The sequence below is a fragment of the Phenylobacterium immobile (ATCC 35973) genome, from assembly GCF_001375595.1.
Classification (GTDB): domain Bacteria; phylum Pseudomonadota; class Alphaproteobacteria; order Caulobacterales; family Caulobacteraceae; genus Phenylobacterium; species Phenylobacterium immobile.
Map to the genome: position 1 here is coordinate 1 of NZ_CVJQ01000001.1, position 56,126 is coordinate 56,126.

Genomic DNA, 56,126 nt, shown 5'->3' on the forward strand with positions numbered 1-56,126 from the left:
TCGGCGCGCCGGTGACCGGCTCCAAGGAAAAGGCGTGGGGCGGCTAAGCCTTAGCCAAACCTAGCTAGCACCTCAGCGGAAGGGCGGCTCGAAAGGGCCGCCCTTTTTGCTGTGGGGACCTTAAACTTACGCTGGATCGGGAGACTTCCGGCCCGCCCTGCTGTGAACTAGACTCATGGTGAAGCCGCAAAGAGCCCCCATGCCCGACCTTCGCGAGTACCTCGACCGGATCGCCTACGACGGGCCTGTTTCGCCGAGCCTCGATGTCCTGCACGCCCTGCACCGGGCGCACATCCTGGCCGTTCCGTACGAGAACCTCGACGTCCAGCTGGGACGGCCGCTGACGGCCAGTCGCGAGGCCGCCTGGGAGAAGATCGTCGGCCGGCGCCGAGGGGGTTGGTGCTACGAGATGAACGGCGTCTTCGGGCTGGCGCTCGAGCTGGCCGGCTACGACGTCACACGGGTCGCCGGCGGCGTCGGCCGAGGCGGCGCGCCCGGCATGGCCGGCAACCATCTCGTCAATCTCGTCCGCCTGCCTGAGGGGTTCTGGATCGCCGACGTCGGCCTGGCGGACGGACCGCAAGACCCCTTCCGACTGGAGGCTCACGCCTTCTCGGCGGCCGGTTTCGATTTCCGCCTCGAAGATCTTGGCGATGGCGCCTGGCGCCTGCACAACCACGACCTCGGCGCCGCGCCCTATTTCGACTTCCGCCCTGTCCTCGCGGACGAGGCGCTGCTGGAGAGCGTTTGCCAGGCGATCCAGACCCATCCGGAAAGCCCCAAAAAGCTCAACGCCCTGGTGATGCGGCACACGCCTTCCGGCCTGCTTCAGCTGCGCGGTCGCGTGCTGCGCGAGGTGACGCCGGAGGGCCGCGTGGCGGAAACCCTCATCGCAACCGCCGCGGAATGGGCCGACGTCGTGCGCACGCGCTTCGATCTGGACCTGCCGGAAGCTGCGTCGCTCTGGCCGCAGATCAGCGCGCGGCACGACACCCTGTTCGCCGCGACCTAAAGGCCGGCCGTCGCCGCTACGATCCGCCGGTGCTGCGCTTCAAGCGCAGCGCCATGGACTGCGCACAGGTGGGCCAGCATGGCGATGACGTCCTCGGCCGGCGCAAGATAGAGGTCGCCGCCGAGGTCGCCGCCATCGATGACGCTTTCGTCCAGGTCCGAAAGCGTCATGCCGCACATGGACCATCGATCGAACTTCCGATCCGACGACGCCTCCTGCAACCGGAGCCTGACGTCTTTATGACGATCGTCCTGCAAGATGCTGGCGAAGACCGCATCGACCGCCGCGTCCGCGCCTTCCAGAACCTGACAAAAGTGGACTCCGTCCGACCAGAGGAACCCCGTGACGCCCAGCGCGGCGTTGCGCCCGTGCGATTCCACGAGAATATCTTCCATGGTGCTGGGAAGGGGGCCTGCGGCCCGCGCTGTGATGCGGCTCACATAGAGGAGCCGCTGGATCGAGCCTTGCTTCACCTGACCTCCTGACCGCAGATCCGTACGCACGCCCGTCCGACCGCATACTCCGGCGAAGCCGACTCCAAGTAACAGGTTCGATGTCGGCTTTTTCTTGGCGCGATCAAGTCAGAACTTATCACGTTAAGCGGGCGCGTCGGGCCTTCGTCACCGCGATGTCGAGCGCCTGGAGAAAGCGCGACCGGTCGGCCGGCGCGAAGGGGCGCGGCCCCCCGGTGATCTCGCCCATGGAACGCAGGTGTTCGCCGATGGCCCGCGAGGCCAAGGCTGCGCCAATGTTGTCGGCCGTGTAGAGACGCCCCGTAGGATGCAGCGCCTGGGCGCCGGCGCTGAGCGAGCGTTCCGCCAGCGGGATGTCGGCGGTGATGACGATGTCGCCCACCCGCGCCCGCTCGGCGATCCAGTCATCGGCGATGTCCGGTCCAGCGTCGACCACCACGAGGGAGATGCGGGGACCGCGGGGCGTACGGATCCAGCTGTTGGACACGACGAAGACCGGCAGCTCGTAGCGGTCGGCGACCTTATAGACCTCGTCCTTCACGGGGCAGGCGTCGGCGTCGATGTAGAGGCTCGTCATCGCTCCCTTCTAGTCGCAAATGGCGCAGGCGACAGGCCCGCCAATGCGCTCTAGGAGAGCCCAATGATCCCTTGGGAGCATCTCGACAGCGCGAGCGTGCCCGACGGCGGCGGCGAGCTGCGCCTCATGCGCCGCGGCGCGGAGTGGTCGATCATGGCCGGCCCCATCGAGCTGATGAACAGTCGGCTGAGCGGCTCGGAGGAGGCGCTGGCGAGACTGGCGGCAGCCTGGCTGGGCGGTCGCGCCACGCCGCGCGTCCTGATCGGCGGCCTGGGCATGGGCTTCACCCTGCGCGCGGCGCTGGCCGCCTTTCCGGCCGACGCCCAGATCACCGTGGCCGAACTCGTTCCGGAGGTCGTGGCCTGGGCGCGCGGCCCGCTGGCGAGCCTGTTCGCCGGCAGCCTGGAGGATCCGCGCGTGGTCATCCGGATCGGCGATGTCGCCAACGTCATTCCCCTGGAAGGACCGATCAGCGAACCCTGGGACGCGATCCTGCTGGACGTGGACAACGGCCCCGAGGGGCTGACGCGACCGGCCAACGACGCGCTTTATGACGCAGCGGGCCTCAGAGCGGCATGGGCTGCGATCACCCCCGGCGGGCTCCTGGCGGTATGGTCATCGGCGCGCTTTCCCAGCTTCACGCCGAAACTGCGACGGGCGGGATTCGTCGTGGAGGAACATGCCGTGCGCGCGAGCAGCCGCGGCCGCGGCGCGCGGCATACCATCTGGCTGGCGGCCCGCTAGGGTCCGTATGGGGTTGCGGCCTCTCCTGGGGCGAGGCAGTTATCTGCCGTAGCCGACCTCTCAGGCCTCGTTGCGCCAGGGCTCGTGCGGCTGACCAAACCCTTCCGGTGCGCCGAACTCAGCGCGAGCCTCGCAGGATTGAGCCGATGACTGAAGACCTGCTGAATGGCCCCAGCGAGGCGCCCGCCAGCGGAGCAGCCCCCAGGTCCATCGTCGTGCTGCTGCATGGCTATGGCTCAAACGGGTCCGACCTGATCGGCTTCGTCCCCTATTGGCGCGACGCCCTCCCAGACACCCTGTTTCTCGCCCCAGACGCGCCGCAAGCTTGTCCGGGCACGGCGTTCGGCCGCCAGTGGTGGCCGCTGACCAGCCTCGCGCCGGAGGCGCGGGCGGCGGGCGTACGGGTCTCAGCGCCGGCGTTGAACGCCTTCATCGATCATCACCTGGCCGCCCACGGCCTGGTCGAAGATCGCCTGGCCCTGGTGGGCTTCAGTCAAGGGACGATGATGGCCCTGCATGTCGCGCCCCGCCGCCAGCGTCCCATCGCCGGCGTCGTCGGCTACGCGGGCATGCTGGCCGACCCGGACGCCTTGGGCGAGGAAGTCCGGAGCAAGCCGCCGATCCTGTTGGCGCACGGCGACGCCGACGATGTTCTGCCGCTGACGGCCATGCGTCAGGCGGAGGCCAGGCTGACGGCGCTTGGATTCCCGCTGCAGACCTATGTGGCCGCTGGCCTGGGGCACAGCGTCGACGCTGAAGGCCTAGCGCTCGGCGCGCGGTTCCTGGCCGAGACCCTCGCCTCGCGGCCCTAGAGCACGCCTTCGGTCAGGGGGATGGTGCGCGCGGTCTTCAAGGCCGGCCAGTTCTCGGCGTCCATCCAGTCGGCCCAGGCGCGGTAGGTCCAGAACTGGGCGTGCTCGTTGATCAGCTCGTCGACGTAGGTGATCCCTTCGGCGCGCTTCACAGCGGCGAAGCCTGCGCCCATCTCGTAGTTGAGGGGGTAGCGACGGGCGATTGAGCCGCGCGTGGCCCGCGTCGACTGATCCCAGTTCTCGCCATCGTCCTGCTCCAGAAAGCCGGCCGGCCCAAAGTTGTGGTTGGCGTTGTGGACGACCTCTTCCTGCTGCTCGTCCGAGACAGACTTATCGACCAGGGTGAACCACCAAATTTCAGTGATCTCGGGCCCCTTCGGCAGGCGCAGGCAGACCTGGTTGCCGGTCAGCCACATGTTCGGGAAGATGTTGGGGTGGCCGCCGGCCTCCATGCCGACTTCGCCCAGAATCTCGCGCGCGCCGGGCTTGCGACGGCGCCACAGGTCGCGCTTGCGCGGATTGGTGTCGGGCTCATTCTCCAGCTTGTCGAGCGCCTCGGATGTGACCTTCGGGCCGCCGATGGCGTGACCGTATTCGCCCATCACCACGCGGAAGATCGAGCGCACATAGTCGGGCGTCTGCGGCGAGTTGGGGTTCCGAATGGCCCGGAAGCCCGACATGTAGGCCGAGGCGTGACTGATGGAGGCGTGGTAGAAATCGAACAGGTTATCGACGGCCAGCTTCCAGTTGCAGGTGATCTGGTTCTTCTGAACGCCCTCGACGATCATCAGATCGCCACGTTCCGCCAGGAGGTCGATGCTGAGCCGACCGACCGGGCCCAGGAACTCTTCCAGGTCCGGGGCTTCCGGGTCCATGGTGGCGAAGACGAAACCCTTGTAGCTGGCCACCTTGCCAGCCTTCACCAGGCCCCACTGCGACTTGTCCAGCTGCTCGTGGTAGAAGTCCTTGTAGCCGGGGACGCCGATCAACTGGCCGTCCAGGCCATAGGTCCAGCCGTGGTAGGTGCACAGGAACGATCGCGCATTGCCGGCTTCCGCGCGACAGACCGCATTGCCACGGTGGCGGCAGCTGTTCAGCAGGACCTGAAGCTCGCCCTTCTTGTCGCGAGTCGCGATCACCGATTCTTCGCCGATGAAGCTCAGGAAGAAATCGCCCGCCTTCGGGATCTGGCTCTCGTGGCACATGAAGTTCCACGCGCGGGCGAAGATCCGCTCCAGCTCCATCTCATAGACCGCCTGGTCGGAGAAGATGATGCGGTCGACGGTGTGGCGCGCCACATCGACATAGTCATGAAACGGCTTGTCAGCGCCTCTAAGCATCGCGATCACTCCCAAGATTGGGACGATGGCGTGCCTGAAAGCGCCCGCCGTCAACGGCCTTGGCCCAAGCCCGCAAGTCTTGGCCCAAGATGGCAGATGAGACGGCGGCCCCAAACGCAAAAGGCCCCCGCCTCCAGTGGAGAGCGGGAGCCCCGTGCGACCTCGGCTCGCCCCAACCGATGCCGGGGAAAGCCTTGGAAGGATCGCCGCCGTGAGGCTGCGATGCCTTCTAAACCCAAACGGCTCGGACCTTGTTCCGCACGCCGCGGAATTTTCAAAGACCCGATAGCCTAGTCGGGCGACGCGCCGGAGCAGCCGGACCAGATCACGCATTCAACCTTGGCGTCGTCCGCCGTGAGGCTGACCAGCTTGCCATCCGGCCCAAAGGTCAGGGTCTGGGCGTTGATCCGGGTCTTGCCGCCGCCGCCCACGAGGTTGAGCAACGGCACGAAGGTCACCGGTCGGATGCGCGTTTTCGTCCAGGCGTAGGTCACCGTGCGCGAGCCGTCGGCGTGGAGCTGGTTTCGCGCCGGCGAGCCGTAACGGGCCAGGATATCGCTGTAGTCGGTGACGCCGACCTGGACCTTCTCGACCACCGGCTTCTGGGCGGCGGCCGCACCCGTCGGGGCGGTCATGAGGACGAGGCCACAAGCGAGAACTCTTAAATTCACGCCCATATCGCTCTCCTGCGAAAGGAAAGGCATCCTAGCACAGGCTCGCGCGCTGAGCGCGGCGTAGGCGACTGGCGCGGCCGTGCGGCGATAGAATGGCGCATTTCTGAGCGTCAGCCCGAAGGCGCAGGCAGGCGGCGACCCCTAGAGGGTCGTCCCCGCGTTGGCAGGCACCTGGATCAGGGTGAAGAAGCTCATCACCAGCTCGCCGTCCTGATTGGTGACGGTGGTGGCGGTTCGGACGACGCCGCGGTCGGCGCGGCTTTTTGAGGGGACGACCTCAAGGATCTCGCGGCGCACCCGCAGCCGGTCGCCAGGGCGAACGGTCTTCAGCCAGCAAAGCTCGTCGATGCGCAGGCCCAGCATCGGCGTTGCGCCGAACGGGCTTTCATCGACGAACTCGCGCATCACCCGGGACGCCACGTGCCAGCCGCTGGCGATCAGCCCGCCGAACCGGCCGCGAGCCGCCGCCTCTGGATCGATGTGCATGGGCTGCGGATCGTAGGCCCGCGCAAATTCGATGATCTCGGCTTCGGTGATCTCAAAGGGCTGACCCAGCCAAACTTCACCGACCTTCAAGTCGTCGAGGTAGCGATCTGGATGGGCCACCGAAGTCGCCTCAGCTGACGCGTGCGTACTCGTAGTCTTCACGGCTCGGCGGGCCGGCGAGGAATCCTTCCGAGATGCGCGGACGGCCCTGGCTCACCTTGAAGTGCTCGTCGAGCGCGGCTTGGCTCTCCCACTGCTCGAGCAGGACGACCTTGTCGGGCTCTTGGGCGCTGCGGAAGACCTCGTACTGAAGGCAACCCGTCTCCTCCGCCATGACCGCTTCGGCGCGCGCCCGGAAGGCCTCGGCGAAGTCGGCGCCCTTGCCGGGCAGGGCGGTGAAGGTGATGACGAGGCGAAGGGACATGGCGAGCCTTGCTAGAGGTTAAGCGCGCAGCTCTCGCCGACCGTGGGACGGGAGACGACGATGCGGGAAAGGCCTGGGAAACCCGACTTCAGGCGCTCGACGAAATAGAGGCAGAGATGCTCCAGCGTCGGACTCTCGAGGCCGGGCTTCTCGTTGAGCAGGCCATGATCCAGCTCTTCGGCGACCGCCTTCAGCGCCCGATCAAGTTCGCCCAGATCGACGACCCAGCCCACCGGCTCGACGGCCTCGCCACGGATGGTCGCCTCGACGCGAAAGGAGTGGCCATGCAGGCGCGTGTAGGGGCCGCCCTTGACGACCGGCAAATGGTGGGCGGCGTCAAAGCCGGCCGACTTGGTGATCTCGAAAACTGCGGCGCTCATGACAGGGAGGCTCTACGCGATGCCCAGATACTTGTGGGTCTGGACGCTTAAACGCCACCGTGGGTGGGCGAGGCAATAGGCGATCGCGGCCTGGGTGTTCTCCAGCCGCATCGGCCCGTCCATGGGCTGGAGCAAAAACCGCTCGAAATCCAAGGCCTCGAACCGCTCCGGGTCGACGCCTGGTTGGGGAAAGACCAGTTTCAGTTCCTGGCCGTGGATCTGCACGACGCCGGCGTCGGCCTTTGGGCTCACACAGATCCAGTCGACGCCTTCCGGAACCGGCAATGTGCCGTTGGTCTCGAGCGCGATGGCGAAGCCGGCCGCGTGCAGGGCCCTGATCAGGTCTTCGTCGACCTGCAACAGGGGCTCGCCGCCCGTGATCACGACTAGCCGATCGTGAGGCCCGCCGATCCACGCCGCCTCGATGGCCGCGGCCAGCGCCTGGGCGTTGGCGAACCGGCCCCCGCCTTCACCATCCATGCCGACGAAATCGGTGTCACAGAAGGTGCAGACCGCCGTGGCGCGGTCCTCCTCGCGGCCAGACCATAGATTGCAGCCGGTGAAACGGCAGAACACCGCCGGCCGGCCGGCTTGGCCGCCCTCACCCTGCAGGGTGAGGAAGATTTCCTTGACCGCGTAACTCATCGCGCAGCGAAGGGGGAAGCCGTGGCCGGGCGATCGGCCTCGACCCATTCGGCGTAGCCGCGCGCGCGCAGTTCGCAGGCCGGGCAGGTTCCGCAGCCGGCCCCCCAGGCGTGCATCGTGCGATCCCCCAGGTAGCAGGTGTGGCTGTCGGCGACGACGATCTCGACCAGGGCCTCGCCGCCGAGGGTCCGCGCCAGGCCCCAGGTTTCAGCCTTGGTCAGGAGCATCAGGGGCGTCTCGATTGAAAAGGGCTGCGCCATGCCGAGGTTCAGCGAGGTCTGCATCGCGTCCAGCGTATCGCGGCGGCAGTCGGGATAGCCCGAGAAGTCGGTCTCGCACATGCCGCCCACCAGAGCCACGAGGCCCCGCCGGTCGGCCAGCGCGGCGGCATAGACGAAGAACGCCAGGTTGCGACCGGGGACGAAGGTCGACGGGAGACCCTTGGCGGTCATCTCAATGGCCCGGTCGTCGGTTAGGGCGGAGTCGGCGACCGCGCCAAAGCCGCGCATGTCCAAGATGTGGTCCGGGCCCAGCCGCGAGGCCCACTCAGGGAAGGTCGCGGCGATCCGCTGCCGGACATTGTTGCGGGCGACGAGTTCGACGGCATGGCGCTGGCCATAATCGAAGGCCACCGTCTCGACCCACTCATACCGCGCCAACGCCCAGGCGAGACAGACCGTCGAGTCCTGCCCGCCGGAAAACAACACCAGAGCGCCTGAGGGTCGCATCGCCATGGGCTCCATATGCCCACCCCGTGGCGGTTCGCAAAGCGTCACTGTGGACCTGGCCCGCGAACAGCCAGGCTTTGATGCTCCGTCGAGCAGCCCCGGAGGCAAGAATATTGCCCACGAGCGGCCTATTGCGCGTCCGGCGGCAATGACCTAACCCGCCTCGTTCCACCCTGGGGGAAATTATGGCCAAGGCTGAGAGCGCGCGCTCACTGGAGGAGATCCGATGGCGGATCGACGCCATCGACGCCGAATTGCTCGCCCTGCTCGATGAACGCGCAGGCCTGGCTGGCGATGTCGCGGCCGCCAAGGCCGCCGGCGGCGGACCGCCGACCTTTGGCCTGCGCCCAGGCCGCGAAGCCCATATCGTCCGCAGCCTGGTCGACCGGCCCCGCAAGGCCGCCTCCGCCCAACTGGTGGTCCGCGTGTGGCGCGAGATCATGGCCGCCAACCTCGCCGCTCAGGGCGACTATGCGCTGACCGTGTGGAGCGGGAACGACCAGGCCCGCACCCTGCAGGCGGCGCGCCAAAGGTTTGGCGCCGCACCGACCCTGACCTCGGTCGCCAAGCCCGAGGACGCCATCGCCGCCGCCCGCAAGCTGGGCGGCGTCGGCGTCTGCGCGCTGACCGCCGACAATCCCTGGTGGGGCCGCCTGTTGGCGGAACCGAAGGTGAAGATCTTCGCCGCCCTGCCTGACTTCGAATCGCCGGGATCGGGCGGGGGCCCGATGAGCGCGCTCGCCATGGCCGACGTCGAGGTCGAGCCGACCGGAAACGACACCACGTTCTGGGTGACCGACGCGCCCGGCAAGGCATCTGCCATCGAGGAGGAATTGGGGAAGGTCGGCGTCGCAGGCTCGATCCTGCTGGAGGCGGGCGGCCTGAAGCTCTTTGCGCTGTCGGCCTATTACCAGGCTGAGGACGAGCGCCTGAAGCGCGCGCCGGGTTCGCTGTCCGGCGTGATCGGGGCCGCGCCGGCGCCCCTGGACGTCTGACCATGTCGCGTTTCTGGAGCCCCATCGTCCAGACGCTGTCCCCCTATGTTCCCGGCGAGCAGCCGCGCATCGCCGACCTGATCAAGCTGAACACCAATGAGAGCCCGTTCGGGCCCTCCCCGACCGCGCTGGAAGCCATGCGGGCCGCCGCCGCCGACACCCTTAGGCTCTATCCTGATCCGCAGTCGCTCGCGCTGCGTGAGGCGCTAGCCGCCCGCCATGGCCTGCGCGCCGACCAGATCTTTGTGGGCAACGGCTCCGACGAAGTGCTGGCCCACGCTTTTGCGGCTCTGCTGAAGCACGATCGGCCCCTGCGCTTCCCCGATATCACCTACAGCTTCTACCCGGTCTACTGCGGCCTGTTCGGTATCGACAGCGAGATCGTGCCGCTGGATGAAGCCATGCGCATCCGGCCCGGTGACTATCCGACCGGCGGCGGGCCGGTGATCATCGCCAACCCCAACGCGCCAACCGGTGTGCCGCTGACCCGGGCGCAGGTCCTGTCGATCGTCGAGGCCAATCCAGATGTCCCTGTCGTCATCGACGAGGCCTATGTGGACTTCGGTGGCGAGAGCGTCGTCGCCGACATCGTCGACTATCCGAACCTGTTGGTCATTCACACCATGTCTAAGTCCCGGGCGCTGGCGGGCCTGCGGGTCGGTTACGCCTTTGGCGACGCGGGCCTGATCGAGGGTCTGACGCGGGTGAAGGACAGCTTCAACTCTTACCCCCTGGGGCGCATCGCCGAAGTCGGGGCGACCGCCTCGGTTCAGGATGAGGCCTGGTTCCAGGCGCGCCGCCAGGACGTGATCGCCGGCCGCGAACGCATGACGGGCGGCCTGGCGCAGCTCGGCTTCGAGGTTCTGCCCTCGGCGGCCAACTTCATCTTCGCCAAGCACCGCAGCCGCAGCGGTGAAGAGATCGCTCAGGCCCTGCGTGACCGCGCCATCCTGGTGCGGCGTTTCAACGCCCCGCGCATCGCCGACCACCTTCGCATCACGGTGGGCGCCCCGGAGCAGGTGGGGCGGCTGCTGGAGGCGCTCCGGGAAATTCTCGGCGACTAGGCGGGCGGGCCAGCGCCGACCTGCTCCAGGAGGCTCTGGGCCTCGCCGACGAAGGCGCGGGCGATCTCGGCGGCGTAGGGATTCTGGGTCTGAATGGCTGTGAAGAGCTCGAATGTGTCGCCGCCGATCAGGGCGCAGAGCTCGAGAAGATGCTGGTAGGACGGGGTCTTCAGCTGCTCGTCGGGGATGCCGAGGTTGACCAGCGAGCGGCCGATCAAGTGGGTGAGCGCCTGGACATAGGCCATCTCGCGGTCGTGCTCCTCGGCCGTGGTGACCGTGACCGTTAGGCCCAGAGACCGCCCAAAGGCCGCCATGCGCTCGTGACGGTCGCCCCGCAGCGGGCAGATGACGAAGCGCAGGCCTTCGATGCCGCCCTTGGCGCTCTGCGGCCCGAACAACGGATGGGTGGCGACGAGATCGACGTGGGCGGGCAGCAGGTCGAGCATCAGCTGGGCGGGGACGACCTTCACCGAGCCCACGTCGACAACGAGGGCGCCTGGCCGAAGATGAGGTGCGAGCGCTGCAAACACCGCGGGCATGGCCGCCACCGGCACGGCGACCACGACGATCTCGCAGGCGCCGGCCTCGGCCAGGGTTGTGAACGCGTAGCCCTGCGCGCGGGCATAGGCCTCGGAGTCCGCCGACACGTCGGTGACTTTCAGGTCGAAGTGCGGCGCCAGGATCCGCGCCGCCAGCCGCCCGAACTGGCCAAACCCGATGATGCCCAAGCTTTTCATGCCGTTCGATAGCGCGTGGGCAGGCGCTTCGTAAATCGGCGGCTGAAAAGTTCAGGGAACCGACAGGCGAATTGTGAGATGTAGTCCCGACGTTTAGCCCGCCGGCCGGAGGCCCCCTTTGGCGACCTATTTCTTCGACACCATCACCGCCAGCGACGCCGCCAACTTCACGGCCCAGGACACCCTGGTGTTCCGCGGGGCCAACATGAGCTCGATCAGCTCGACTGTGGCTTATGCGCCGTCCGGCGCAACGGTGACGATCACCAGCGGCGGGTTCTCAAAGATATTCCCGGTCCAAGCCTACAGCGCCGGAAACTTCATCTTCCTCGACGGCACGGGCCTCTATGTGGGCGGGGCCGGGCCTGACGTCCTGGCCATCGCCACGGCTGATCGCTACGCAATGTACGGCGGCCAGGGAGACGACATCCTGACCGGCGGCGGCGGCGCCGACGTTATGCAGGGCAACCAGGGCAACGACATCCTGGCTGGCGGCGCGGGCGCCGACACCATCTTCGGCGGCCAGGGCGACGACGTGATCACCGGCGGCGCCGGCCAGAACTTCATGCAGGGCAATATCGGCGCCGACATCATCACGGCGCTGGGCGCCTCGACCATGCTAGGCGGCCAGGGCGACGACAGCCTGACGGGCAGCCTTGGCGCGGACTTCCTAAGCGGCGACCTGGGCGACGACACCATCGTGGGAAGCGGCGGCCTGGACTTGATCTACGGCATGGCCGGCAACGACGTGATCACCGTCGGCCTGGGCGCCAGCACGGTCGAAGGCGGCGACGGGAATGACCAGCTGGTCGCGGGCGCAGACTCCCGCGGCGCGATCCTCCAAGGCAACGCCGGCGCCGACACCCTGATCAGCCAGGGGGTCAACAACACCCTGCTGGGCGGCCAGGGCGACGACGTTCTGCTGGTTTCCGGCGCAGGGCCCGCCGCTCTCTTTGGCGACGCGGGCAATGACAGCCTGCGCGGCGGGTCGGCGGCCGACAGCCTGACGGGCGGCCTGGGCAACGACACCCTGAACGGCGGCGGCGGGGCCGACGTCCTGTCCGGCGGCGCCGGCAACAACCTTTTTGTCTTCGACACCCCGACCAATGCGCCGCTGAATGCGCTCGATCAGGTGACTGACTGGACAATCCTGTCGAAGCTGCACTTCGGCGACGCGACGCGACCGGCGGGCAGCGCGACCAACTATACCGAGCTCGCCTCAGCGGGTAGCGCCGCGGCGGCGCTTTCCCAGGCCCAGGTCGCGATGAACTCTACGGAAGCGCGCTATGTGGCCGTCCAGGTGGGCAATTCGGTCCTGGTCTTCGCCGACTCCGACGGCGACCGGGTGGCCGACACCGCCGTCGCCCTGGTCGGCCGCACCCTGGCCGATATCGCCTTCACCTCGATCGCCTGACAGCCCGTCAACCCAGGAAGGCGGCCGTCTGCTCAATGGCCTCGACCAGGCTGACCCGCTGAAGCTCCACGCCGGATGGCAGGGCGGAGAACAGCCGGGTAGGCGCGGCGGCGTCAAGCATCACGAAAACGCCCTTGTCGTCGGCCCGGCGGATCAGCCGGCCAAACGCTTGGGCGATCCGGCCGCGGGCGATGGCGTCGTCATACCCTTTGCCGCCAAAGCGCCCGCGACGCGCCTTGTGCAAGATGTCCGGCCGGGGCCACGGCACGCGATCGAAGACCAGCAGGCGCAGCGCCCGGCCCGGCACATCGACCCCGTCTCGCACGGCGTCGGTGCCCAACAGGCAGGAGTCGACCTCGGCGCGGAAGATGTCGACCAGAGCGCCGGCCTCGAGCGGATCGACGTGCTGGGCGTAGAGGCCCAGACCCTTGTCGGCAAGCGGACCGGCGATGCGTTCGTGCACGGCGCGAAGGCGGCGAATCGCAGTGAAAAGGCCAAGACCCCCGCCGCCGGCAGCCAGGAACAGCTCACGCATGGCGGCGGCGACCTGGCGCGCGTCGTCCCGGCTGACGTCGGTGACCACCAGGCAGCGGGCGTTGGCGGCGTAATCGAAGGGAGAGGCGAGGCGCAGGGTCTTGGGCCGCTCGGGCAGTCGCGCCGCGCCGGTGCGCATCTCCGCCAGGGCGAAGGGATCGGCGAGCGCCGGGTCGGCGAGGGTCGCGCTGGTGACCAGGACGCCGTGGGCCTGGGAGATGACGGCGTTTGTGAGGGGCTCGGTGGGATCGACCCAATGGCGGCGGCAGGCGGCGTCGACGACGCGGCCATAGAGGAAGGTCGCATCGAACCAATCGACGAAATCGGGATCGTCTTCCGAGTCCTCGTCGATGGCGCGCAGCATGGACCGCCAGGCCGGAAGCGTCATGCGCGCACGCCGGTCCAGACCGCGCAGGGCGCCTTCGATGCGGGCCCGTTCGGTCACCGGCAGCTCAGCGGCTTCGTCGTCGAGCACGTCCTCCAGTCGCCGCGCCAGGGAGAGCAGGGGCGCCTCCAGCCGGGCGAGCGCCTGAGCCGCCTCGCGCGCCGTCTCACGGACCAGATCCAGAGCGGGCCGCGCTGAGCACTCCATCCCCAGATCCGGAGCGCCGGAGCCTTCCCGGCCGGCTCGGGCCCGAAGCTGTTCGATCACCGCGACGAGGAAGGCCTCGATCGGTCCATGTGGATTGACCTCGCCGCCCGGCGGGGCGATGCGGCCGGACCAACCTTCACCTGGCAGGGCTGCGGCGGCGCGGACGGCTTCGGCCAGAGTCTCCCGGGCGTCGTCATAGTCCGCCAGAACCTCGCCGAGCCGGGCCTCGAGGCCGCGCCCCCGCCGACCACGCCCTTCCGGGCCGCGGATCCAGCGGCGCAGTTCGGCGGACTCGGCTCCTGAAAGCTGGGCGGAGAAGGCGTTGTCGGCCGCGTCGAACAGATGATGGCCTTCGTCAAAAACGATGCGCTTGAGCGCCGTCGTCTCGCCGTCCGCCTTAGAACCGCGGGCCGCACGGGCGCCGTCGAAAGCGGCCTGAGTGAGGACCAGGGCGTGATTGGCGATGACCAGATCGGCGCGCCGAGAGGCGCGGATCGCCTTCTCGACAAAACAGACGCGATAGTGCGGGCATCCGGCGTGAACGCATTCGCCGCGCCGGTCTACCAGGTTCTGCGGCCCGGCCTGGTTCTGCACCCCGACGGCGAACAGCGTCGGCAACCAGGCGGGATAGTCGCCACCGGTCATGTCGCCGTCGCGGGTGGCCCGCGCCCAGCGCACGGCGAGGCCCAGCCCCACGAGGTCGCCAGCCCCCAGCTGGGCGGAGTTGCCCATGTCCTGGAGGTTCAGCAGACACAGGTAGTTTTCGCGGCCCTTCCGCACGACCGCGCGTTTGGCGCGGGTTTTCACATCGGGATAGAGGGCGTGGGTCTCGCGCTCGATCTGCCGCTGCAGGGCGCGGGTATAGGTGGAGACCCAGACCGCAGGCCCGTTGGCCTCGGCCCAGACAGAGGCCGGCGCAAGATAGCCCAGAGTCTTGCCGATGCCAGTCCCCGCCTCAGCCAGCATCATCCGCGGCTCGCCCTCCCGTTCGCGCGGCTGGAAGACGAAGGCGGCTTCCTGCGCGAACTCGGACTGGGCGGGGCGCGCTTCATCGAGGCCGGCGCGCACGAGCAGATCCTTCAGCCGAGCCGCGGCGGCGGCGGGCTCGACCGGCTTGGAGCCAGGCTCGCCGGGCGGGGCCTCCGCCTCCCATTCGATCAGACGAGTCCAGACATCGAGGCCGCCGCCGCGGAAGACGTTGCTGATCGGCGCGCTGCGCAGGGCCGAGGCGCAGGCCAGGCCCCAGGGCCAGCCGGCGCGGGCCAGGGTCTCGGCGATCGCCAAAGCCTCTTCGCGCGACGGTTCCGGGACTTGGGCGAGCTCCTCCAAGAGCAGTTCCGCCGCCTGGCGCAGGGAGGCGGCCTGGGCGTCGGAGCCCTTGGGCTCGGCCAGGCCCAACGCCAGCGCCAGCCCCGCGGCGGAGGGGGCGCAGAACCGCGCTGGTCGGACGAAAGCAAAGAGCTCCAGCACGTCGAAGATACCCCCCGTCCGCGGCGGCGCGTTCAAGCCCAGTCGACGGGCGGTCATGCCGGCGTGGGCGACCAGGACGGGGCCGTGTTCAAAGAGATCCCGCGCATCCGCCAGGCGGATCATCTGCGCGCCGCGGGCATCGGCGACGGCGGCACGACCTCCCGGCGGGACCACAAGGGCGGGCGCGAGGTCGATGGCCGGCACGGCGACGGTCATGGCCGATCGCCCAGATCGCCGCAGCCCCTTACGCCAACCCCCATCACGCCCGACATGCGCTCCCTCGACTCGCAGCCCGGACCATACACGCAGCGAATGGAAACGGAACAGGAACATGGTATAGGCGCTGGGATGGCTGTCGCCGCCCGCGTTTCCCCGACCCTGGGGCCTGTCCTGCCGCCGCGGTTCGACGCCTGGTTCGCGGCGCGCGGTTGGCGGGCGCGCGCGCACCAGCTCGAGATGGTCGAACAGGGTCGGGCCGGCCACGACGCCCTGCTGATCGCGCCCACGGGCGGCGGCAAGACCCTGGCCGGCTTCCTGCCCAGCTTGATCGACATCACCGAGCGCGCGCCGGCCAACAGCGCGCGCGGCGTGCATACCCTCTACATCTCGCCGCTGAAGGCCCTGGCGGTCGATGTCGAGCGCAACCTGATGGCGCCGATCCTGGAGATGGGTCTCCCGATCTCCGCCGAGAGTCGGACCGGCGACACGGGCATGGCGCGCCGCCAGCGGCAGCGGATCAAGCCGCCGGATATCCTCCTGACCACGCCGGAGCAGCTGGCCCTGCTGTGCGCCTGGGAGGGGGCGGCCCTTTTCTTTCAGGACCTGCGGTGCGTGGTCCTGGACGAGATCCACACCCTGCATGGCTCCAAGCGCGGCGACCTGCTGGCGCTGGACTTGGCGCGCCTACAGACGCTGGCGCCGATGATGCGCCGCGTCGGACTGTCGGCGACGGTTGACGACCCGGCGGTGATCACCCGCTGGATGGGTGGCGGCCGGCCAATCGCCGTGGTCCGCGGTCCAGCCGGGGCTGAACCCTTGGTCGACATCCTTCTGTCGGAAGGCCGCGTGCCTTGGGCCGGCCACACCGCGCAACACGCCATGGCCGAGGTCTACGAGACGATCAAGAAGGCGCGGACGGCGTTGGTCTTCGTCAACACGCGGTTCCAGGCGGAGTTCGCCTTCCAGGAGCTCTGGCGGCTGAACGACGACAACCTGCCGATCGCCCTTCACCATGGATCGCTGGCGCCGGAGCAGCGGCGCAAGGTCGAGGCGGCCATGGCGCGCGGCGAGCTGCGGGCGGTGGTCTGCACCTCGACGCTCGATCTGGGCATCGACTGGGGCGACGTTGATCTTGTCATCCAGCTGGCGTCGCCCAAGGGCGCCTCGCGGATGGTCCAGCGGATCGGCCGGGCCAACCACCGGCTGGACGAGCCGAGCCGCGCCTTGTTCGTGCCCGCCAACCGCTTCGAAATGCTGGAGTGTCAGGCCGCGCGGGAAGCCATCGCCACCGGCTCGCTGGACGGCGACGCCCCGCGCGTCGGCGCCCTGGATGTCCTGGCCCAGCACGTCATGGGCTGCGCCTGCGCCGAGCCCTTCGAGCTGGTCGCGCTCTATGAGGAGGTGCGGTCCGCCGGGCCCTATCTGGACCTCACCTGGGAGGACTTCGAACAGGTCGTCGATTTCGTCTCGACCGGCGGTTATGCGCTGAAGACCTATGACCGGTTCCGCCGGATCGTCCGCGACGAGGACGGCCGCTGGCGGGCGCGCAACGCCCAGATCGCCCAGGCCCACCGCATGAACGTCGGCGCCATCGTCTCGCCGGCGGTGCTGACGGTCCGCATGGCGATGCGCGGCGGCAAGGGAGGCCGCAAGATCGGCGAGGTCGAGGAAGGCATGCTGGAGATGCTCGATCCCGGCGACACCTTCATCTTCGCCGGCCAGACCTGGGCCCTGGAGGCGGTGACCAATCTCGACGTGCTGGTGCGGCCCGCCAACGACCGCGACGCCAAGATGCCGTCCTGGGGCGGCTCGAAATTCGCGCTGTCGACCTTCCTGGCCAAGCGGGTGCGCGAGCTGATGTACGACCAGGAGCATTGGCAGGTGCTGCCGCTCGACGTACGCGAATGGCTGGAGGCGCAGCGCGACCGCTCGGTCATCCCGCGTGAGGACGAGATGCTGCTGGAGACCTTCCCGCGGGGGAAGCGGCGCTTCATGGCGATCTATCCGTTCGAAGGGCGCCTCGCGCACACCACCCTGGCCATGCTGCTGACGCGCCGGCTTGAGCGCCTGGGCCGGGCGCCCCTGGGCTTTGTCTGCAACGACTATGCGCTGGCGATCTGGGCGATGAAGCCGCTCGATGATCTCGATTTCGACGCCCTGTTCGACGAGGACATGCTGGGCGACGACCTGGAGGCGTGGCTGGCCGAGAGTTTCATGATGAAGCGGGCCTTCAAAGGCTGCGCGGTGATCGCCGGCCTGATCGAACGGCGCTTTCCCGGCCAGGCGCAGAAGTCCGGTCGCCAGGTCACCTTCTCCACCGACCTGATCTACGACGTGCTGCGCAAACATGAGCCGGACCACCTGCTGCTGCGCTGTGCGAGGGCCGACGCCGCGACCGGGCTGATCGACGTGGCGCGACTGGGCCAGATGCTGGCGCGGATCCGCGGCCGGATCCGCCATGCGCCGTTGGAGCGGCTGTCGCCCTTCTCGGTTCCGATCCTGCTGGAAATCGGCAAGGAGCGTGCGCCGGGCGCGAGCCATGAGGCGGCCATCCTTCAGGAAGCGGAGGAAGACCTGATCGCCGAAGCTCTCTATCTGGACATGGCATGAGCGCCCCGCCTTTCGCCTGGAAGTTCGCCGCGCAGGCCTGCGGGTCCATTGCCCTGCCGCTGGGCGAGGGCGCGGCCCGGATGCGTCCGTCCGGCGCCCTCTGGCTGGAGGCGGCGCGCGCGCTTTGCGTCGCCGACCTGCATCTGGAAAAGGGCTCGGCCTATGCGGTCCGCGGTCAGATGCTGCCGCCCTACGACACCCGCGAGACCCTGAGCCGCCTGGAGGCGGAGGTCGCGGCGCTCGATCCGGCGATGATCGTCCTGATGGGCGACACTTTCCACGACAGAGCCGCAGAGACCCGCCTGCCGCTGGACGACGCCGGCCGGCTGGCGGCGCTGGCGCGGGGACGCGACCTCATCTGGATCGTCGGCAACCATGACGCCGATGGTCCGCGTTCGCTTCCGGGCGCTGTCGTCGGCGAGATCGTCCTGCAAGGCTTGACGCTTCGCCACGAGCCCCTGCCCGGCGCCCGCCCCGGCGAGATCGCCGGCCACCTGCACCCGGCGGCGAAGGTGCGCGCCGCCGGCGGATCGGTGCGCCGCCGCTGTTTCATCACTGATGGCGAGCGGGCGATCCTGCCGGCCTTCGGCGCCTATGCGGGGGGCCTGAACGTCCGCGACGCGGCCTTCGTCGGCCTGTTCGCCCGCAATCCCCTGGTGGCGGCGCTGGGCAAGACCCGCGTCCACGCCATTGGCTGGCGCTCGCTGGCAACGGACCGCGGCTAGATTCGCAGCGCGCCACGCAGGGTGGCGACCCGGGCGTTGGCGGCCTGGCGCTGGTCGGGGGTCAAGCCCTTCCAGATCTCCCGGAGCGCCTTGCCGGCTTCGGCGTCGCCGGCGGTCGCGGCGACGCTGAACCAGGCGCAGGCCTCCACCGGGTCGCGCGGCGCGCCGGAGCCCGCCGCGTACATCATGGCCAGGTTGTGCTGGGCCGGGGCCAGACCCTTCTCGGCCGCAGCGCGGAACCAGCGGACAGCCCGCGGCAGATCCTTGGGCGCGCCGTCGCCGTTGAAGTAGGCGAGGCCCAGCTCATGCATGGCCGCGGGGTCGCCGGCCGCCGCCATGCCTTCGAGGCGGGCGATCGCGGGATCAATCTGCGGCGCGGGCGGCGGCGTTGCGACCACGGGCGTGACAGGCGCTTCCGGCCCATCGCGCAGGAGGAATACGCCGGCGCCCGCCAGGGCCAGGCAGCAGGCGGCGGAAGCCAGGACCACGGCCACGCGACGGTCCGCCGCCGCCCGGCGCCGCGCCACGCCTGCGCCGGGCGGCGCACGGGCGGGGATTGGGATGAAGTCGGCGTCGTCGTCGGTCAGGGATGACGCTCCCGTCGCCGCCGCGGGGTGTTCGGCGCGCGCCTCCATCGGCGGGGTGGTCTCAAAAAGGTCCTGCGCCGACGGACCATCCGGCAGGGCCGCGTCGGCGGCCAGCAGATCGAAGGGCGTGGGCCCCAAGGGCCGCGATCCGCCGGCGGCGCGGGCCGCGTTGATCCAGTCCGCCAGGCGGCTCTCACTATCGCGCAAGCGCTGGGCGAGGTCGTCGATCGCCTCAGCTGAACGGGCGTCAGTCTCGGCCAGACCGCGAAGTTTCGATTCCGCAAGCCGCAGCCGGCGGTCGAGGGCGCGGGCGAGCGCGATCACTTCCCGGCCAAGCGCCTCGATGGCCTCGGCGTCAGCGGGACGGGCCGCGGAGACCGGCGGCTGGTCAGGCTCCGGCCGGCTGGCCTCCTGGAGGATGGCGCGATTGAGCCATTCGCCGAGAGTCAGGCCGGCGCGGCGGGCCATCAGCTTGGCCGCCTCGCGGGCTCTGACATCCACGCCCTTTACGCTCCAGGGCGCCTGCAAGGCCATCGCCCGCTCCTGACCGAGTCCAAGATGCTGGTTTAGCGCAAGCCGCGCGCTTTCCAAGGCCGCGCCGACCTGCGATAGGCCGGCCAATGTCGCTCGCGCTGACTCTCGCCCTGATCGGGCTGTTCCTGGCGATCGCCCTCTTCGCCGGCTGGCGCGGGGCGCGGCCGCCCAATCCGCACAAGGGCCCCCGCCTGATGCCCTGGCGGTTCATCATGATGCTGTCGACGGCGCTGGCGATATTCGTCGTGGTCCACCTCGTGAACCTTTTGGGCGTGACCACCGGCCGGCCCTAGGCGGCCTGCTCGAGTTCAGTCGTCTCAGCCTTCTTCGGCCGCTTCGCGAGGCCGGCCACGCCGCCGGACGATAGCAGACCCACGTCAGCGAGCAGAATGGGGATCGCCCACTTGCGCGGCGCGGCCACGTAACGCGGCTGCCACAGGGGGTCGTACTTGTCCTTGTACCGCCGGACGCCCTGGAAATTGTAGATCTCCTCGGCGCGCTCGAAGAGCAGCCGGCCGACCCGCGACATGATCGGCGCCAACGGCCGGTCCTCGAGGCCCGCCAGGGGCGCCATGCCGAATTCGAAGGCCTGGTAGCCCTGGTCGCGGCCCCAGGCGATCAACTCAACGAAGAGGTAGTCCATGATGTTCTTCGGTGCGGCGTCAGCGTAGCGCATCAGGTCCATGGAGAAGGAGCCGCGCTCGGCTGTGGTCCAAAGGGTTGCGAAGGCCATAGGCTGGCCCCCGATGCGAACGAGCGCGATCGGGAATTCCGCGAGGTAGCCGGGACTGAAACCGCCCATGGAGAACGACTTCTCACCGCCCGCATGTCGGGCCAGCCAATCATCGGATATGGCGGTCAAGTCCGGCATCACGGCGTGGACGGCCGCGCCCTGGATGACCTCGAAGGTAGCCCCCTCCTCGCCCGCCTTGCGCCAGGCGCGCCGCAGATTGCCGCGACGGCGACCCTCGACCGAGAATGTATCGAGCGGCACGGCGGCGGATTCGCCGACCTTCTGGATGGCGAACCCGAGCTCGACGACGTCGGGCAGATCCTCCGCCCCCAGGCCATAGAGGCCCGGCCGGGCGGCGTGGGCGTCGGCCAGTTCGCGGAAGCGCCAGAGCAGCTCCAGCCGCTCGTCGCGGCGGCCGACCGGCGGACCCAGTGCGATCCAGGAGCGGCTGCGCACGCCGAACATCAGAAAGCTTTCGCCAGAAGCCGAGAACAGGAACCGCTTGTCGCCAAGCAGGGCCAGGTTGGATCCCGGTTCAGCCCCTTGCGCCTTGGCCAGGATCGCGCGGACGCGATCGAATTCTGGATCGGTGTCGCCGACCACGGGCGGGGTCGCCGCCGAGGCGATCAGCCGCCAGACCCCGAAGGCGAAGAGCACCAGCGCCGCACCGATCCAGGCGCGCATGGCGCGCGCAGCGTCGGCGTCGACCATCACCCGCCACCAGGGCAAGGTCGCATAGTCGGCATGCTGGAAGGACCACAGGCCGATCAGGCCGGCGCCGACCACGCCGCAACCGGCCGAGAACAGCCAGCCTGGCGTGACCTCCATCCGGCTGAGGCGCGCGCTGCGGCCAAACGCGGCGCGGAACGGCGCAAGCAGGGCGGCGACGAGGCAGACGACGGCCGTCTCCTCCCAATTCAGCCCCTTGAGCACGGTCAGCAAGGCCGCCAGGAACAGAGCGCCCAAGGCGGCGATCCAGGCCGCGCCCAGGCGGGCTCGTAAACCGAAGGCGAGCATGACGAGGATCAGACCGACGACGCTGCTCAGGAAGTGGCTGGTCTCGATCAGGAAGATCGGGGCCACGTCGAGCAGGCGCATGAAGCGGTAAGGTTCCGACGGCGAAGCCCCGGAGGCCATCAGCATCACCCCGGTCGCAAGACAGAGTGTCGCGGCTGTCCAGGGCGCGACCGCGAAGGCGGCCGGCTTCAGCGCATTGAACGTTCGCATGCGGCGGCGGCTCTCGTGGTCGTCATTGCAATGGGGTTGCGCCATCCGAAGCCCCGCTGCAAGACCTGCGCCTTATGCGGGTCGGCTGGCTGTGTCGAAGACAAGAGCCGCAGTGGGGGGCGGGCATGTTCAACAAGCCGTTCGTGTTGCTGTGCCTGGCGATTTTCCTGGCCTGGGCCAACCAGTCGATTCTGACGCCGACAATCCCGCTCTATGTGACCGAACTCGGCGGCAGCGCATCCGTCGCGGGCCTGGCGCTCGCCACCTTCGCCGCGCCCAGCTTCATGGTGCGGCCTTGGTTGGGGCGCGTCGCCGACCGCATCGGCCTCGTCGCCATGTTGATGATCGGCCTGGCCGCCCTGCTGGTCGCCGGCGGCGTCCTGTTCGCGCCGTACCTGTGGGCGGTGTTCATCGCCTGCGCCATGCGCGGGGTCGCCTGGGCCGCGACGAACATCGGCGGCTATTCCTACCTGGCGCACGCCGCGCCCGCTGACCGCCGGGGCGAGGCCACGGGCTACTACACCAGCGTGGTCGGCCTGACCCAGACCCTCTGTCCCGCGATCGCGCTCTGGATGATCGCCGGTCACGGCGGGTTCACCGGTGTGTTCGTCGCCTCCGCGGCCTGTGCGGCGGCCTCCCTCGCGCCCGGCTGGGCGCTGCTGAAGCATGACCGTGCGGAGCGGGCGGCCAAGGCCGCCGCGGCGCCGGCTGTGGGCGACGCGCCTCCCGCCAAGGGCAAGGTGATGAACCGCGCCCTGTTGATCGCCATGATCCTGAACATCTGCCAGGGCCTGCCCACGCCAGCGATCACGGCCTTCCTGCCGCTCTTCGCGCGCAACGAAGGCCTCGGCAATGTCAGCGTCTATTACGTGCTGGCGGGCGTGCTGGCCGTCGTCATCCGGCCGTTGCTCGGCAAGCGTTCAGACACCCTGGGGCAAGGGCGCATCATCGCGGCGGGCCTGGCGGCGCAGATGGGCGGCTTTGCAATGATCTGGCTCAGCCATTCCTTGCCCATGGTGCTGACCGGGGCGGTCATCGCCTCGATCGGCCCCGCCTTGGTCAATTCGGCGACGACGACGCTCGCGATGGAAGCCGGACAAGCCCACCAGCGCGGGCGCACGATGGCGACCTTCTCAATGACCAATCAGATCGGCGTCGGGTTCGGGGCCATGATGGCCGGCGGCCTGACCGACCTGGTCGGCATCCGCAACATGTACCTGGGCCCGCTGCTGGTCACGATCGCCGGCCTCGGCGTCGTGGTCGCGGTCTGGCGCACCCTGCCTAAGGCCAGCCGGATCTAAAGCATGCTCAACAAGCCGTTCGTTCTCCTCTGCCTGGCGATCTTCCTGGCCTACGCCAACCAGTCGATCCTCGGGCCGACCATCCCGCTCTATGTCACCGAGCTAGGCGGCAGCGCCTCCGTCGCGGGCCTGGCGCTTCTGTCCTTTTCCGCCCCTAGCTTCCTGGTGCGGCCTTGGCTGGGCCGGGTCGCCGACCGCATCGGCCTGGTGGCCATGCTGGTGATCGGTCTCGCAAGCCTGCTGATCGCCGGCGGCGTCTTCTTCGTGCCCTATCTGTGGGCGGTGTTCGTGGTCTGCGTCATGCGCGGCGTGGCTTGGGCGGCGACGAATATCGGCGGCTATTCCTATCTGGCGCACGCCGCGCCGATCGATCGTCGGGGCGAGGCGACAGGCTATTACACGAGCGTCATCGGCCTGACCCAGACGATGTGTCCGGCCATAGCCCTCTGGATGATCGCCGGCCATGGCGGGTTCACCGGCGTGTTCGCCGCCTCCGCCGCCTTCGCCGCCCTGTCGCTCATCCCTGGCTATGCGCTCTTGAAGCACGACCGCGCCGAGCGCGCGGCCCAGGCCATCGCCAAGCCGGCGGCCGACGCGCCGCCAGCGGCGAAGGGCGGCGTGATCAACCGCGGCCTGCTGGTCGCGATGATCCTCAACATCTGCCAGGGCCTGCCGACACCGGCGATCACCGCGTTTTTGCCGCTCTTCGCGCGCGACGAGAAGATCGGCGACGTGGGGGTCTACTACATCATGGCGGGCGTTCTGGCGGTGGTGATCCGCCCATTGCTCGGCAAGCGGTCCGACACCCTTGGCCAAGGCCGGATCATAGCCGCGGGGTTGGCGGCTCAGATGACCGGCTTCGCGATCATCTGGTTCAGCCATTCCCTGCCGCTCGTCCTGGCCGGAGCGGTCATCGCCTCGATCGGTCCAGCTCTGGTCAATTCGGCGACGACCGCGCTCGCCATGGAAACCGGCGAGGCCCATCAGCGCGGTCGGACCATGGCGACCTTCTCAATGACCAACCAGATCGGCGTCGGCTTTGGCGCCGTGATGGCCGGCGGCCTGACGGATCTCATCGGCATCCGCAACATGTATCTGGGCCCACTCCTGGTCACGATCATGGGCTTGGCGGTGGTCGCCACAGTCTGGAAAACACTGCCGAAGCCGGGCCGCATCTAGTCCCGTGAGGTTGGACTTGCGCCCGGGTCAGCACACCGGCAAGAGCTAAGCCCTACAGTGGAAGGTTGGGCTCTGATCTCAGGGCGATGGCGGGGCCCGCGACATGTTCAACAAGCCGTTCGTCCTGCTCTGCGTCGCGGCCTTCCTGGCCTACGCCAACCAGTCGGTGCTGGGGCCCACCCTGCCCCTTTACGTCACGCAACTGGGCGGCAGCGCTTCGGTCGCGGGCCTCGCCCTCTTGGCCTTCTCCGCACCCAGCTTTCTCGTAAGGCCCTGGCTGGGTCGCACCGCCGACCGCATCGGCTTGGCGACGGTGATGCTGATCGGACTTGGTCTTCTGCTGATCGCCGGCGGCATCTTTTTCATTCCGTACCTGTGGGCGGTGTTCATCGCCTGCGCGGCCCGCGGCGTGGCCTGGGCTGCGATGAACATCGGCGGCTACTCCTATCTGGCGACCGCGGCTCCGCCGGATCGGCGCGGCGAGGCGACGGGCTACTACTTTGCAGTGCTGGGCTGCGCCCAGACGATCATGCCGGCGCTGGCGTTGTGGATGATCAATGGCCATGGCGGGTTCATGTGGGTCTTCGCGCTCTCCGCCGCCTTCGCCGCCATCTCCCTGCCGCCGGGCTGGGCGCTCTATAGGCACGACATGGCTGAGCGCGCCGCACGACCGCCGGTCATCCCGCCGGCGGCGCCCAGCGAGAAGCCCAAGGGGCCGCCATTCAATCGAGGCCTGATCGCGGCCATGCTTCTGAACATCTGCCAGGGCATCCCCCAACCGGCGCTCACCGCCTTCCTTCCGTTGTTCGCCCGTGACCAGCACCTGGGCGACGTCAGCGTGTTCTACGTCTTGGCTGGCATCCTGGCGGTTGTGCTGCGCCCCTTGCTGGGCCGGCGCTCCGACACCCTCGGCCAGGGACGGATCATCGCCGGCGGCCTGGCCGTCCAGGCGGCCGGTTACCTCATGGTCTGGCTCAGCCATTCGCTGCCGCTGGTCCTGACCGGCGCGGTCATCGCCTCCTTCGGCCCGGCGCTGATCAATTCGGCGACGACGACTCTCGCCATGGAGACCGCCGAACCGCATGAGCGCGGCAAGGTGATGGCGACGTTCTCCATGACCTTCCCGATCGGCGTGGGTGTCGGCTCGGTGATGGCGGGCGGCCTCGCCGACCTGATCGGGGTGCGCAACATGTACCTCGGGCCGCTGGCGGTCAGCCTGATCGGCCTGGGCATCGTGGCTTCGGTCTGGAAGACCCTGCCCAAGCCCCGGACGATCTAACTGGCGATCAGCTCTGCGCAGGGTCGAGTGACGCCGCCGCCGAGCGCGGAAAGCTCAGTTCGCAGACCAGGCCCTCCGGCCGCCAGTCAAAGGTGGTGCCGCCGCCGATCGGCCCTGACAGGGCGCGCTGCAGCATGGAGGCGCCGAGGCCGCGGCGAGTCGGCCGCACGACCGCCGGGCCGCCGCTCTCGCGCCATCGGATGACCACTCTGTCGCCGTCGCTGTCAGTCCAGCCGATATCGATCCGGCCGCCCGGCGCGGATAAGGCCCCGTACTTCGCCGCATTAGTCGCCAGTTCGTGCAGGGCCATGGCGATCCCTTGCGCGACAGCGGGACCGAGCGCCAGGTCAGGCCCGGAGATCAACGCGCGATTGGGATCGCCTAGGGTGAAGGGCGCGAGTTCCTCCTCAACCAGCTTGCGCAGATCTGCGCCTACCCAGCGGGTCCGCGACAACAACTGGTGGGCGCGCGAGAGCGCTGCGATCCGGCCGATAATGACCGCGCGCAGGGACTCGATCGTCGGCGCCTTCGACAAGGTGACCAAGCCTTGCACGACGGTAAGCAGGTTGTTGGCGCGGTGGTCGACCTCGGCGGCCAGCAGCCGCAGGCGCTCCTCGGCGCTCTTACGCTCCGTGATGTCGAGCACGACGCCCAGAGAGCCGACGGCCCGCCCGTCGGGGCCGATCCTGAATTCCGCGCGCCCGAGCAGCCAACGCACGGCGCCATCAGGATGGCGATAGCGCTGCTCGACCTCAAGGAACCGCTCACCCCGGGCCAAGGTCTGACGGATCAGGCTGCGGACCCGGCGATACTCCCCGGGATCAAACCGATCCTCAATCTCGGCTAGGGTGGGGGCGGCGTCGGCGGCGAACCCCAGCAGGCGGTTGAATTCAGGATTGGGAATGAGCGCGTCGCCCTCCACCTGCCAGATGGCCATGTGAGCGGCGGCCATGGCGAGCGATAGCCTGGACGCCGTGTCGCGCAGGGCCTGCTGTCCCTGCAAGGCGTCGGCGGTGCGCCCGGCCACCTGCGTGCGGAACGCCTCGGCGAAGACGACCATCGCGCCGGTTGTCGCCAAGTAAAGGACGAGCGTAATGGCGTCGGCGGCGTTGCGATCGAACAGGCTGAAGCGTGGCGCAAAGACCAGATACCAGACCAGCCCAGCGCCCAGCGCCATGGCGATGACGCCTGAACGCCAGCCAACCAGCAGCGTTGCGCCCAGCACCGCCGGATAGAGCAGCGCAAAGGGCGCGACACCGGGCGCGACCCGTTCCAGGCCTACCCGCAGCACAGCGGACGCGAGAACGACGGCCGCGGCGACGCACGCCTGGGCCCGGAGACCGGGAGAGCGGAACGACAAGGTGTTCGGCGAAGACATGGCCGATTTAAGCACAGTTTGCGGCCCTACGGCGACGGTTGCTCCACGCGGCGGGCTGATCCGCGGCGCCTGACAGCCAAGGTCAGCGACGGATTGTCCCACACAAGTCATGCCTTGGGTCGGGCTATATCTGTGGCGCCGCCGAACACGGTTCAGCCAATGTCGGCGGCCCCTCTACGACGACCTCGCGCCGGCGTCCGGCATGCGCTTGAAATATCACGGAAAACTAGACGATGGGCGAGGAAGCCTGGATAGCCGCGCAGAGCGCATGGTCACGCCGCAACGCAACCAAAGGCCTCCAACGTCAACGTATGGTTGTCGGAGGTCCGTTCCTCATTGTTGTTCTTTAGGTTTGAAGGACTGACGCGACACAGCACAAGCTCGACTTCGCGGTCACGATCCATTAACCACCCATCATTCGATCGGTTTGGACTGGCAATGGCACCCGATACTCGTATGCGTCGCGGTTGGTTCTATTTGGCTCTTCTCATACTGGCCGGGGCGCTTGCCGCTTTCTACCGCCCGAGCGCCCGTACGGCTGACATTGATGCGCCGCTCACCATGCCGCAGTTCCGCAACATGGAACTCGCGGGCGCGGAATGGGCCGTCAAGCGCTCGGCTGAGCAGTGGACCAATGTCATCTTCCGAAACTCGCGGATCTACCGCCACGAGGCGCGCGTCAGCGTCTGCGGCGAGGTCCAGTTGAACGGCGCTGACTATCAGCGCTACGTCGTCAACGGCGGCATTGTCATGCTGGAATACAGCGCCGACGAATTCGAGCAGAGCTGGAACGCGATCTGCGCCTAACAGGTAGGGCGGCTTAGCGGCGACGTTCGGAATTCGTCAGCGTCGCCGACGGCCCTCGCGGGCCGCGATCTCAACCAGGCCCAGCAAGGCCGCTGAATAGTAATCTTCGCCCCGCACACTGTCGGCAGGCCCGACGCCGTTCAGTGCGAGCTGGGCGATCGCGTCCATGCCCGCCGGGGCCGGGAAGCTGGCGATGGCGCCGGAGCCGACGTCCACCCAGGCCGGGGCACGCCGCCCCGGACCGCGCGAAGACTGCCAGAAGCGCTTGGGTCCTTCGTTGGCCTTGTCGTTACAACGCCCCGACCAGCACAGGTAGAGCGCGGTGCGCACCGCATCGAAGCCGAACTGCGCCGGCTTGTCAGGCTCTGACCACAGGCCGCCGGCCTGATCGACCCGGACCCAGTCGGTGGGCAGATTGAAGGTCCCGAACTTCGCGTCGCGCAGCAACTTGAGGCTCTGGTCGCGGACCAGCGGCCACTGCGAACGAGGCTCAGCGGCCGCGAAGGCGTCGAGCGCTGGCATGACGGCGTAGGACGGGTTCACGGTGAGGGAATCCGTGCGCAGGAATCCCGTCTCGCCGGGCGCCAACAGGGTGCGGTCGCCTTGCCTGACAGCCAGTCGCGCCAGAATTGTCTGGCGGATCTGCAACGAGGCGCGGCCATAGGCGGGTGCGCTCCAACGGGCTTGGGCGCGCATCAGGGCCCAGGCGATCATCAGGTCGCCATCGGTGGCGTTGTTCTGGTCGCTGACCGGGTTGACCGCGTTCGGGTCGTAGCGCCAGACGAACAGCCGCGTGTCCGGACGCGACAGGTTGCGGTCAGTCCAGGTCCATAGCTTATCAAAGGTCGCCCGGTCGTCATTGGCGACCGCCATGACCATGGCGAAGCCCTGGCCCTCGGAATGGCTGATGCCACGGTTGCCGGTGTCGACAACACGGCCTTCGGGCTGCACGAACCGCGCCTTGAAATCGTTCCATTGCGCCGGCGATGCGGCGGCGGCGCCGGACAACTGCGCGGCCAACAGAAAGGCCAGAAGACTGAGGAAGCGCCTAAAGGCCGTAGGCAAACTCGAATCCGTCCGCCTGCGACTCGGCTCTGAGCTTGGCTTCCATGTCGGCGCGACCGCCCTGGGTCTGGAGCCAGACCGTGTAGACGCCTTCCAGCACGGCGCTGAAGGCGCGACGCCAGATTTCCGCCGAAGCCTCGTCCAGATGCTGACCCGGATAGGCGCTGTGTCGAATGGCGATCGCATCTTCCTCAACCGAAAGCTTCACAAGCCCCCAATCCATGGCGGAAAGGCGTCCGTTGAGAACGCTTTCAAGGCCTTCGAGGGTCTCCACCACGGGCAATTTCACCTCGGCGGCCATCCGCAGGCCGATCTGGCGGAAGAAGCCACGAGCTTCGTCGGCGCTGAAGTTGCCAAAAAGCTCCGCCGCCAGGGTCACAAGGAAGTCGCGCCATTGGGGGCTGAACTGCCGCGCGGCCAGATAGGCCATGTCGGGCGTGGGAGCCGCCGAAACGGCGGCGGGCGCGGGCTTGGCCAGGCTTTTCAGCATCGAAGTCTCTAATTTAATTGGTGAAAGTCTGCCGGAGGAAGAAGCGGACCTTGTACTCTTTGTACGCGCCGAAGGTGTCCAGCGCCATCTCACCGCCCGCCGCCGTGGTCGGCATCAGCTTGTATTCGCCGCCCAGGTTGGCGGCGACGGCGAGGCCTGTGCGATCCTGACCTGCGTAGCGCGTGACCACATCGGGATCGAGCAGCTGATAGGCCGCAAGCGTCGCCTGCGATTCCGGGCTGGTCGGGAAGACGTTCGCGGAATCCTCGCTATAGGACTGCAGGCCGAGCGTCAGGCCCGCATGCCAGCTATAGCGCGGCCGGGTCCGCTGGTAGCTGACCGGCAGGGCGAGCGAGACGAACTGCTGCGGGCTGAAATAGCCACCGTGACCGTAGGTGAAGAACCGCTGGTTCTCGTCATAGGCCTGCAGGTTGACGTTGACGCCCACCTGCATGACGTCGCCGTCGCGATTGACCGGCCGGTAGTAAGCGCCGCCGTTCACCTCGTAGCCGGTGTTCTCCAGCACATTGTCGCCGTCGAAAGTCTTGTAGGTGGCGTCGAGGTAGGCGCCGCCGTTGTCGAAGTTGAACGAGCCGCCGAAGGTCCCCGCGTTCTTGGTCACGCGGCCATACCTAAGGTCCGACCAGCGATCAGTGACGCCGGCGTAGGACAAGACGCTGTCGGTGACGGGACGGCTTTCAACCGTGGCGCGAATCTGCGCGTCGCCCATGATCAGGCGGGCGGTCAGGCCGGCGTTCACGCCGATGGTTTCGAAGCCGATCGGGGTCGTGCCCACATCCACCGACAAGGGGGTGGATGTGTAGAACAGGCTGACGGCCGCGCCGCGGTCGGAGACGGTGTTCTCCTGCGGCAGGCGGTTTGTGTCTTCGTTGACCAGCGCCTCGGCGACGCGCATCGGCGTGGTGCCGATCCGGCCGGACGCGTCTTCGCTGGGCGTGCCGGCGCTGATGATCACAGGGGTGAGCGCTAGGTGTCGTTTCCAAGAAGGTTGTTCACCCTTGTCCAGGGTGAGAGTCCGCCGATGCCGGCGTGAGGTCGGCTGAGGTTGTAGGCGTCGATCCAGGGTCCGATGGCTTGGGCGCGTTCAGCCGATGAGCTGTAGGGCTTGGCGTAGGCCCACTCCCTGAGGCTGGTCTGGATGAAGCGCTCGGCCTTGCCGTTGGTCCTGGGCGTGTACGGCCGGGTGCGGACGTGGCGGGCGCCGGCGGCCTGCAGGGCGTTGGCGAAGAGCTTGGAACGGTAGGCCGAGCCGTTGTCGGTCATCACCCGCTCGACGCGGACGCCGCAACGGCCGAGCCAGGCCAGGGCGCGTTCGAGGAAGCCGGTGGTGTCGAGTTGGCCTTCCGAAGACAGGATCTCGGTGTAGGCCAGGCGCGAAGCGTCATCGACGCAGACGTGCAGGAAGTCCCAGCCAGCGCGGCGCGAGCGGCCGAGCTGGCGGTCGCCGGTGACGCGGTGGCCGGCGACGTCGAAGCGGCCGAGCTTCTTGATATCCAGATGGATCATCGCGCCCGGTCGGCTGTGCTCGTAGCGGATCACCGGCGGCTTCGGATCGAGCGCGGCCAGCTTGCCCAGCCCCTGCCGGCGCAGGATAGCCCCCACCGTCGAGCGGGCCATGCCCAGCGTCCGGGCGATCGCCGGACCGGTCATCCGCTGACGCCGCAGTTGCTCGATCTCAGCCACACGAGCCGCAGCCACCTTGCGCGGACATCGTCGCGGCGCCGAGCTGCGGTCGTGATGCCTTCGCTCGCCGCCGCGACGATGCCGGGCGATCCATTTGCGCGCTGTCCGCAGCGACACCCCTGCCGCCTCCGCCGCCGCCTTCGCCGTCCAGCCTTGCGACACGCGCCGCGCCAGCAGCGCTCGACCCCCAGGCGTCAGACGGGCATTCTGGTGGACGTTCATCCGGGACCTTCCGGGTTAGGAGTTGGAGCTTTGCAACCCCAGCCTCTCAGCCCTGTCCCGGGTGAACAACCTTCATAGCTTCGACAGCTAGGCCCAAGCGGCCCACGCCGAAGGGCGAGAAGGACGCCTCCATCCGAGGCGCGACTTCGAACAACTGGCTGGCGCCGGCTTCACCGCTGCGCGTGCGCACCGACACCGAACCCTCGATCTGCGGGGCGGTGGATTCGCGCAAATCGGCGATCTCGCGGTTGATCCGTGCGGGCAGCGGCAGTTCAGCCTGAGGGACCGCTTCGCCGCCCAGGCCGGGGAACAGCCCAGGGCCCGCAGCGGCATAGCCCGGCGCGCCGTAGCCCGTCGCCGGCGCTTGTGGATATTGGGCGTAGGCGCCGCCAGCGACAGGCTGCGGCATGGCGAAGCCAGGAGTCGCCGCCGGATAGGGCTGGCCGTTGGCCGGAATCGCGGCGCCGTAGCCGTAAGTCGGCTGTCCCATGTTTGGGAGATATTCGGCCGCTTGCGCATTCGACGCATAGCTTCCTGCCGGGAGAGCGGGCGTCGCAGGTTGGGCGTAGACGGGCTGCGGGTTGGGGATCTGCGGATAGACCGGTTGCGGATACGCCTGCTGGCCATAGGCCGGCGGCGCATAGGTTGGCGGGCCGTAGACCTGAGGAGGATAGGGCTGCTGCTGGCTGTAGACGGGCTGGCCATAGGTCGGCTGTCCGTACGGAGCCTGGGCGTAAACGGGCTGGCCATAGGCCGGCTGCGGATAGGCCTGCTGGGCGTACTGCGCTGGGGCGTACGCTGGCTGAGCGTAGGCGGGCGCGGCGTAAACAGGGTCTGCTACTGGCATCGGCAAGGCCTGGGCATAGTTTTGGGCCGGGTAGGCCTGGCCGGAATAGGCCGGATTGACGAGGGGTTGGATCGAAGACGCCGGGGCTGCGTAGCTGCCCGCGGCGAAGGGGGCGGCGGCGTAGGCTGCCGGCTGGGCCATCGGATAGGCCGAGGCCGCCGTGAAGTTCGACGACGGCAGCGCGGCGGCCGGACGTCCGGCGAAGGGATTGGGGCCGAGGATGCCCATGCCCGGCTGGATCGCAGGCCCGCCACGGACCACGCCGGGGTTGGGCATGGCGCCCATCAGCCCCTGAGAGCGGCCGCTGCGGATCAGCGCATCAGCGCGCCGGAAGGCCGCCAGCGCTGCGCGATCACGACCGCGGCCCTGCTCGAACTGGCCGAGCTGGTAGTAGAGCTCGGGATCGTTCGGGCGCAGCGAGACGGCGCGCTTCATCAACCGTTCGGCGCGGCCGTTGTCGCCTGACGCCTGTGCGGCGCGTGCGGCGTTCAGCACGGCCTGGCTGTCGTTCGGCGCCACCGCCAGGAGGGCGTCATAAGCTTGCAGCGCCTGCTGCGGCATGTTGCCTGACTGGTAGAGGCGGCCTAGCTGTCGAAGCTATGAAGGTTGTTCACCCGGGACAGGGCTGAGAGGCTGGGGTTGCAAAGCTCCAACTCCTAACCCGGAAGGTCCCGGATGAACGTCCACCAGAATGCCCGTCTGACGCCTGGGGGTCGAGCGCTGCTGGCGCGGCGCGTGTCGCAAGGCTGGACGGCGAAGGCGGCGGCGGAGGCGGCAGGGGTGTCGCTGCGGACAGCGCGCAAATGGATCGCCCGGCATCGTCGCGGCGGCGAGCGAAGGCATCACGACCGCAGCTCGGCGCCGCGACGATGTCCGCGCAAGGTGGCTGCGGCTCGTGTGGCTGAGATCGAGCAACTGCGGCGTCAGCGGATGACCGGTCCGGCGATCGCCCGGACGCTGGGCATGGCCCGCTCGACGGTGGGGGCTATCCTGCGCCGGCAGGGGCTGGGCAAGCTGGCCGCGCTCGATCCGAAGCCGCCGGTGATCCGCTACGAGCACAGCCGACCGGGCGCGATGATCCATCTGGATATCAAGAAGCTCGGCCGCTTCGACGTCGCCGGCCACCGCGTCACCGGCGACCGCCAGCTCGGCCGCTCGCGCCGCGCTGGCTGGGACTTCCTGCACGTCTGCGTCGATGACGCTTCGCGCCTGGCCTACACCGAGATCCTGTCTTCGGAAGGCCAACTCGACACCACCGGCTTCCTCGAACGCGCCCTGGCCTGGCTCGGCCGTTGCGGCGTCCGCGTCGAGCGGGTGATGACCGACAACGGCTCGGCCTACCGTTCCAAGCTCTTCGCCAACGCCCTGCAGGCCGCCGGCGCCCGCCACGTCCGCACCCGGCCGTACACGCCCAGGACCAACGGCAAGGCCGAGCGCTTCATCCAGACCAGCCTCAGGGAGTGGGCCTACGCCAAGCCCTACAGCTCATCGGCTGAACGCGCCCAAGCCATCGGACCCTGGATCGACGCCTACAACCTCAGCCGACCTCACGCCGGCATCGGCGGACTCTCACCCTGGACAAGGGTGAACAACCTTCTTGGAAACGACACCTAGCGCCGCCAGCAGGCCAGGATCGCGCGGCGCGATGGCGAAGGCTTGAGACAGGGTGTCGAACGCCTGGGCGTAGTCGCCCGAGGCGCGCAGGCGATCCGCGCGCTGGGCGGCGAACACCGCCGCCGAACTACGATAGGCGTTCTGGCCCGCAGGCGAGCGCTGAGCCTGTCGCGCCGCGGCCTGCAGCAGCGCCAATGCCGCCTCGTCCTGGCCCGTCTTGCCGAGCACGGTCAGAAAGCCCTGCGCCTCGCCCGGATCGAAGGTCGCGGGCGGACTGCGCGCCGCCTCGAGCGCAAGTGCGCCGGCCTGATAGGTGTCGCCGAGATCTAGCAGGGTCTCGGCGATCTGGCCCTTCACGGCGAAGGAGGCGTCGTTGTTGGACAGGTAGCTGCGCAGCATCTGCACGCCCTGCACGGGCTGTCCGGCGTACTGGGTCTGCTTGGCCTGGGTGATGACACGCTGGGCGTCGACGCGGGCGGCGAGCTGGCGGACGGCTGGATTGCGCGAGCCGGCGGGAATGCGCGACAGCAAGGCTGCGGCCTCATCCGACCGGCCGCGGGCTTCGGAGAACAGGGCGGCGGCCTGCAGACTTTCTGGATCGCTGGAGGTGTAGAGCGGGGCGGCGACCTGGTTAGCCTGTTGGGCCTGGCCCTGGCCGATCAGGAAGCGAGCGTATTCCAGACGGGTCCAGGCGTTGGTCGGCGCAGCCTGTAAAGAAGCGGCCAGCGCCGCACCGGCGCCGAAGGAATCGCCGCGGCGCTGGAGCTCAGCGGCGCGTTCACGTTCAATATCCGCCATGATCGGCGCGGCGCGACCGCCCGGCAGATCACGCAGGATCCGGGTCGCCTCGTCGAACCGGCCGAGATCGGCCAGGGCCTGGGCGAGACCGGTGACGGCGTCGGCGCGGCCGGGCGCGAGCAGAGTCGCCTGCCGGAAGGCGGCCTCGGCCTCAGCGGCGCGACCCTGGGCGGCAAGCGCCTGGCCGAGCAGGATCTGGGCTTCGACACGGTTGGGATGGCTGCCGCTGGCCAATGGGCGCGCCGCAGCCTCGGCTTCAGGATAGCGGCCGGCGACATAGGCGTTCCGGGCTCGGCCAAGATCGCCGAAGAAGACGGCGGTGCGCAGGGCCTCGCCCCACCGTTCCTGGCCTTGCGCGCCGCGGATGGCGCGCTCGAGCAGGCCGCGCGCGTCGGCGAAACGCTCTTGGCGCAGGCGAACGACGCCCAGGCCGCCCGCGGCGTCGAGATCGTCGCCACGCAGGCGCAGGGCCTGGTTGAAATAGCGATCGGCGTCGGCGATCTCGCCGGCGTTGAGCGACTTGAAGCCGTTAGCGCGGACTTCGCCGCCGGGATCGGCGGACGCCGCCGGCGGGGCGGGGGTTGCTGGTCGAGGGGCCTGGGCGGTTTGGACCGGCGCGGTTGTCGGGCGCGGCGCCTGCGGGCGAGTCGCCGTCGTCGGTGCAGGTCTGGTCTGCGGCGCCGGTTGAGGGGGCGAAATCTGAACGTTCTGGGTCGGCGCCGCAGAGGGCGAGACGCTGACCGGCGGCGCATTGGCGGCCTTGATGTCGCGCTCAAGGGCCGCGACGCGGCTGTCGCGGGGGCTGGTGGCGGCTTTCAGGCGATCCGTCCAGGTCTGGGCGGCGGCCATGTCGCCATCCTGGATGGCGTAGGTCGCGTAGCGTTGCAGGACGGCGGGGTTGTTTGGGCTGGCCCGGAGCGCGCGTTGCAGCGCCTGGGCGGCCAGATCCTTGCGGCCGCGCTGGCGTTGCGTCGCAGCCTGACGCAGGAGCGCGTCAGCGCCTGTGGCGGTCGGGGCGGCGGATTGCGCGCCTTCCACCACCGGCGCCTTGCCGGTGGGCGTTATCGCCGCGGCGGGCGGCTGGTTGGTCGGCAATCGGACCTGGGCGTGAGCCGACGTCGTGGCGACCAGCAGGAGCGCTAAGGAGCTGTATCCCAGCTTTGTCATTTGTCGCCCCCAACATCACGCAGACGGACGCGTTCCAGCGCCGACATCACCGCCCAGATCAACAGACCGAACACGGTCGCCGCCGCCAGTAGGCCAAGGGCGAGCATGATGGGATTCCGGCTGGCCCACCACATCACACTGATGTGCCACGGCAATTCGCCCGACCAGAACCCCTGGCTGACGCGATAGCTGTTGAAGGTGAGACCGGACGCGATCGACAGGTCGCCCTGCATCGAGGCGTTCGCGGCTGGACGCGCCAGGGCGTAGGCCATTTCGGGCAGGCGCGCGGAGGAGGCGGCGAGCATGGCCACCACGACCCGCTTGTTGTCGAAGGGTGAGCGCCAGCTGGTGACCCCGGCGATGTCGCTGACCGAGACCAGGGCCTCGTCGGCGCCGCCCGGATTACGCTGGTCGACGTTGGAGCCAAAGCGGGCGAACAGGCGGTCGATCATCGAGTTGGCGGCGACGCGCATGCCGCTGCCTTCGACGCGGATCGGCGCGCTCTGGAAGAGCGAGCCGGCCTGCTGGGCGATGGTCATTGGGCCAATGACCAGGATGTCATGGCCGGCCATGTTCACCTGTTCGCCGGGACGGGCGACCGTGACAGCGAGCGCTGGCGCGCCGGTGGCGTCGCCGAGGCGACCCATCATGACGAGTAGGGCTTCCAGATCGGTCGCCTGCGGGTTGGCCGGGATGATCGCTACGGTCTCCGACAGGTCGGCCATCCGCGTGAACGGGAAGCCGGCGCTGGCGAAGAATGCCAAGTCAGGCATGCGCGAGAAGTGGTGCGCATGCGTCAAGTCGAGCTTGGAGTCGGCGTCGATCCCCGTCCGCACGCCCGTCGGGATCTCGCCTTGGCAAGCGCCCTTCTTGTTGACGTGCAGGTCGTAGAAGAACTGCAGCTGGTTCTGACCGAAGATGTTGTAGCCCGGCAGTTCGACCGAGGCCTTCTGCTGGACAACCTCCATACCCAGCACGTCGCGGGTCTTTTCGACCACGCCTTCAGGGCGGAGCGGCACGGAGCGGATGTACTTATCGTTCGTCAGAATATCGAGGCGCGACATGTTGTAATCGAGCCACGTGCCGCCCGGATACCGGTAGCCGAAGCTGACCTTGGCCCCGGTCTGCGGCCAGAAGAACAGGTCCGGCGCGGTCTTGAATTCGGCGGTCAGCAGGCCAGGGCGCAGACCCAGGCCCTCCAGATTAGTGGGGCTGACCAGGTCGCCGAGGCGGACTGGTCGGCGGGTGTCGACCCAGCGCGGCGCATCATAAGGCTTGCGCTTGGCGAACGACATGGCGCTGACCTGCGCCGCGGCGCCGGACAGCGACTTGGGCGCGGCGGCCAGGACGCGGGCTGCGGCCAAGACGTCTTCGTCAGAGCCGCCGGTCACCACCAGCAGGGTCGCGTAGGGGTTGCGGGGGTTCCGCACGAGCCGGATGGTGGGACCGCTGCTGGGGGGCGGGCTCCACTCACCGACGAAGGCGCCGTTGCGGGCGATGACGACCGCGTCCGTGCTCGGCAGGGCGTTGATGAGCACGGGGAACTTGAAGCCGCGGAAGCTGGCGCTCATGCCGAAGTAGGAGGCCACCGCCGAGGCGGCCTGGACCGCCTGGTTGCTCGGCTGGCCGGCGAACACGAAGGGCAGCGTCAGGGACGCCTGGTCGCTGGTGTCGAAGAATGGCGCCGGCAGGCGGGTCAGGGTGTCGCCGAGCGACAGCTTCTGGAAGGTCAGGTCAAGGCGCGAGCGGGTGTTGGAGACGTTGGCCCACAGAGTCGAGTGGAGCGGGTCTTCGCAGGCGCGCGTGTAGTGGCCGATAAAGCGGAAGCCAAGGCGGTTGTCCGCGGTCAGCAGGCCCGGATCGATCGGCAAGACGACCGTAACGCCGCCAGCGCCGACCGACAGCAGAGGAATGGTGCCGATCACCTCGTCGTTGATCAGCACCGTCAGGTGGCTGAGGTCCTGCAGAAGTTGCGGCGAGTAGGCGAAGTTCAGCGTCAGCTGAGCCTGGGTGACCACCTCGTCCTGACGCACGGTGAAGGGCACGCTGGCTTCGCCGAGCGTGCTGGTCAGACGCATCGGCCGCGTTTGCTTGAGATCCTCTAGCGTCATGCTCACGCGGCGCTGTCCGCCCGCGGCGGGCGCCGCGGCGGCCTCGACGGGCGGCGCCGCGGCCTGGGCGTGGGCCGTTGTCGCGCCAAAGCCGGCGAAGGCCGCAAGGCCGAGCGCGCCGACCATGATCACGGCGGCGGTGCGTTTCATGAAGCGGGCCATGACGTCCTGACGGCGAGGGGTTTTATCGAGGCGCCACCAGAAGACGATGGAGAAGGAGGCGCGGCAAAGATCGAGGAAGGACTGCCAGGCTGACCAGCTGACCAGATCCTCCGGCGCAGGCCAGGCGTCAGCGCGGCCCATGACGACGCGCACGAGTTGGCGTCGCGCATCGAGCGACATGTCAGTGAATCGCAAGCGTAAACGCCCCCCACGCGATTCCAGCATCTCTACTGGAAAGCCAAATGTATTCTCAGCGGCCATGACTTCGACATGCGTCACAGTGCGCGCCTCGACCAGCTCCGGCTCAGCCCGGACAGCCATGCCGCCCATCGACAGGTTGATGCTTATGGCTTCAGCCGCATGCCCGTCTTCGAAATAGAGCCGAATCGGCAGTTCCGCCTCCAGGTGGGCGCGGCTGCGGATCTGGCGCGTCTCGCGGCCCACCGCCAGCGCCGTCAGCAAGATCAGCAGGCTGTAGAAGGTCCAGGTGACATTGAGGATGATCGTTTCACGGGCGGACTCGAAGTAGTTTGGCAGCAGGAGTTTCACGACGCCGACGCCGATCCCGAGGATCAGGAGACTGACGCAGATCAAGTGCGGCGCCAGCACCTTGTAGTCAAAGAAGCCTTCCTCAAGCAGACCGCCCTTGTCGGTTACGTTGAACTTGCCCTTCTTCGGGTCGATCAACGGCAGGAGGGTGGGGCCGACCAGGTGGAATGAGATCAGCGCTTCATAGACCTCGCCCCAGAAGGCCCGGCGGTATTTGCCCTGCACGCGCTCGTTCACCAGAATGGCGAACAGCAGGTGAGGGCCGGCGAACGCCAGGATCGTGAGCGCGCTGGCGGCGATGATGTTCTGGCCCATCAGCAGATAGGCGAGCGGCGAGGTCAGGAAGACGATGCGCGGCAGCGGGAATTGGAAGTGCAGCATCGCGTTCAGGTAACAGATGCGCTGGCCGAAGCTTAAGCCCGGGCCCAGCATTGGATTGTCGATGCGGAAGATCTGCGTCATGCCCCGCGCCCAGCGCGCGCGCTGTCCCACGTGCAGCGTCAGGCGCTCGGTGGCGAGGCCGGCCGACAGCCGCGCATTGAGGTAGGCCGTGCTCCACCCCATGCGCTGCAGCTTGAGCGCGGTGTGAGCGTCCTCGGTCACCGTCTCGCCGGCGAAGCCGTTGGTGGCCATCAGCGCCTCGCGGCGGATGATCGCACAGGAACCGCAGAAGAAGGCGGCGTTCCAGAAGTCGTTGCCCTTCTGTACGACGCCGTAGAACAGATCGCCCTCGCCGGGGATGTCCTTCACCGCGACGACGTTCCGCTGAACCGGATCGGGCGAATAAAAATAGTGGGGAGTCTGCAACAGGGCGAGCTTGGGCTCAGCCTGGAACCAGCCCACCGTAAACTGCAGGAAGGCCCGCGTCGCCACGTGGTCGCAGTCGAAAATGCAGATGAGCTCGCCCGTCGTCTTGGGCATGGCCTGGTTCATATTACCGGCCTTGGCGTGCTCATTGTTGTCGCGGGTGATGTAGCCCACACCCACGGCCTCGGCGAACGCGCGGAACTCCTCGCGACGGCCGTCGTCCAGGATGTAGACCTTGAAGCGGTCGTGCGGATAATCCTGATCCATCGCCGCGAACACCGTATCGGTGACGATATCCAGGCTCTCGTTATAGGTCGGGATATAGATGTCGACGGTCGGCCAGGTGGAGGGATCGCCCTCGATCTCGCGCACCCGGCGCTCCAGCGGCCAGACGCACTGGATGTAGCCGAACACCAGGATGGCCCAGGCGTAGAGTTCGGCCATGAACAGGCCGATGCCCAGGAACATCGCGAGCGGATTGTCGAAGTGCAGGGTCTCGGTGACACGCCACCAGATGTAGCGGGTCGACAGCACCGTGGAGATCACCACCAGCACCATGGTCATGCGGCGCGAAGTGCTGCGCTGGGCGATCAGCGCCGCCGCCGCGAAAATCGCCAGGCCGAAGATCATCTGCGCCTTGCGGTCGAGCGGCACGGCGACCGCCATCAAGACCAGAGCCGTGGCGGCGATCAGGGCGACGATCTGCACAGGCCGGGTGGCGGCCGCGCGAAATCCCAGGTCTTGTAAGGTCTTTAACACGACGCCGCTTTCCCCCCCAGGATCGCTAGCCGACTTGCGCCGGAATTCTTAACAATTGATCTAGCTTGGCGGCTACCGCCTGGATGTCGCGGGCTGAAAGCGTATCCGGCGCCGCCTCCATTGCGGTCTGCCCACAGGCCGCCGCTTCGGATAGCGCCTCATCATAGTGCACTTCGCCGATGAACCGGCCGCCATGGTGCTCGGCGATAAACTGGGAGATGTCGCGGCTGAGCCGGCGGCGCGGATCCACCTGATTCAAGATCGCCAAGGTCTCCGGCAGGCCCTTGTTCGCCGGACGAAGCAAGAGACCGTCCCGATAGTTCGGCACCAGCGCCATCGAGCCGGCGTCAGCCAGGAGAACGATGACTTGGATATCCGCCAACGCTTCCAGGCGCGCCTGCAGGCGGCCTTCGCCTGGCGCGGTGTCGACCAGCAGGATATCGTCGTCGGTCTCCAGCAGGCCGCCCAAGGCATAGGCCAGCGCGTCCTCGTCCAGGACAGCCTTCAGATGCAGGCGTTCGGCGGGCGTCGATTCGCCATAGGGAATGAGGCGCAGGCCGGCGCGTCCGGGCAACGCCGCATCGGTCCACGGCCGGCCGGTCGCCACGCAGCGGGCGATGCCCAGACCCTGTTGCGGATCATCAGTTAGCAGGAATTTCAGCGCATCCTGGGAGTCGAAATCGACCGCGGTCACCCGCCGGCCCTGCTGCTGCAAGGCGACAGCGAGATTGGCCGCGATCGTGGTCTTACCGACCCCGCCCTTCGGAGACGCCACCACGATCAGAGGCATCTACCGAGACTTCCGCTCCAGCCGGGCGAAGATGTTCGTCAGGGCCGAGGGATCCGGCTGCGGCTCCGGCTCGACGGCGGGCGCGTAACGCTGAAACAACGAGCCGCGGGCCGGTTCAGGCTCCGGCTGCATGTCGAACTGCGGGGCGGCCGCAGGCTGCGGCGGCAAGACCTGTTCCGGCGCGGCGCTCATGGGCGGGGGCGCCGCCGAGGCGAGGGCTGAGAACGCGGGCGGCTCCGGCTGCACGGCCGGAGCCGGGGCGGCCGAGGGCTGGATGCGGCGCAGCAAGGGCGAGTGCGAGGTTTGCAGCGAGAGCGGGGCCGGTTGTGCGGACTGCGACATCGACTGAGGCATCATCGGCGCGGCCTGTCGGAGGGCGGCCTCTTCGGGTTGAGCGGCGGCGACCTGCTCAGCGGGCGTTTGCTCAACAATTTGGGATGTCTCGGCCGAGGGCGAGGCGTCACCACGCTGCGCATGGGCGATCCGGTCGAGCACGGGCCAGGACTGCCCGGATTCCGTCGAAGGCGCGTTAAATCGGCGGTAGGCGACGTTCGCCTTCAGTTTACCGATAAGGGCGCTGACGTCGCTCACAAGAGATGCCTTTCCGTCGTCTTCCGTTCATATAGCGCAGTTTCGGTAAACACAACGCAAAGCAAGGCGCGCAAAAAACAGATCGGGCGCGCAGGTTCCGATGCGCCGCCGAGACCCCTAACGCGTTGTCGCAGCCTTCGCACGATAGGCTGATCGGCTGAACTGTGAGAATTTCAAGTAAAAGGGCCCTCACAGCCACAACTAACGCCTTTAATGCGGGGTTTTACGGCGCCCATTCACCGATCCAACGACAACTTCGTCTGCTGGCGGACAGTGCGTCGCCAGGGCCAAGCTTCAAGCAACTGCGTGCAACCTGGGTTCGAAATGTTCGACCCCTGAGCCCTTACGCTTGGCGACATAGAGCGCCTCATCGGCTCTCGCCAGCAATCGCTCGAGATCCTGGCCGTTATCGCTGGAGACCACGAAGCCGACGCTCGTCGAGATACGGAGAACATGGCCTTCGATGCGGAAGGGCTGCCCGAGCGCCTGGACCAGCCGTTGCGCCAGCGCCTCGGCGTCGCCTTCGCCGCTCACTTCGCGTTGCACCACAGCGAACTCGTCGCCGCCCAATCGCGCGACGATGTCCCTGGGTTGGATCGCCCAAGCCAGCCGCTTCGCGACGGCGCTGAGCAGTTGATCGCCGACGGGATGCCCAAACGCGTCGTTCACCGGCTTGAAGCCGTCGAGGTCCAGGCAATGGACCGCAACCGCCCCCCGCTTGGGGTTGAGGGTCACACGCTCTTCGAACCACTCACGCAGCGCCAGCCGGTTCGGCAATTCCGTCAAGGGATCGAGGCGGGCAAGCTCGCCGAAGGTGATCCGGCGGGCGATCTCGCGGGAGGTGTTGATGTGTCGCTTGAAGACGCTTTGCAATCCGCCGACGAGCAGGGCCAAGGTCATGGCGCCGGTCACCGCATAGAGGGGATCGCCGTGGAACAACGCCGCCAAGCCTCCCGGCGTCACCGCAAGGAACATGCTGGGGAAGGCGATCCACGGCCTCAAGCTTATCAACTGCGCCACACCGGCGGCGTATCCCACCAGGAGGCAGATCATCAGCATATGGATTCGCGGGTCGTTGAACGCGAACACCCTGGCGGCGAAAAGGCCCAGCACGACGGCGAAGAAGAAATAGGCGCCGGCGAAGCTTCGCTCCAACGCCTTGGCGCGCGCCACGGTGAGCTCCGGCGCCAAAGCCTCGGCCTGATACCGCCAGGCGACCCACAGGCGCGCGACGCCGGCGATCGCGCCCAGGACCACCAGAAGCGCAAGCGCCGGATCACGGGTCAGCCACGCGATCAGGCAGCCGGCCACCACGAAGCCGGCCGACATGATGGCTGAAGGCAGAAAGGCGTCAAAGAGGCTGCGGACCAGCTCAACTCTGATGCTTTCAATCAAGCTTTCAGCGCGCCCGCTCATCACCTCGCCTCAAAGCCGCCGCGCCTTCGGCGACCGATGAGCGACAGCGCGGCCTGCATGCCGTCGCGTGACCTCAAGATACACGCCGCGCGCTTTGACGCCATGAGGCGAATTGCGCCATTTCGCATCGCAGCGAAATCGCCGTCAGATCAGGCGCCGCACTGTGGCGCTCACGCCACAATCTTAACTTAAGGCGAAAAGATCAGGCATCCGAACGCGCTGTGGCGCGTATCGGCGTCTGACGGCGCAACTGCGTCGCTCGGGACTCCGAAGGAACACCACTCATGAAACATTTCCTCAGCGCCGCCGCCGTCGCAGCCCTCGTCGTCGCCGGCGCCGGCGCGGCCCAAGCCCAGGACGCCAGCTGGAGCGGTCCTTATCTGTCCTCCTACGCGGCCTTTTCCAAGCGCGCGAAGAACGACAATGAGCGGGTGCTCTTCGACACCAACCTCGACGGCGTCTATGGCGACACCGTGCGCACCGGCGCCGGCGCCGACGCCTTTTCGCCCGGCTTCTGCGACGGTTCGACCTTCGCCGCGACGCCGGCGCCCGGCTGTTTCAAGGATGACACCGGCTTCGAGTTCGGCGCCCGCGCCGGCTATGACATGCAGTTCGGCTCGATCGTTGTCGGCGCCCTGATCGAAGGCAGCCGACTGGACGTCGACGACCACGTCACCGCCTTCTCGACGACTCCGGCCAGCTACACCCTGAAGCGCACCCTGGAATATCAGATGGCCGTGCGTGGCCGCGCCGGGTTCGCCACTGGCAAGACGCTGATCTACGGCACGGGCGGCGCGGCGCGCGGCCGGATCGAGCACAACTATTTCTCGACCAATAGCGTCAACAGCTTCCCGCGCGGCGGCAAGACCTGGCAAAGCGGCTGGCAGGCTGGCGGCGGCATCGAGCATCGCTTCTTCCCGAACGTCGTGTTCGGCGCCGAGTACATTTATACGCGGTACGACGACAGCGACGGCATGACCCTGCGGGCCACCGGCCCTGCGCCGGCGACCAACCCCTTCATCCTGGTCAACTCGGGCGGCACCAATTTCCGCCGCAGCCAGGACGATCTCAAGGTTCACAGCTTCCGCCTGACAACCTCCTATCGCTTCTGAGATCTGGAGGGCGGGTCAGCTGCGCGCTGGCCCTCCCCCTTTCGCCCGGCTAACACTTGTCGTCGGAAGACCGGCGGGCAGCCGGCCAAGATGCGGAGGGCCTCCATGCGCGAAGCGGTCATCGTCTCCACGGCGCGAACGCCTCTTACGAAATCCTTTCGTGGCGAGATGAACGCCACTTCGGGCGCGCAGATGATGGCTCACGCCATCCGCCACGCCGTCGAACGCTCGACCATTGATCCCGCCACCATAGAAGACGTGATCGTGGGCGTGGGCTATCCGCAGGGCACGACAGGCCGCAACATCGGCCGGCAGTCCGCCATCCGCGCCGGCCTGCCCGTGGAGGTCGCCGGATCGGTTGTCAGCCGCTTCTGCGCGTCGGGTCTGAACGCCGTGGCCGACGCCGCCGCCCGGGTGATCGCCGATGGAACCTCAGTAATGGTGGCCGGCGGGGTGGAGAGCATCTCGCTGCTCGCCCGCGAGGACGGCGCCGGCATCGACCCGTGGCTGGCCGAGCATCATCCAGATCTGTTCATGCCGATGATCGAAACCGCCGACATCGTCGCCGCACGCTATGGGATCAGCCGAGAGACGCAGGACGCTTTTTCGCTGCGCAGCCAGCAGCGCACAGCCCAGGCTCAGGACGCCGGCCGGTTCGACGCTGAGATCGTCCCTATCGAGACCGTTATGAATGTGACGGATCGGGCGAGCGGCGCCGTCAGCCAAGTGGCGGCGACCGCCTTCAAGGACAATTGCAACCGCCCTGACACCACCCTGGAGGGCCTGGCCAAGCTCGCCCCCGTGCGCGGCGAGGGCCAGTTCGTCACGGCCGGCAACGCCTCTCAGCTTTCGGACGGCGCCTCGGCCTGTCTGATCATGGAAGCCGGAAAGGCGGCCGGCCACGGTCTGCAACCGCTGGGCGCCTTCCGCGGCTTCGCGGTGGCGGGGTGTGAGCCGGACGAAATGGGGATCGGTCCTGTCTACGCCGTGCCGAAACTTCTGCGCCGCCACGGGCTCACCATCGACGATATCGACCTGTGGGAGTTGAACGAGGCCTTCGCCAGCCAGTCGATCTACTGCGCCGACAAACTCGGGATCGACCCCGAGAAGCTCAATGTGAACGGCGGCGCCATCTCCATCGGCCATCCGTTCGGCATGACGGGCGCGCGGTTGGTCGGCCACCTCCTGATCGAGGGCCGGCGGCGCGGCGCGAAGTACGGCGTCGTGACCATGTGCGTGGCGCAAGGCATGGGCGCGGCCGGCCTGTTCGAGATCTTCTGAAGTGAGGCTTCCCGCGCCGCTCGCCGGACGGTTGCGCCTTCCGGTGATCGCCGCGCCGATGTTCATCGTCTCGCAGCCGGCGCTGGTGATCGCCCAGTGCACCGCGGGCGTCGTCGGATCCTTTCCCGCGCTCAACGCCCGGCCGCCCAGCCTGCTGGACGAATGGCTTCAAGAGATCGCCGAGGCGCTAGCCGCCTGGGATCGCGACCATCCTGATCGGCTCTCTGCGCCCTTCGCCGTCAACCACATCGTCCACCGCTCCAATCCGCGGCTTGAGCAGGACGTAGAGACGACGACGCGCCGCAAAGTCCCGATCGTCATTACATCCATGGGCGCGCGCGAAGACGTCAACGCCGCCGCCCACAGCGCGGGATCGATCGTCCTGCACGACGTGATCAACGACCGGTTCGGCCGCAAGGCGATCGAAAAGGGCGCCGACGGGCTGATCGCCGTGGCCGCCGGCGCCGGCGGCCACGCCGGACGCCAGTCGCCCTTCGCCCTCATCGGCGAGCTGCGCGCCTGGTTCGAAGGGCCGATCGCCTTGTCGGGGGCCATCGCCAGCGGGTCGGCGATCCTCGGCGCTCAGGCCATGGGTGCGGACCTGGCCTATGTCGGCTCAGCGTTCATCGCCACGACCGAAGCGGCGGCGAGCGACGCCTACAAACAGGCGCTCGTGGAGAGCTCCGCCGATGACATCATCTACTCGAACCTCTTCACCGGCGTTCACGGCAACTACCTGCGGCGATCGATCGAGAACGCAGGGCTGGATCCCGACAACCTGCCGGTGTCCGACCCGTCAGCCATGGACTTCGCCAAGGCAACGGCGGGCGCCAAGGCGTGGCGCGACATCTGGGGCAGCGGCCAGGGGATCGGCGCGGTCCACGAGGTTGTCGCCACCCACGATCTGGTGACGCGCCTCGCCGACGAATACATCGTCGCGCAACGCGATCTTCGCCGACGGCTCGCTGGCGACGCTTAGCCGCGAGGATCATCTTGAAGGTTCGGAATTCTAACGAACTTACGCCGCAGAGGGCCGCGCGCCTATCGCGCAGGACGGCGCGATATGCCATTCGTCCGGCATGAGCGCATCACAGACCATCGCCAAGCGGCCTTCGGATTCGCCGTTCTCAGTGCCGTTGTTCCGCGGCATCTGGTCAGCCAATTTGGTCGCCCAGTTTGGCGGCCAGATCCAGGCGGTGGCCGCGGCCTGGATGATGACGTCCATGCATGCCTCGCCACAGTTGATCGCGCTAGTGCAGACATCGACGACGGCGCCGATCGTGCTGTTCTCGCTGCTGGCGGGCGCGCTGGCCGACGGCATGGATCGCCGGCGGGTGATGATCTGCGCCCAGGTCTTCATGCTGTTCACCTCGGCGTGCCTGGCGGTCTTCACAGGGCTCGGGTTGCTGTCGCCCTGGGTCCTGCTCTGCTTCACCTTCCTGATCGCCTGCGGCAACGCCTTCAACATGCCGGCCTGGCAGGCCTCGGTCGGCGACATCGTGCCCCGATCGATCCTGCCCAACGCGGTTGCGATGAACGGTATGGGGTTCAACCTGGCGCGGAGCCTGGGACCGGCGCTGGGCGGCATGTTGCTGGCCTACTTCTCGGCGGCTGTCGCGTTCCTGGTGAACGCCGTCAGCTACATCCCGCTGTCGATCGTCCTCGCGCGCTGGAAACCTGAGCGCTCACCCCGCAGCGGCCCGCCCGAGCGGCTGCACTACGCCATGGGCGCGGGCCTCCGCTATGTGGCCATGTCTCCCAGCATCATCCGGGTGCTGTTCCGCGCCGCCCTATTCGGGTTCGCCGCTGCGGCGATCCCGGCCTTGATGCCGGTCGTGGCCCGCGACGTGCTCAGCGGCGGCCCAGTCGTCTTCGGGGCGCTCTCGGGCGCGTTCGGCGTCGGGGCGGTGACCGGCGCGTTCCTGGGGGCCATGTTGCGACGCAAGTTCGCCACCGAGACGATCCTGCGGATCGCCGGCCTCTGTGTCGCCATCGGCGCCCTGGTCTCAGCCGTCAGCCACATCCAGATGTTCACCATGGCCGCCCTGCTCGCCGCCGGCGTCGGCTGGGTGCTGGGGCTCTCGACCTGCAACGTGACCGTCCAGATGGCCTCGCCGCGCTGGGTCGTCGGCCGCGCGATCTCAGTCTACCAGATGGGCATGTTCGGCGGGATGGCGCTGGGCAGCTGGGGTTTCGGCTTCCTGGCTGAACACCAGGGCGTATCGATCGCGCTCCTGGCCTCCGGAGGGTGCCAGCTGCTGGCGGTGGCGGCCGGTCTCTTCGCACCCCTGCCGAAGCTGGAGGCGCTGGACCTCGACCCACTGGGCCGCTGGAGCGAGCCCGAGACATCTGTGCCGGTCGAGCCGCGGAGCGGCCCGGTGTTCATCACCGTCGCCTATCATATCCCGCCGGAGCGCCTCGAAGCCTTCCACAGCGCCATGGCGGAGCGGCGGCGCATTCGTCGTCGCGATGGCGCGCAGGGCTGGCACCTGATGCGCGACTTGGCGCGCCCCGATACCTGGCTCGAGATGTACCACGTGCCGACCTGGGCCGATTACGTGCGTCACAACCAGCGCCGGACCAACGCTGACGTGGAGAACATCGACCACCTGAACAGCCTGCACGCCGGCGACGGCCCGCCCGTCGTAACCCGCATGCTGGAGCGCCAGAGCGTCGGCCTGCTCTGGGGCCTTGGCGGCTCGGCGCCGATGATGCGCGGCGGCGAGAACGAGGCTTAGCGCCTCGCCCTAGCCGGAGTTGCGCAGGCCCGCGGCGATGCCGTTGATGGTCAAGTGAATGCCGTTGCGGACCTCTTCGCCATCGTCGCCGCGACGGCGTCGCTGGATCAGCTCGATCTGCAGGTGGTTTAGGGGATCGATGTAGGGCAGACGCGACTGGATGACGCCGGCCAGGTCCGGGTTGGCCGCCAGCAGGTGCGGCTGGCCGGTGATCGCCAGAATGGCTTCGCAGGTTCGCTCCCACTCCGTCTTGATCTCGCCGAAGATACGGCCGGCGAGCGCACGATCCTCGACGAGGCCGGCGTAGCGCTCGGCGATCGCCAGGTCGGCCTTGGCCAGCACCATCTCCATATTGGCGATGACCGTCTGGAAGAACGGCCACTGGGCGTAAAATTCCTTGAGCTGCGCCATCTCCACCCCGCCGTCGAGGGCGGCGGAACCGAAGCCGTACCAGCCCGGAACCATGGCGCGCGACTGCGACCAGGACAGCACCCAGGGAATGGCGCGCAGTTGCTCGACGGTTCGGCTGGGCTGGCGCGAGGTCGGGCGGCTACCGATGTTCAGGTCGGCGATTTCGCTGATCGGGGTGGCGGCGAAGAAGTAATCGGCGAAGCCCGGCGTCTCATAAACGAGGCTGCGATAGGCCCGCATCGAGGCTTCGGACAGCACATCCATCGCCTCGCCGCGACCGGCGTCGGTTTCCGATTGCACGGGTGGGCGCAGGGACGCCAGCACGACGCCGGCCGTCAGGGTCTCAAGGCTCTGCCGGGTCAATTCCGGATCGGCGTATTTGTTGGAGATCACCTCACCCTGCTCGGTGATCCGCACGCGGCCTCCGACAGTGCCGTGCGGCTGGCCGAGAAGGGCCTCAAACGCCGGCCCTCCGCCCCGGCCGACCGCCCCGCCGCGGCCGTGGAACAGCTGCAGCCGCAGGCCCTCGGCATGGACCACTTCGACCAGGGCGCGCGAGGTCTTATGCAGCTCCCAGGTGGAGGTCAGGTAGCTGCCGTCCTTGTTGGAGTCAGAATAGCCGATCATCACCTCCTGAAGGCCGGGCGCCTTCAGGAGCTTGGAGATCACCGGAATCGCGAGATAGGCGCTCATCGTCTCGCGCGCTGCGCGCAGGTCGCCGATGGTTTCGAACAGCGGCTCGGCGAAGATGTCGGCGCGGGGCGGCTCACCCGGGACAAAGAGGCCAACCTCCTTCAGCAGCAGATAGACCTCCAGAAGGTCGGACACGGTCGTGGTGTTGGAGACGATGTAGACGCGGATCGCATCGGGGCCATAGAGCGCCTTGATCTCGGCCGCGGCCTTCAGGATGGCCAGCTCCTTGGCGGTTTCCTCGGCATAGGCGGCGAACGGCGAGGTGAGCAGGCGCCCATGGCCGAGTTCGTGCTCCAGAAGGGCGCACTTGTCCGCCTCATCGAGGGCGTCGTAGTCCGCCTCAACGCCCGCCCCCTTGAGCAGATCTGCGACCACGCGAGCGTGGACCGCGGAGTTTTGCCTCATGTCCAGGCTGGCGAGGTGGAAGCCGAAGACGTCGACGGCGCGGATCAGATCGGCGAGCGGGCCCTCTACGAAGGCAGGGCCATAGGAGTCCACCAGCGAATGCTGCAGAACACCCAGGTCCGCCTTGAACTCGTCCGGCGAGGCATAGGGTTCGGCGGCCAACCGGCTAGGCCGTGGGGCGGTCTCGCGCACGAGCTGAGCGTACGTCTGGGTCAGGCGGGCGTACATGCCGCGGATCGCCAGACGATAGGGCTCGTCGACCCGTTGGCCGCTCGGATCGTTATCGGGCGACGCCAGCGCCAGGAGCTCGGGCGTGCACTCCGCCAGGTCCTGGGAGATGGACAGATCGGCCCCCAAGGCGTCGAGACGTTCCATATAGAGCAGCAAAGCCGCGCGGCTTTGCTGAGCCAGGGCCTGCCGCATGACGTCGGCGGTGACGAAGGGATTGCCGTCGCGATCGCCGCCCACCCAGGAACCGACCTTCAGGAAGCTCTTCGGCGGCGCGCCCAGCAGGCGCGTCCAGTGGGCGTAGAGCTTGGGCAGCTCCTCCAGGAAGCTACGCTCGAAGAAAGACACCGTGTTCCAGATCTCGTCGGCGACCGCGATCTTGACCGTGCGCAGCTGCCGCGTTCGCCAGAAGATCGACATTTCGCGGAAGAGCTCGCTCTCCAGCCGTGTGCGGTCCGCCTGGCCGCGACCGTGATCCAGCGCGTCCAGCAAGCCCGCCACCGCGCCCTGGCGGTCAAGCACGCTCTTGCGACGCACCTCGCTGGGGTGGGCGGTCAAAACCGGGGCGATGAGCGCGCCGTCGAGCAGGGTCCGGACCGCGTGAAGATCGACATCGTGGGCGGCGAGGTCCCGCAGCGCGCCAGCCATAGAATCCGGCCGCAGGTCCCGCACGCGCCCAGCGCGCCGCTGGATGTGATCCTCGGCGATGTTGGTGATCTGCAGGAAGCAGGCGAAGGAATGGACGAACCGGACCGTCTCCGCCAGGGACAGGGCGCCCAGCCGATCGGCGAGCGCGCGCTCGGCCTCGGCCCCGCCCCTGCGGTGGAAGTTCACCGATGCGCGGCGGATGTCCTCGATCTGGCGGAAGACCTGCGGGCCATCGCTGGTGCGGATGACGTCGCCCAGCACCCGGCCCAGATGACGGACGCTGCTGCGGAGTTGGTCAGGCAGGTTGGCTTGCATGGGTCTCCCGCGCGCTGGCGGCTTCACAATAGAGGCGCCGATCCCGCCTTCGGCGCCTTTTCGGCGTGGCGGGGCGCGCCACGACGCCGGCGCCTGGGCTCTGGGCGCCGACCGAAACGAAAAAGGCCCGCGGGCGAACCCACGGGCCAATCTCATATTCGATCAGGCGCGATCAGGTGTTGCCGGGCAGCTTGCAGTCGGCGCTGAAGGCGCAGCCCGTTTGCTTGACCGGGGCGAGCGTGGCCGCGTCATAGTCGATCACGTAGCCCTTATAGCCGTCGGCGCAGGCCGTCTCGACCAGCATGACGCCAGCGGCCGTCTTGCCCATGACGCGGGCGTTGGAGACGACGCAGCTCTTAACGTTCAGCTTGTTGAGGTCGGCGGTGAGCGTCCCCCAGTCGGTGGTGTTCGTCAGGCCGCACTTATAGCCGGCGATCAGGGCATGGGCGCAGTCCAGCACCTTGCTGCCGGCGCCGGAGGCCTTGAACAGGCCCACCGCGCCCTTGCCGTTGGCGCAGACCAGTTCAACCGCTTCATCCGAACCCGAGGTCGGGAAGATGGCGTAGCGGGTGACGTCGCAGGTGGAGCCGGCCGACTTGGCCAGGCGGGTATAGAGACCGGCCTGCTCGGTTTCAGCCGCGCGGGCGTCGGTCAGCTTGCAGCCGCCGAACAGCGGCTGGGCCTTGGCGCACTCGATCGTCTGGGCAAGCGCGCCAGCCGAGACCTTGTAGACGTAGCCCTTGCCATCCTGGCAGGCCGCTTCGAAATAGGTGGAGCCGTCACGGCTGGTGCCCAGGAAACCGCGATCCTTGACCGCGCAGCCATTGTTGGCGGCGGCGGCGTAGGTGTCGACGACGGCGATGCGCTTGGCCTTGTCCGACAGGGTGCAGGAGATCGCCGAACCTTCGGTGTCGTAGTTCAGGCAGTCCTGCGCCTCGATCGGCTTGGTCAGGTCGAGCGGGGCGGAGCCGATCAGGATGTAGCCGGGGCCCTGGGTGCAGCCGACTTCGGCGAAGGTCTGAGTCGGGCTCTGGCCGATACCGCGGAAATTGTCCGGCGTGCAGGTGACGTTGGACGTCCGCAGCGCAGCGCCCAGCTTGGCCTTCACGTCGACGTTGCCCGGCAGGATGCAGGACAGGGACGAGGGCTTGCCGTCAGCTGTCGGGCTGTTGGCCTCCAGGCAGCTGAAGGACTTGGGCGCAACACCGTCCGACGTTGACTGGACGATGTAGCCGATCTGGCTCGCGCCGCAGTCGACCTCATAATAGGAGGTGTTGACCTTGGTCTTGGCGTCCTTGGTCACGCCGAGGAACCGCGCATCGGCGACCTGGCAGTTCAGGCCGGCGGCTTGCACGACGGCTGGCGCTTCCGCCATGCCCTTTTTACGCTGGTCCGCGGAAACAGCGTCTTTCGCATTCGCCGTCAGCGGCGCCAGCAAGCTGATGGCGAGGGCCGCGACGAGCCCTAATCCCAAAGGCCTCATGGGTCAGAAGTCTCCTGGTGTTCCGGTCGGTGTCGGTGTGGGTTTCTGGTTGGGCGACGTTAAAGGCGGTCCGCCCTATCGGGTCAAGCTGGGGCGCCAAACAGGCCAAACTATGACACGGGCGTTGACCGCACCTGCAGCACGCTGTCGCGCACGGCGACAACCTCTACGGCGGCGCCGATGGCGATCTCCTCAGCACCGGCGACCTCCACGGGCCACTCCTTACCATCGACCATGGCGCGCAGCGCGCCGGGGAGGGCCTGCACCAGCCGACCGCGGCGGCCGATCAAACGTGCTGCGCTATCATTGATGTCCGGGCCATCCGCCTCTGGTTTGGGCATGTAGCGTCGCGAGAGCAGCGTCGTAGCGGCCGTCAGGGCGGCGAAGGCCGCCAGGGCGCCGGGAAAATTCAGTCCCGGGATCTTGGCGATGAAGGCTGTGGCCGCCGCACAGGCCGCCGGCCACAGCAGCCAGCCCGAGCCCATGCCAATTTCGGCGGCCAGAAGAAGCGCGGCGAGCGCCAACCACATCCACAGCGGATGGTCGGCGTAGAGGCTGGCCATTTGCGCCATCGCGGCCTCAGACTTCCGACGGCGGGACCGCCGGACCGGTGCGCGGCGCGGGGGAGCGACGCGGCGCAGATGGGGGCGGTCCAGCGACAGTCGCCGGCGCCGACTTCAAGAGTTCGCTGACACCTGAAATCGCCCCGACGAGCGAGGCCATGTCGGCGGGCACGATCACCGTGCGCTGCTGCGGGCTCTCGGCCAGCTTGGCGAAGGCTTCCACATATTTCTGGGCGACGAAGTAGTTGATGGCGTTGACGTCGCCGGCGGCGATGGCGTTCGAGACGAGCTCGGTCGCCTTGGCCTCGGCCTGAGCTGCGCGTTCGCGGGCCTCTGCGTCGCGGTAGGCGGCCTCGCGGCGGCCCTCGGCCTGGAGGATCGCCGCCTGCTTCAGACCCTCGGCGCGGGTGACAGCGGCCTGCTTCTCGCCATCGGCTTCGGTGATGACGGCGCGCCGCTCGCGTTCGGCCTTCATCTGCCGCGCCATGGCGTCGGTGATATCGGGCGGCGGCTGGAGGTCCTTGATCTCTATGCGGGCGAGCTTCACACCCCAGGGCCCCGTCGCCTGATCGATGACGTCCAGCAGACGCGAGTTGATGTGGTCGCGCTGCGAGAGCACCTCGTCGAGTTCCATGGAACCCACGACGGTCCTCAGGTTGGTCATCGCCAGCTGGGCGATGGCGTTATGGAGGTTGTCGACCCGATAGGCCGCCGCGGCGGCGTCCATGACCTGGATGAAGACGATGCCGTCCACCTGGACCATGACGTTGTCCTTGGTGATGACCTCTTGGCGCGGGACCTCCAGGACCTGCTCCATCATATTGATCCGCCGGCCGACCCCTTCGACAAAGGGCGTCAGGAAGGTGATCCCAGGCTTGAGGGTCCGGGTGTAACGGCCGAAGCGTTCGACCGTGTATTCGCGGCCTTGCGGGACGATCTTGATGGCGCCCAGGACAATCATCAGGGCCAGGGCCAGGAACGCGACAGCGACGGCCAGCTCGATGTTCATCAGATCCTCCCGCAACGCGATCGGCGAGAGCTTACGTCACGTGCGTGACCGCTCAAAGTCACGCCTTGATAGCGCCGAAGTCCGGCGGTGTAGGATGACGCCATGCGCATCCTTCCCCTCCTCCTTTGCGGCGTGCTGGCTGGCGCGCCCGCCGCCGCCCAGACGCGGCCCCCCGCGAAGCCTGCGGCCCCTCAGGCCGCCTTCGACGCGCGCGATCCGGCAAGCCTGACGGGCCTGCTGGCCGCGATGGGCGCCAAGGGCGAGATCAGCGGTTCGGAGGCCGACTCGGTCTTCATGCGAGTGACGACGCCGGCCTACGGCTTCAGCGTACAGTTCGCCGGCTGCGACGCGAGCCGAAAGGCCTGCAAGGCCGTGCTGTTCTCTGCGCCGGCGACCAAGGGCGCGGCCAGCCTGATCCAGCTTAACCGCTTCAACCAGACCGCCATCGCTTGCCGCGCCTTCCAGGACCAGACCGGCCAGCTGCGCGCGGCCTATGACGCCCTGCTGTTCGCCCGCGACAGCCGTGACGAAATGACCGCTCACCTTGGGGCCTGGCAGGGCTGCCTCGCCGCTTTCGGCGAGTTCCTGGACGATCCCAACGGCTATCTGGCGAGCGCGCCCTAGATCAGGCGGCCTTGGGCTTCGTCGAGCGATTGTTCATCTCGTCGCCCGCGTCCTTGGGCAGTGCGACGAAGAAGATCTGCGAGGTGAGCGCCAGGATCGCGATGACCGTGAAGGTGGGGGCGACCGCCTGCCAGGTAAGGTGGGCTTCGCCGCGCCAGGCTGAAGACGCCAGGAGCAGGAGCGCCGCCAGGGACACGCCCACCGATTGGCCGAACTGCTGGAACATCGCCGAAGTCGTCGTCGCCCGGCTCATCTGGTCGTGGTCGATGTCAGCGTAGGTCATGCCGCTGATGCCGGTGAACTGCAGCGAGCGCGCAAAGCCGCCCGCGACCAGGACGAACACCATGATCCAGGTGGGCGTATCGGGTCGGAAGAGGCTGCAGGCCGCGGTCAAGCCGCTGGACAGCAGGCAGGTGACCATCAGGGTGTTGCGGAAGCCGAAACGGCGGAGGATCCGCGCCGCCGTCGTGCGCATGGCCAGGGAGCCGATCGCCGTCGTGAAGGCGATGAAGCCCGCCTGCAGCGCGCTCATACCGAAACCGACCTGCAGGAGCATCGCCAGCAGGAAGGGCGTCGCGGTGGGCAACAGGCCCTGGAACAGGAAGCCCAGAACGGAAGCGCGGAAGGTGGGAATAGCGAACATCTTCAGATCAATGACCGGCTGGGCGGCCCTGCGGGCGTGCAGGACGTAGAGGACGACGCCCAGGAGCCCCGATGCCAGCAGTCCGCCGACGGCGATCGCGGGCAGTTCGTCGCGACCGAGCGTGCCCAGACCGCAAACAAAGGCCGCGAGGGTTAGGCCCGTGAGAACGATTCCGACCCAATCGAGCGGCGGGGCGGCCTGCTCCCTCACGTCCGGCACATAGGCCCGAACGAGGAGAAGACCGGCGATGGCGATCGGAACATTCAGGTAGAAAATCCACTGCCACGTCAGAAAGGTGACGATCGCGCCGCCAAGCACCGGACCAAGCAGCGGCCCGAGGAGAGCGGGAATGGTGAGCACGGCCATGGCGCTGACCAGCTCGGTCTTGGGCGTGCTCCGCAGGAGCACCATGCGTCCCACCGGAGCCAGCAAAGCGCCAACGCCACCCTGCACAACGCGGCAGATCAACAGAACGCCCAGGGAATCGCTGAGACCGCACAGCACGGAAGCGGCGGCGAAAAGGCCCATCGACGCCATGAAGACGCGCCTGGCCCCGAAGCGATCGGCGATCCAACCCGAGACGGGCAGCACAAGGCCCGTTCCCAGGAGGTAGGCGATGATCGCGACATTGAGATGCACAGGATCGACACCGAACCCCCGGGCCATCGACGGCAGGGCCGTGGTGATGGAATTGGCGTTGAGGTTCTGCATGAAGAGCGCCGAACCGACGATGAGCGGGACGACCCAGATGCGGCGACCACGGCCCTGCGGCTCATCGAGGATCGCCGCGGCCTGCGCCCCCGCTTCGTCAGTGACGTCTTCGGCCAGCACTTCGTCGGCGCGCTGCGTCATCGTCGGTCCCCCTCAGTCATGCTTTGGTCGCCGACCTAACGAATGCTTTGGCCCGACGCAAACGGAACCTGGGGCGGTGCGGCGATCAGGCCAGGCAGGGCCTCAACGCCAGCGTCAGGCCTGGGCCGGGAGCTTCTTCTGGACGGAGGGCGGCGCAGGTTGGGCGCGCTGGAAGGTGAACTCCTCATCCGAGGAGAGACTCGCCACGAAGCGATATCCCTGGGAATCGAAGGCCCGCAGGTCCGCCGCCTTCTCGATCCGATGGTCGATGGCGTAGCGCGCCATCAGGCCGCGCGCACGCTTGGCGTAGAAGGAGACGATACGGGCCTCGCCGTCCTTCTCCTCGAGGAAA

49 protein-coding genes (1 of these 49 running past the window's edge) are annotated in these 56,126 nt (G+C 68.0%); 19 read left to right on the forward strand and 30 right to left on the reverse strand.

Going from position 1 to position 56,126, the window contains the following annotated elements:
* Window positions 1–199 precede the first annotated feature (199 nt).
* Window positions 200–1,012, forward strand: a complete 813-nt coding sequence (locus BN1313_RS00005; RefSeq protein ID WP_176695842.1) for an arylamine N-acetyltransferase family protein — start codon at window positions 200–202, stop codon at window positions 1,010–1,012.
* Here BN1313_RS00005 and BN1313_RS00010 read toward each other — a convergent pair.
* Both BN1313_RS00010 and BN1313_RS00015 read right to left on the reverse strand, forming a co-directional pair.
* Entirely contained in the window at window positions 1,009–1,485 is a 477-nt protein-coding gene (locus BN1313_RS00010) for a BLUF domain-containing protein (protein WP_176695843.1), read from the reverse strand. The genes BN1313_RS00005 and BN1313_RS00010 overlap by 4 nt on opposite strands.
* 118 nt (window positions 1,486–1,603) lie before the next feature.
* Window positions 1,604–2,062 (reverse strand): YaiI/YqxD family protein, encoded by a 459-nt coding sequence (locus tag BN1313_RS00015; protein WP_091734804.1) that lies wholly within the window; start codon window positions 2,060–2,062, stop codon window positions 1,604–1,606.
* Window positions 2,063–2,125: 63 nt separating this feature from the next.
* Here BN1313_RS00015 and BN1313_RS00020 point away from each other — a divergent pair, with 63 nt between their 5' ends.
* Window positions 2,126–2,806 (forward strand): spermidine synthase family protein, encoded by a 681-nt coding sequence (locus tag BN1313_RS00020; RefSeq protein WP_091734807.1) that lies wholly within the window; start codon window positions 2,126–2,128, stop codon window positions 2,804–2,806.
* A 146-nt stretch (window positions 2,807–2,952) separates the two neighbouring features.
* The gene (locus BN1313_RS00025; protein ID WP_091734810.1) at window positions 2,953–3,618 is read left to right on the forward strand and encodes an alpha/beta hydrolase; all 666 of its coding nucleotides are present in this window, start codon (window positions 2,953–2,955) and stop codon (window positions 3,616–3,618) included.
* Here the strand turns inward: BN1313_RS00025 and BN1313_RS00030 are convergent.
* From BN1313_RS00030 to queC, 7 genes are all read right to left on the reverse strand, one after another.
* The gene (locus tag BN1313_RS00030) at window positions 3,615–4,958 is read right to left on the reverse strand and encodes an aromatic ring-hydroxylating oxygenase subunit alpha (RefSeq protein WP_176695844.1); all 1,344 of its coding nucleotides are present in this window, start codon (window positions 4,956–4,958) and stop codon (window positions 3,615–3,617) included. The two genes, BN1313_RS00025 and BN1313_RS00030, sit on opposite strands and share 4 nt — an antisense overlap.
* A gap of 290 nt (window positions 4,959–5,248) precedes the next feature.
* The gene (locus BN1313_RS00035; protein ID WP_091734815.1) at window positions 5,249–5,593 is read right to left on the reverse strand and encodes a hypothetical protein; all 345 of its coding nucleotides are present in this window, start codon (window positions 5,591–5,593) and stop codon (window positions 5,249–5,251) included.
* 180 nt (window positions 5,594–5,773) lie between these two features.
* Window positions 5,774–6,238, reverse strand: a complete 465-nt coding sequence (locus BN1313_RS00040) for a MaoC family dehydratase (protein ID WP_091734817.1) — start codon at window positions 6,236–6,238, stop codon at window positions 5,774–5,776.
* A gap of 10 nt (window positions 6,239–6,248) precedes the next feature.
* On the reverse strand, window positions 6,249–6,542 hold the full coding sequence (locus BN1313_RS00045) for a putative quinol monooxygenase (RefSeq protein WP_091734820.1): 294 nt from the start codon (window positions 6,540–6,542) through the stop codon (window positions 6,249–6,251).
* Between the two features lie 11 nt (window positions 6,543–6,553).
* Window positions 6,554–6,922, reverse strand: a complete 369-nt coding sequence (locus BN1313_RS00050; RefSeq protein WP_091734822.1) for a 6-pyruvoyl trahydropterin synthase family protein — start codon at window positions 6,920–6,922, stop codon at window positions 6,554–6,556.
* A 12-nt stretch (window positions 6,923–6,934) separates the two neighbouring features.
* Window positions 6,935–7,567, reverse strand: a complete 633-nt coding sequence (queE, locus tag BN1313_RS00055; protein WP_091734825.1) for a 7-carboxy-7-deazaguanine synthase — start codon at window positions 7,565–7,567, stop codon at window positions 6,935–6,937.
* Entirely contained in the window at window positions 7,564–8,301 is a 738-nt protein-coding gene (gene queC, locus BN1313_RS00060) for a 7-cyano-7-deazaguanine synthase QueC (protein WP_245620037.1), read from the reverse strand. Before queC ends, queE begins: the two co-directional genes overlap by 4 nt.
* Before the next feature lie 179 nt (window positions 8,302–8,480).
* Here queC and BN1313_RS00065 point away from each other — a divergent pair, with 179 nt between their 5' ends.
* Together BN1313_RS00065 and hisC are read left to right on the forward strand one after the other, a co-directional pair.
* A complete protein-coding gene (locus BN1313_RS00065) occupies window positions 8,481–9,290 on the forward strand; it encodes a chorismate mutase (protein WP_091734828.1) in 810 nt (269 codons plus the stop codon).
* A gap of 2 nt (window positions 9,291–9,292) precedes the next feature.
* On the forward strand, window positions 9,293–10,354 hold the full coding sequence (gene hisC, locus BN1313_RS00070; protein WP_091734832.1) for a histidinol-phosphate transaminase: 1,062 nt from the start codon (window positions 9,293–9,295) through the stop codon (window positions 10,352–10,354).
* Here hisC and BN1313_RS00075 read toward each other — a convergent pair.
* The gene (locus BN1313_RS00075) at window positions 10,351–11,091 is read right to left on the reverse strand and encodes a prephenate dehydrogenase/arogenate dehydrogenase family protein (protein WP_091734834.1); all 741 of its coding nucleotides are present in this window, start codon (window positions 11,089–11,091) and stop codon (window positions 10,351–10,353) included. The genes hisC and BN1313_RS00075 overlap by 4 nt on opposite strands.
* Window positions 11,092–11,209: 118 nt before the next feature.
* Here BN1313_RS00075 and BN1313_RS00080 point away from each other — a divergent pair, with 118 nt between their 5' ends.
* Window positions 11,210–12,502: a calcium-binding protein gene (locus BN1313_RS00080; RefSeq protein WP_091734837.1), complete on the forward strand. Its 1,293-nt coding sequence runs from the start codon at window positions 11,210–11,212 to the stop codon at window positions 12,500–12,502.
* Between the two features lie 7 nt (window positions 12,503–12,509).
* Here BN1313_RS00080 and BN1313_RS00085 read toward each other — a convergent pair whose 3' ends face one another.
* Complete coding sequence (locus BN1313_RS00085; RefSeq protein WP_091734840.1) at window positions 12,510–15,314, reverse strand: ATP-dependent DNA helicase; 2,805 nt, start codon at window positions 15,312–15,314, stop codon at window positions 12,510–12,512.
* Between the two features lie 132 nt (window positions 15,315–15,446).
* Between BN1313_RS00085 and BN1313_RS00090 the strand changes: the two genes are divergently transcribed.
* Both BN1313_RS00090 and pdeM read left to right on the forward strand, forming a co-directional pair.
* Window positions 15,447–17,927 (forward strand): ligase-associated DNA damage response DEXH box helicase, encoded by a 2,481-nt coding sequence (locus BN1313_RS00090; RefSeq protein ID WP_091742007.1) that lies wholly within the window; start codon window positions 15,447–15,449, stop codon window positions 17,925–17,927.
* On the forward strand, window positions 17,924–18,652 hold the full coding sequence (pdeM, locus tag BN1313_RS00095; protein WP_091734843.1) for a ligase-associated DNA damage response endonuclease PdeM: 729 nt from the start codon (window positions 17,924–17,926) through the stop codon (window positions 18,650–18,652). Before BN1313_RS00090 ends, pdeM begins: the two co-directional genes overlap by 4 nt.
* On the opposite strand, the gene BN1313_RS00100 is transcribed toward pdeM, so the two are convergent.
* On the reverse strand, window positions 18,649–19,773 hold the full coding sequence (locus BN1313_RS00100; RefSeq protein WP_141653046.1) for a tetratricopeptide repeat protein: 1,125 nt from the start codon (window positions 19,771–19,773) through the stop codon (window positions 18,649–18,651). The two genes, pdeM and BN1313_RS00100, sit on opposite strands and share 4 nt — an antisense overlap.
* An 86-nt stretch (window positions 19,774–19,859) precedes the next feature.
* On the opposite strand from BN1313_RS00100, the gene BN1313_RS00105 reads away from it, so the two are divergent.
* Window positions 19,860–20,066, forward strand: coding sequence for a hypothetical protein (locus BN1313_RS00105; RefSeq protein WP_091734848.1), 207 nt, complete (start codon window positions 19,860–19,862; stop codon window positions 20,064–20,066).
* Here BN1313_RS00105 and BN1313_RS00110 read toward each other — a convergent pair.
* On the reverse strand, window positions 20,063–21,733 hold the full coding sequence (locus BN1313_RS00110) for a phosphatidylglycerol lysyltransferase domain-containing protein (RefSeq protein WP_091742010.1): 1,671 nt from the start codon (window positions 21,731–21,733) through the stop codon (window positions 20,063–20,065). The two genes, BN1313_RS00105 and BN1313_RS00110, sit on opposite strands and share 4 nt — an antisense overlap.
* Window positions 21,734–21,858: 125 nt before the next feature.
* On the opposite strand from BN1313_RS00110, the gene BN1313_RS00115 reads away from it, so the two are divergent.
* From BN1313_RS00115 to BN1313_RS00125, 3 genes are all read left to right on the forward strand, one after another.
* Window positions 21,859–23,034 (forward strand): MFS transporter, encoded by a 1,176-nt coding sequence (locus BN1313_RS00115; protein ID WP_176695845.1) that lies wholly within the window; start codon window positions 21,859–21,861, stop codon window positions 23,032–23,034.
* Window positions 23,035–23,037: 3 nt separating this feature from the next.
* Window positions 23,038–24,213, forward strand: a complete 1,176-nt coding sequence (locus BN1313_RS00120) for an MFS transporter (protein WP_091734854.1) — start codon at window positions 23,038–23,040, stop codon at window positions 24,211–24,213.
* 103 nt (window positions 24,214–24,316) lie between these two features.
* Complete coding sequence (locus tag BN1313_RS00125) at window positions 24,317–25,492, forward strand: MFS transporter (RefSeq protein WP_091734857.1); 1,176 nt, start codon at window positions 24,317–24,319, stop codon at window positions 25,490–25,492.
* Window positions 25,493–25,499: 7 nt separating this feature from the next.
* On the opposite strand, the gene BN1313_RS00130 is transcribed toward BN1313_RS00125, so the two are convergent.
* Complete coding sequence (locus BN1313_RS00130; RefSeq protein ID WP_176695846.1) at window positions 25,500–26,870, reverse strand: HWE histidine kinase domain-containing protein; 1,371 nt, start codon at window positions 26,868–26,870, stop codon at window positions 25,500–25,502.
* A 477-nt stretch (window positions 26,871–27,347) separates the two neighbouring features.
* On the opposite strand from BN1313_RS00130, the gene BN1313_RS00135 reads away from it, so the two are divergent.
* Window positions 27,348–27,677: a hypothetical protein gene (locus BN1313_RS00135; protein WP_141653047.1), complete on the forward strand. Its 330-nt coding sequence runs from the start codon at window positions 27,348–27,350 to the stop codon at window positions 27,675–27,677.
* A gap of 36 nt (window positions 27,678–27,713) precedes the next feature.
* On the opposite strand, the gene BN1313_RS00140 is transcribed toward BN1313_RS00135, so the two are convergent.
* The 5 genes from BN1313_RS00140 to BN1313_RS00160 are packed head-to-tail and all read right to left on the reverse strand — an operon-like array spanning window position 27,714 to window position 32,566.
* Complete coding sequence (locus BN1313_RS00140) at window positions 27,714–28,742, reverse strand: family 8 glycosyl hydrolase (protein ID WP_176695847.1); 1,029 nt, start codon at window positions 28,740–28,742, stop codon at window positions 27,714–27,716.
* Window positions 28,726–29,232: a cellulose biosynthesis protein BcsD gene (gene bcsD, locus BN1313_RS00145; protein WP_091734869.1), complete on the reverse strand. Its 507-nt coding sequence runs from the start codon at window positions 29,230–29,232 to the stop codon at window positions 28,726–28,728. The genes BN1313_RS00140 and bcsD overlap by 17 nt, the downstream gene beginning before the upstream one ends.
* Before the next feature lie 13 nt (window positions 29,233–29,245).
* The gene (locus BN1313_RS00150) at window positions 29,246–30,208 is read right to left on the reverse strand and encodes a cellulose synthase subunit BcsC-related outer membrane protein (RefSeq protein WP_176695848.1); all 963 of its coding nucleotides are present in this window, start codon (window positions 30,206–30,208) and stop codon (window positions 29,246–29,248) included.
* 11 nt (window positions 30,209–30,219) lie between these two features.
* A complete protein-coding gene (locus BN1313_RS00155; protein ID WP_091734875.1) occupies window positions 30,220–31,158 on the reverse strand; it encodes an IS481 family transposase in 939 nt (312 codons plus the stop codon).
* A gap of 46 nt (window positions 31,159–31,204) precedes the next feature.
* Window positions 31,205–32,566: a tetratricopeptide repeat protein gene (locus BN1313_RS00160; RefSeq protein ID WP_091734878.1), complete on the reverse strand. Its 1,362-nt coding sequence runs from the start codon at window positions 32,564–32,566 to the stop codon at window positions 31,205–31,207.
* Window positions 32,567–32,680: 114 nt separating this feature from the next.
* Here BN1313_RS00160 and BN1313_RS00165 point away from each other — a divergent pair, with 114 nt between their 5' ends.
* A complete protein-coding gene (locus tag BN1313_RS00165; protein ID WP_091734875.1) occupies window positions 32,681–33,619 on the forward strand; it encodes an IS481 family transposase in 939 nt (312 codons plus the stop codon).
* Here the strand turns inward: BN1313_RS00165 and BN1313_RS00170 are convergent.
* From BN1313_RS00170 to BN1313_RS00190, 5 genes are all read right to left on the reverse strand, one after another.
* Window positions 33,575–35,584 (reverse strand): tetratricopeptide repeat protein, encoded by a 2,010-nt coding sequence (locus BN1313_RS00170; RefSeq protein WP_091734881.1) that lies wholly within the window; start codon window positions 35,582–35,584, stop codon window positions 33,575–33,577. The two genes, BN1313_RS00165 and BN1313_RS00170, sit on opposite strands and share 45 nt — an antisense overlap.
* Window positions 35,581–39,972, reverse strand: a complete 4,392-nt coding sequence (bcsA, locus tag BN1313_RS00175; protein WP_091734884.1) for a UDP-forming cellulose synthase catalytic subunit — start codon at window positions 39,970–39,972, stop codon at window positions 35,581–35,583. Before bcsA ends, BN1313_RS00170 begins: the two co-directional genes overlap by 4 nt.
* A gap of 25 nt (window positions 39,973–39,997) precedes the next feature.
* Window positions 39,998–40,762, reverse strand: a complete 765-nt coding sequence (bcsQ, locus tag BN1313_RS00180) for a cellulose biosynthesis protein BcsQ (RefSeq protein WP_091734887.1) — start codon at window positions 40,760–40,762, stop codon at window positions 39,998–40,000.
* Window positions 40,763–41,353 (reverse strand): hypothetical protein, encoded by a 591-nt coding sequence (locus BN1313_RS00185; RefSeq protein WP_091734890.1) that lies wholly within the window; start codon window positions 41,351–41,353, stop codon window positions 40,763–40,765.
* Window positions 41,354–41,647: 294 nt separating this feature from the next.
* Window positions 41,648–42,769: a GGDEF domain-containing protein gene (locus tag BN1313_RS00190; protein WP_091734892.1), complete on the reverse strand. Its 1,122-nt coding sequence runs from the start codon at window positions 42,767–42,769 to the stop codon at window positions 41,648–41,650.
* Window positions 42,770–43,053: 284 nt separating this feature from the next.
* On the opposite strand from BN1313_RS00190, the gene BN1313_RS00195 reads away from it, so the two are divergent.
* The 4 genes from BN1313_RS00195 (at window position 43,054) to BN1313_RS00210 (ending at window position 47,900) form a co-directional block, all read left to right on the forward strand.
* Window positions 43,054–43,881 carry an outer membrane protein gene (locus tag BN1313_RS00195; protein WP_091734895.1) on the forward strand — a complete coding sequence of 276 codons (828 nt, stop codon included), beginning with the start codon at window positions 43,054–43,056 and terminating at the stop codon, window positions 43,879–43,881.
* A 105-nt stretch (window positions 43,882–43,986) separates the two neighbouring features.
* Entirely contained in the window at window positions 43,987–45,162 is a 1,176-nt protein-coding gene (locus tag BN1313_RS00200) for an acetyl-CoA C-acyltransferase (RefSeq protein ID WP_091734897.1), read from the forward strand.
* Between the two features lies 1 nt (window position 45,163).
* Complete coding sequence (locus tag BN1313_RS00205) at window positions 45,164–46,141, forward strand: NAD(P)H-dependent flavin oxidoreductase (protein WP_091734899.1); 978 nt, start codon at window positions 45,164–45,166, stop codon at window positions 46,139–46,141.
* Between the two features lie 100 nt (window positions 46,142–46,241).
* On the forward strand, window positions 46,242–47,900 hold the full coding sequence (locus tag BN1313_RS00210) for an MFS transporter (RefSeq protein WP_091734902.1): 1,659 nt from the start codon (window positions 46,242–46,244) through the stop codon (window positions 47,898–47,900).
* A gap of 9 nt (window positions 47,901–47,909) precedes the next feature.
* Here the strand turns inward: BN1313_RS00210 and ppc are convergent, their stop codons facing one another.
* The 4 genes from ppc to BN1313_RS00230 form a co-directional block, all read right to left on the reverse strand.
* A complete protein-coding gene (ppc, locus tag BN1313_RS00215; protein WP_091734905.1) occupies window positions 47,910–50,600 on the reverse strand; it encodes a phosphoenolpyruvate carboxylase in 2,691 nt (896 codons plus the stop codon).
* Between the two features lie 172 nt (window positions 50,601–50,772).
* Window positions 50,773–52,083, reverse strand: coding sequence for a hypothetical protein (locus BN1313_RS00220; protein WP_176695849.1), 1,311 nt, complete (start codon window positions 52,081–52,083; stop codon window positions 50,773–50,775).
* A 110-nt stretch (window positions 52,084–52,193) separates the two neighbouring features.
* Window positions 52,194–52,655: an NfeD family protein gene (locus tag BN1313_RS00225; protein WP_091734911.1), complete on the reverse strand. Its 462-nt coding sequence runs from the start codon at window positions 52,653–52,655 to the stop codon at window positions 52,194–52,196.
* 7 nt (window positions 52,656–52,662) lie between these two features.
* Window positions 52,663–53,655, reverse strand: coding sequence for an SPFH domain-containing protein (locus tag BN1313_RS00230; RefSeq protein ID WP_425414975.1), 993 nt, complete (start codon window positions 53,653–53,655; stop codon window positions 52,663–52,665).
* Between the two features lie 102 nt (window positions 53,656–53,757).
* Here BN1313_RS00230 and BN1313_RS00235 point away from each other — a divergent pair, with 102 nt between their 5' ends.
* Complete coding sequence (locus BN1313_RS00235; protein ID WP_091734914.1) at window positions 53,758–54,279, forward strand: YbjN domain-containing protein; 522 nt, start codon at window positions 53,758–53,760, stop codon at window positions 54,277–54,279.
* Window position 54,280: 1 nt separating this feature from the next.
* On the opposite strand, the gene BN1313_RS00240 is transcribed toward BN1313_RS00235, so the two are convergent.
* Window positions 54,281–55,774: an MFS transporter gene (locus tag BN1313_RS00240; RefSeq protein WP_091734917.1), complete on the reverse strand. Its 1,494-nt coding sequence runs from the start codon at window positions 55,772–55,774 to the stop codon at window positions 54,281–54,283.
* 114 nt (window positions 55,775–55,888) lie between these two features.
* A protein-coding gene (gene yaaA / locus BN1313_RS00245) for a peroxide stress protein YaaA (RefSeq protein ID WP_091734920.1) crosses the window boundary here: on the reverse strand, window positions 55,889–56,126 show its end. The gene runs 569 nt beyond the window's last position; the window shows 238 of its 807 coding nt (coding positions 570–807); its start codon lies off the right edge, out of view; it ends in the stop codon at window positions 55,889–55,891.

Bases quoted from the DNA above. Each gene is read 5' to 3' on its own strand.
- BN1313_RS00005 (WP_176695842.1), top strand. From the start codon at position 200: ATGCCCGACCTTCGCGAGTACCTCGACCGGATCGCCTACGACGGGCCT.
- BN1313_RS00015 (WP_091734804.1), bottom strand. From the start codon at position 2,062: ATGACGAGCCTCTACATCGACGCCGACGCCTGCCCCGTGAAGGACGAG.
- BN1313_RS00020 (WP_091734807.1), top strand. From the start codon at position 2,126: ATGATCCCTTGGGAGCATCTCGACAGCGCGAGCGTGCCCGACGGCGGC.
- BN1313_RS00025 (WP_091734810.1), top strand. From the start codon at position 2,953: ATGACTGAAGACCTGCTGAATGGCCCCAGCGAGGCGCCCGCCAGCGGA.
- BN1313_RS00030 (WP_176695844.1), bottom strand. From the start codon at position 4,958: ATGCTTAGAGGCGCTGACAAGCCGTTTCATGACTATGTCGATGTGGCG.
- BN1313_RS00035 (WP_091734815.1), bottom strand. From the start codon at position 5,593: ATGACCGCCCCGACGGGTGCGGCCGCCGCCCAGAAGCCGGTGGTCGAG.
- BN1313_RS00045 (WP_091734820.1), bottom strand. From the start codon at position 6,542: ATGTCCCTTCGCCTCGTCATCACCTTCACCGCCCTGCCCGGCAAGGGC.
- BN1313_RS00050 (WP_091734822.1), bottom strand. From the start codon at position 6,922: ATGAGCGCCGCAGTTTTCGAGATCACCAAGTCGGCCGGCTTTGACGCC.
- queE (WP_091734825.1), bottom strand. From the start codon at position 7,567: ATGAGTTACGCGGTCAAGGAAATCTTCCTCACCCTGCAGGGTGAGGGC.
- queC (WP_245620037.1), bottom strand. From the start codon at position 8,301: ATGGCGATGCGACCCTCAGGCGCTCTGGTGTTGTTTTCCGGCGGGCAG.
- BN1313_RS00065 (WP_091734828.1), top strand. From the start codon at position 8,481: ATGGCCAAGGCTGAGAGCGCGCGCTCACTGGAGGAGATCCGATGGCGG.
- hisC (WP_091734832.1), top strand. From the start codon at position 9,293: ATGTCGCGTTTCTGGAGCCCCATCGTCCAGACGCTGTCCCCCTATGTT.
- BN1313_RS00075 (WP_091734834.1), bottom strand. From the start codon at position 11,091: ATGAAAAGCTTGGGCATCATCGGGTTTGGCCAGTTCGGGCGGCTGGCG.
- BN1313_RS00085 (WP_091734840.1), bottom strand. From the start codon at position 15,314: ATGACCGTCGCCGTGCCGGCCATCGACCTCGCGCCCGCCCTTGTGGTC.
- BN1313_RS00090 (WP_091742007.1), top strand. From the start codon at position 15,447: ATGGCTGTCGCCGCCCGCGTTTCCCCGACCCTGGGGCCTGTCCTGCCG.
- pdeM (WP_091734843.1), top strand. From the start codon at position 17,924: ATGAGCGCCCCGCCTTTCGCCTGGAAGTTCGCCGCGCAGGCCTGCGGG.
- BN1313_RS00100 (WP_141653046.1), bottom strand. From the start codon at position 19,773: ATGGCCTTGCAGGCGCCCTGGAGCGTAAAGGGCGTGGATGTCAGAGCC.
- BN1313_RS00105 (WP_091734848.1), top strand. From the start codon at position 19,860: ATGTCGCTCGCGCTGACTCTCGCCCTGATCGGGCTGTTCCTGGCGATC.
- BN1313_RS00110 (WP_091742010.1), bottom strand. From the start codon at position 21,733: ATGCGAACGTTCAATGCGCTGAAGCCGGCCGCCTTCGCGGTCGCGCCC.
- BN1313_RS00115 (WP_176695845.1), top strand. From the start codon at position 21,859: ATGTTCAACAAGCCGTTCGTGTTGCTGTGCCTGGCGATTTTCCTGGCC.
- BN1313_RS00120 (WP_091734854.1), top strand. From the start codon at position 23,038: ATGCTCAACAAGCCGTTCGTTCTCCTCTGCCTGGCGATCTTCCTGGCC.
- BN1313_RS00125 (WP_091734857.1), top strand. From the start codon at position 24,317: ATGTTCAACAAGCCGTTCGTCCTGCTCTGCGTCGCGGCCTTCCTGGCC.
- BN1313_RS00130 (WP_176695846.1), bottom strand. From the start codon at position 26,870: ATGTCTTCGCCGAACACCTTGTCGTTCCGCTCTCCCGGTCTCCGGGCC.
- bcsD (WP_091734869.1), bottom strand. From the start codon at position 29,232: ATGCTGAAAAGCCTGGCCAAGCCCGCGCCCGCCGCCGTTTCGGCGGCT.
- BN1313_RS00155 (WP_091734875.1), bottom strand. From the start codon at position 31,158: ATGAACGTCCACCAGAATGCCCGTCTGACGCCTGGGGGTCGAGCGCTG.
- BN1313_RS00160 (WP_091734878.1), bottom strand. From the start codon at position 32,566: ATGCCGCAGCAGGCGCTGCAAGCTTATGACGCCCTCCTGGCGGTGGCG.
- BN1313_RS00165 (WP_091734875.1), top strand. From the start codon at position 32,681: ATGAACGTCCACCAGAATGCCCGTCTGACGCCTGGGGGTCGAGCGCTG.
- BN1313_RS00170 (WP_091734881.1), bottom strand. From the start codon at position 35,584: ATGACAAAGCTGGGATACAGCTCCTTAGCGCTCCTGCTGGTCGCCACG.
- bcsQ (WP_091734887.1), bottom strand. From the start codon at position 40,762: ATGCCTCTGATCGTGGTGGCGTCTCCGAAGGGCGGGGTCGGTAAGACC.
- BN1313_RS00190 (WP_091734892.1), bottom strand. From the start codon at position 42,769: ATGAGCGGGCGCGCTGAAAGCTTGATTGAAAGCATCAGAGTTGAGCTG.
- BN1313_RS00195 (WP_091734895.1), top strand. From the start codon at position 43,054: ATGAAACATTTCCTCAGCGCCGCCGCCGTCGCAGCCCTCGTCGTCGCC.
- BN1313_RS00200 (WP_091734897.1), top strand. From the start codon at position 43,987: ATGCGCGAAGCGGTCATCGTCTCCACGGCGCGAACGCCTCTTACGAAA.
- BN1313_RS00210 (WP_091734902.1), top strand. From the start codon at position 46,242: ATGAGCGCATCACAGACCATCGCCAAGCGGCCTTCGGATTCGCCGTTC.
- ppc (WP_091734905.1), bottom strand. From the start codon at position 50,600: ATGCAAGCCAACCTGCCTGACCAACTCCGCAGCAGCGTCCGTCATCTG.
- BN1313_RS00220 (WP_176695849.1), bottom strand. From the start codon at position 52,083: ATGAGGCCTTTGGGATTAGGGCTCGTCGCGGCCCTCGCCATCAGCTTG.
- BN1313_RS00225 (WP_091734911.1), bottom strand. From the start codon at position 52,655: ATGGCGCAAATGGCCAGCCTCTACGCCGACCATCCGCTGTGGATGTGG.
- BN1313_RS00230 (WP_425414975.1), bottom strand. From the start codon at position 53,655: ATGAACATCGAGCTGGCCGTCGCTGTCGCGTTCCTGGCCCTGGCCCTG.
- BN1313_RS00235 (WP_091734914.1), top strand. From the start codon at position 53,758: ATGCGCATCCTTCCCCTCCTCCTTTGCGGCGTGCTGGCTGGCGCGCCC.
- BN1313_RS00240 (WP_091734917.1), bottom strand. From the start codon at position 55,774: ATGACGCAGCGCGCCGACGAAGTGCTGGCCGAAGACGTCACTGACGAA.